Raw genomic sequence first — 56335 nt, 5'->3', positions numbered from 1 at the left:
AGCGCATCGTCGCCGAGCGACAGGAGCACGGTCCCTACACCTCCTTCCTGGATCTCACCGCGCGGATCGAATTCACCACGGCGCAGGCCGAGGCCCTTGCGACCGCCGGAGCGCTCGGTGGATTCGACGTGTCCCGGCGGGAAGCGCTGTGGGCTGCTGCCCCCGCGGCCACCCAGCGCCCGGGGCGTCTGCCCGGGATCGGCGTGGCCACCGTGGCGCCGGCACTGCCGGGCATGAGCGCTCTCGAACTCGCCGCCGCCGATGTCTGGGCCACGGGGGTGTCCCCGGACAGTTACCCGACACAGTTCCTGCGCGAACGACTCGACGCGCTCGGCGTGGTTCCGGCGTCGCGCCTTCTCGACGTTCCGGACGGAACGAGGGTGCTCGTCGGCGGGGCGGTGACGCACCGGCAGCGACCCGCGACCGCCGCCGGGGTCACGTTCCTCAATCTGGAGGACGAGACGGGCATGGTGAACGTGGTGTGTTCGGTCGGGCTGTGGGCGCGGTACCGCACTCTCGCGCACACCGCATCGGCGTTGCTCGTCCGCGGGCGACTCCAGAACGCAGACGGCGTGGTGACGCTGCTCGCCGATCACCTGGAACCCATGGACCTGAGGATGCCGGGCAAGTCGCGCGACTTCCGATGACGCCTGCTCCGTCTCGGGTGCCTCGGCAGCCCGTCGCCGGGCCGCGCTACCGTGGTGGCGTTCCGGACCCTACCGAGAGGACCCGCACCCATGCGTGAGGTCGACCTGGCTACCTTCGAGACCGCACTCGCCGACGGAGCACCCGTCATCGACGTGCGCGAGCGCGACGAATACGCCCAGGTGCGCGTGCCCGGGGTCCTCAACATCCCGCTCAGCGAGTTCGTCGCACGGATCGACGAGATTCCCACGACCGGGACCGTGTACGTGATCTGCGCGGTCGGCGGACGCAGCCTCCAGGCCGCCGATTATCTCGCGGGCCGGGGAATCGACGCGGTCTCCGTCGCCGGCGGCACCGACGGGTGGGCGCGCTCGGGCCGGCCCACCGAGAGCGGCGCATAGCCACATCGCGGAGACGCTCCGACAGAACGGCAGTGGCCGGGCATCCTGAGATGCCCGGCCACTGCCGTTTCGAGATGTATGCGACTCAGACGGCGCCTTCGAAACCGTTCTGGCGCCAGGCTTCGTAACTGACCACCGCGGCCGCGTTCGACAGATTGAGTGAGCGCCGGCCCGGCAGCATCGGAATGCGGACCTGCGCGGTGATGTGCGGGTCGGACAGGACCTCGGCCGAGAGGCCCGTCGGCTCCGGACCGAACAGCAGCACGTCGCCGGGCCGGTACTCGATCTCTGCGTAACCGGTGGTTCCGTGAGCAGTGAAGGCATACACGCGCTCGGGGTTCAGTGCCTCCCACGCCGCAACAAGATCGGCGTGGACGGTGACCGACGCGAGATCGTGGTAGTCGAGGCCGGCGCGCCGCAGTTTCGGCTCCGAGAGATCGAACCCGAGTGGTTCTACGAGGTGCAGTTCGGCGCCCGTCGCGGCGACCATCCGAATGGCGTTGCCGGTATTGGGCGGAATGCGTGGTTCGTGGAACATCACTCTGAACATAACGAAAGAAACATAGCAGAACCGCGGTGGCAAACGCCCTGGACCTGGGACGCCGGGCGGCCGGGACGGGAATGTGGTTCGAAGGGCCCGTTTTGCTGAACCGTCGTCGAAAGTTTTGTTGGACAACAAGTCCGGGATACCGCGGTTGTCGGCCGGTGTCGACGCGAGTGCAAGGACCGGCATCGAATGTGGTGTGCCGAAGCAACTTCTCCGGTGCCGTGCCCGGCCTTTTCGCTCGTGTGATCATCGTCGCCGACGCACAGACGGAACACGGGCATCGACCGCCTCGGCCCGTGCACGCGGGCTGACGATCCGCGACGGGCGGTCGCCTGGAACAATGGATACGTGACTGCGACGATCCTGGACGGCAAAGCGACCCGCGACGAGATTTTCGAGGACCTGAAGGCCCGTGTGGCCGCGCTGAAGGAACAGCGCATCACGCCCGGCCTCGGCACCATCCTCGTCGGCGACGACCCGGGATCGGCAGCGTACGTGCGCGGCAAGCACAACGACTGCGCCAAGGTCGGCATCACGTCGATCCGCAAGGACCTGCCCGCCGACATCACGCAGGAACAGCTCGAGCAGGCGATCGACGAGCTCAATGCGGATCCGGCCTGCACCGGATACATCGTGCAGCTGCCCTTGCCCCGGCACCTCGACGAGAACGCTGCCCTCGAGCGGATCGACGCAGACAAGGACGCCGACGGGCTGCATCCCATCAACCTCGGTCGTCTGGTCCTCGGCAAGGAAGCGGCACTGCCCTGCACGCCGCGCGGAATCCTCCACCTGTTGCGGCGCTACGACGTGCCGATCGCCGGTTCGCACGTGACGGTCGTCGGCCGCGGTGTCACGGTCGGCCGCCCGATCGGGCTGCTGTTCACGCGCCGTAGCGAGAACGCGACCGTCACCCTGTGCCACACCGGTACCCGGGATCTGGCCGCCGAGGTGCGCCGCGCCGACATCGTGATCGCCGCGGCCGGTGTACCCGGACTCGTCACCGCCGACATGGTCAAGCCGGGCGCGGCGGTCCTGGATGTGGGCGTCTCGCGTACTCCGGACGGGCTGCGCGGTGACGTCGCCGACGATGTCCGCGAGGTCGCAGGTTTCGTCTCCCCGAACCCCGGCGGTGTCGGACCGCTCACCCGCGCCTTCCTGCTCACCAACGTGGTGGAGCGGGCAGAGCAACTCGCGGCTCGCTGAGCGGGCCGGGCACACCGTCATGAGCCGAGCCTTGCGATTCGCACGTCTGAACCTGCCGCTCATCGTTGTCGCTCTGGTGATCGCGGTGGCCGTGGCTCTCGTTCTCGCAGACCGGTGGCGACGCGGTGCGTTCGTCTTCGGCGGCGCCACCATTCTCGCGGGTGTCCTGCGATGGGTTCTCGACGAGAGCCGGGTCGGCGTTCTTGCGGTGCGCAGCAAGGGGTTCGACGTCGGTGCGTTGCTCGTCGTGGGCGGCGTGATCGTGGCGCTGGCCGCCTCCATCGACCCGCTCGGCACCGGATAGACGACCGCCGGTGTCTGCGGGATCGCAGGCACCGGCGGTTCGTACGTTCGATCGTCAGAGGCGGATGTCCTCCTTACGGATCAGCGCGGTCGCGACCACGCTGACAGCTGCCGTCCCGACGAGGTAGGCGCAGGCGATCCAGGGCGTTCCGCCGCCGGCGGCGATCAGGGCCGTGAGGATCATCGGCGTGATGCCGGAGGCGTAGATACCGGAGAACTGGTAGACCACCGACAGTCCCGTGTACCGGATCTCGGCCGGATACAGGCTCGCGTAGAGCGTGCCCTGTGCTCCGTAGAACAGCGCGTGAACGATGCCGAACACCACGATCAGGGCGACGGCGAACCAGATCAGGTTGTTCGTTCCGAAGAGACCGAATGCGGGGAAGACGGCGAGGCCGTAGGCCGCGATCCCGATGATGTAGATGCGTTTCGCGCCGTATCTGTCCACCAGCAAACCGGACAGCGGCAGAAGTGCCGCCATCACGAGCGCGGCGACGGTGACCACGAGCAGTACGGGCACCTTCTCGAAGTCCAGATCCTTCGTGGCGTAGGCGATGGCGAACACGCCCCACGTGTTGAACGCGGCGCCTTCACCCCACCGCGACAGCAATCCCAGAACGGTGCTGCGTCGCACACCCGGCCGGAAGACGTCCACGAGCGGCGCCTCCGACCGCTTTGCCAGTTCCTGCACTTCACGGAACGCGGGCGTCTCGTCGACCTTCAGCCGGACGACGAAGCCCACGGCGACGAGAACCAGGCTGAGCAGGAACGCGATGCGCCAGCCGTACGCGAGGAATTGCTCGTCGTCGAATATCACCTGGAGAGCCGCGAAGACCCCGGTCCCCAACGCGAGCCCGAGGGCAAGTCCGACCTGGGGAATGCTCCCGAACAGGCCGCGCTTCTTCTCGGGGCTGTGTTCGACGGCGAGCAGCACAGCACCTGCCCATTCCCCACCGAGGGCGAACCCCTGAAGGATGCGCAACAGCAGCAGGAGAATCGGTGCGAGGATCCCGACCTGTTCGTGGGTGGGCAGGACGCCCATCAGGGCGGTGGCGATGCCCATGATGAACATCGTGAGCGCGAGGGTCTTCTTGCGGCCGATGCGGTCGCCGATGTGCCCGAAGACCACCCCGCCGATCGGGCGGACCACGAAGCCGACGGCGAACGTGGCGAAGGCGAGCATCGTCCCGACGAACGAACTCTGATCGGGGAAGAACAGCTGGTTGAACACCAGGCTGGCGGCCGTGGCGTAGAGGAAGAAGTCGTACCACTCCACCGTGGTGCCGAGCAGGCTCGCAGCGACGACGGTGCGTAACCGTTCTGATGGCAGGGGGTCACGGCAGTTCGATGTCGGGAGACCGCGCCGCCACGTTGCGATACCTCAACCAGATCGGTGCGGCTGCCGAATCCAGCGGGTTCGAGTCGGTACTCACTCCCACCGGAGGATGGTGCGAGGACGCGTGGCTGACCACGGCGATGATGATCGACACCACCGAGACGCTCAAATTCCTCGTGGCGCTGCGTCCCGGTCTCATCTCCCCGACCCTCGCCGCCCAGATGGCGGCGACCTTCCAGTGGCAGTCGCAGGGCAGGCTGCTCCTCAACGTGGTGACCGGGGGCGAAGACCACGAGCAGCGCACCTTCGGCGACTTCCTCGACAAGAACCAGCGCTACGCGCGGTGCGGTGAGTATCTCGACGTTCTCCGCCGGTTGTGGGCGGGCAACGGACCGGTCGACTTCGACGGCGACTACATCAAGGTCGAGAACGCACAACTCCAGCGCATCCCCGACCCGGCGCCGCCGTTGTTCTTCGGCGGGTCTTCTCCCGCAGCGGGAACCGTCGCGTCGAGGTACTGCGACACGTACCTCACCTGGGGTGAGCCGCCGAGCGCGGTCGCGGACAAGATCGCCTGGATCCGCGGGCTGGCCGACATCCAGGGCCGCACCCTCGACTACGGCATCCGCCTGCACGTCATCAGCCGGGACACCTCGGAAGAGGCGTGGGCGGAGGCGGACCGGCTGTTGTCGGCGCTCGACCCCGCGACGGTCGAGAAGGCCCAGCAGAGTCTTGCCCGTTCGGGATCGGAGGGGCAGCGCCGGATGGTGGAACTGCACGGCGGTGGCAGCAGTTACGTCGCCGGCGGCGATTCACGCAGTCTGGAGGTGTCGCCGAACCTGTGGGCGGGCGTCGGCCTGGTCCGCGGCGGCGCGGGTACCGCGCTCGTCGGTTCCCACGAGGAGGTCGCCGATCGCATCGCCGAGTACGCGGCGGTCGGGCTCGACCACTTCGTGCTGTCGGGCTATCCCCACCTCGAAGAGGCATATCGGATCGGCGAGGGTGTGCGGCCGATCCTCGAACGTCGCGGTCTCGTGACTCCGCTCGCGGGCCGGCAGGGCGACCTGTCGGGCGCGACGGCGTTCCTTCCGTCCGCCCGATAGGAGACGGGGCCGGCCCACCGCCGGACGGCGGCTAGCCCTGCGAGAGCACCATCATTTCGTCGAGGAGCTTCGCCACGGCTTCCGCCTCGGTGAGGAAGCCGTCGTGGCCGTTGCGGGAGACGAGGACGCGCAACCTGTCGGAACCCGGGAGCGCGTCGGCAATCTCTTGCTGCAAGCGCAGCGGATACAGACGGTCCGAGTCGACACCCGCGACGATCGTCTTCACGGGCGTGGAAGCGAGCGCGGCTTCGACGCCACCGCGGCCCCGTCCCACGTCGTGCCGGTTCATCACTTCGGACAGCACCACATAGGTGCCGGGATCGAACCGTGCGACAAGCTTGTCGGCTTGGTGTTCGAGGTAGCCCTCCACCGAATACCGGCCGCCGCGCCACGGGTCCTCGCCGTCCTGCGGGTGGTTCGCGAACCGGGCGTCGAGCTCGTGTTCGGTCCGGTAGGTCAGGTGGGCGATCCGGCGGGCGATCCCCAGGCCGGTCGCGGGGATGCGGCCGGTGCCGTAGTAGTTGCCGCCCTGCCAGTCCGGATCCGCGGTGATCGCTGCGATCTGCGTGCTCTGCGTCCCGATCTGATCGGCGGTTGCGCGTGCGCAGGTCGCGAGCACGAGTGAGGCACGTACCCGGTCGGGGTGGGTGATGATCCACTCGAGGGTGCGCATGCCGCCCATCGAGCCGCCGGTCACAGCGGCGAGCGTCTCGATGCCGAGCGCGTCGAGCAGCGCGACCTCGGCCGCAACCTGGTCGCGCACGGTGATCAACGGAAACCGCGAACCCCAGGCTTTGGCGTCGGGCGCGGTAGTTCCCGGGCCGGTGGTGCCGCGGCAGCCGCCCAGCACGTTGGTGGAGATCACACACCACCGATCGGTGTCGAGCGGGGCTCCGGGACCGACCATTCCCGACCACCAGCCCGGTGACGGATGCTCGGGACCGGCCGGGCCGGTGACGTGTGAGTCGCCGGTCAGCGCGTGCTCGACGAGGACGACGTTGTCCCGTGCCGGAGAGAGCGCGCCCCACCGCTGCACGGCGATGGTGACGTCGGGGAGCGACTCGCCGCTTTCGAGGCGCAGGGAGCCGATGCGGATCTTCCCGAGGCGCCCGTCGTCGGACGGCAGTTCGACGTGGACCGGCTCCGTCTCCGTGGTCAAGGGGTGACCGCCTCGGCGTGGGGGGAGAGCGCGACGAACGGGGCGAGTGTGATCGACTCGACGGCCCGGCCGCTCGCGGGGAGGATGTACAGGGTGTCGCTCATCGTGTCCTTCGACGCATGGGGGAGGGCTGGAGTGGAAGCTGTTGGTGACAGCTCGTCGTCTCACCCTCCCGCAACCGGCTTGCCGTCGGTGTTCCGACGACCGTGTCCTCACCCGGAGCACCCCACCCTGGCTGGAGGGTTGCCGGCCAGCAAGCCGGGGCTTCACGCTGGCACTCATGACCTCGCGGAAAGTCTAGCGACTGTCGCGGACCGACGGGCAGGGGGTCTCGCAGCGTCTGTGACCAGCGGCAAGGTTACTGGTCGGTAGTTGTCATGGGGTGGTATTGCCGCTTTGCGGACGCGTCGAATAGCAGTACGCTTGTCATGTTTGGTCGCTGTCAGTATGCGGACAGGGCCATGCTCGCTCGTACCGAGCCGAAGGCGACTGCGCTCACAAAGCGCGGTCGATTGGGGACCCAGTAAACGTCCTAGGAGGACAAGAAGCGCACATGTCCAAGATCAAAGTTGAGGGTAAGGTCGTCGAACTCGACGGCGACGAGATGACCCGCATTATCTGGCAGTTCATCAAAGACAAGTTGATCCATCCGTACCTGGATGTGGATCTCGAATATTACGACCTCGGTGTGGAGCACCGCGATGCCACCGACGATCAGGTGACCATCGACGCGGCCAACGCCATCAAGAAGCACAACGTCGGCGTCAAGTGCGCGACGATCACGCCGGACGAGGCGCGGGTCGAGGAGTTCGGCCTGAAGAAGATGTGGCGGTCGCCCAACGGCACGATCCGTAACATCCTCGGCGGCACCATCTTCCGTGCGCCCATCATCATCTCGAACGTACCGCGCCTGGTGCCGGGCTGGACCAAGCCCGTCATCGTCGGTCGTCACGCGTTCGGTGATCAGTACCGCGCCACCGACTTCAAGGTCGACCGTCCCGGCACCGTGACGATCACCTTCACCCCGGAGGACGGCAGCGAGCCGATCCAGCACGAGGTGTGCCAGATCCCCGAGGACGGCGGCGTCGTCATGGGTATGTACAACTACAAGAAGTCCATCCAGGACTTCGCGCGCGCATCGCTCTCGTACGGTCTGCAGCGCAACTACCCGGTCTACCTGTCGACCAAGAACACGATCCTCAAGGCCTACGACGGCATGTTCAAGGACGAGTTCCAGCGGATCTACGAGGAAGAGTTCAAGGCAGAGTTCGACGCTGCGGGCCTGACCTACGAGCACCGCCTCATCGACGACATGGTCGCGTCCTCGCTCAAGTGGGAGGGCGGCTACGTCTGGGCCTGCAAGAACTACGACGGCGACGTGCAGTCCGACACCGTCGCGCAGGGCTACGGTTCGCTCGGCCTGATGACCTCGGTCCTGATGACGCCGGACGGCAAGACCGTCGAGGCGGAGGCCGCGCACGGTACCGTGACCCGCCACTACCGTCAGCACCAGCAGGGCAAGCCGACGTCGACGAACCCCATCGCGTCGATCTTCGCCTGGACCCGCGGTCTCGAGCACCGCGGCAAGCTCGACAACACCCCCGAGGTGATCGAGTTCGCACAGCAGCTCGAGGACGTCGTCATCAAGACCGTCGAGAACGGCCAGATGACCAAGGACCTCGCGCTGCTCGTCGGGCCCGAGCAGGCCTGGCTCACCACCGAGGAGTTCCTCGGAGCGCTCGACGAGAACCTGCAGAAGGCTCGCGCCTGATTCGGTTCTCCCCACACCGGTACGACACGGGACGCCCTTCGGGGCGTCCCGTTGTGTGTTTCCCGACCGTCGCACGGCGTGGCGGTTTCCCGGAGGTGGTGCACGCCACGAACGGGCACGCCGCGCGCCGGAACAGTCCGATACGTCGGATACGGTGACCGGCGTGTCGCTCATCATCACCACCGTGAACGTCAACGGCGTCCGCGCCGCCGCCGGCAAGGGTCTGCTGGACTGGCTGGCCGCGTCGGCGGCCGACATCGTCTGCCTGCAGGAGGTTCGCGCGACCGAGCAGCAGTTCCACGCCGCGATCGCACCCGCGCTGGAAGCCGGTTGGCATTGTGTCGGCGCCGAGTCGTCGGCCAAGGGACGAGCGGGCGTGGCGATCCTGTCGCGCATCCCCGCCGCCGCGGTGCGCGTGGGGTTCGACGCCGAGGAATTCGCGGCCGCGGGCCGGTACATCGAGGCGGACTTCGGCGACGTGACGGTCGCGAGCCTGTACCTGCCCACCGGCGAAGCCCAGACGCCCAAGCAGGACGACAAGGAGCGCTTCATGAAGGGCTTCGCGGCGTACCTCGCGGAGCGATCGGCAGCGGTGACGGCGCAGGGCAGGGACATGGTGGTGTGCGGTGACTGGAACATCGCCCACACCGAGCGGGACATCAAGAACTGGAAGGGCAACGTCAAGAAGTCGGGCTTCCTGCCGAACGAACGGGCCTGGGTCGCGGAACTGCTCGACGCCGGATGGCGGGATGTGGTCCGCGACGTCCACGGCGACGTGCCGGGGCCGTACTCGTGGTGGTCGTACCGGGGCAAAGCGTTCGACACCGACGCCGGGTGGCGGATCGACTACCACCTCGTGACCCCGGCGCTCGCCGCGCGCGTGGCCGATGCCCGGGTGGAGCGGGCGGCGACGTACGCCGAACGGTGGTCCGATCACGCACCGGTGACGGTGACGTTCGGCTGAGGCGGTCCTCGCAGGATGCGGCAGGCCGACCTCGGTCGCACGTCCAAATCGATTCGTGAAATCATCGTTCACATGTCGAGTACTGCAGTTCCGGACACCACGAAGCCGAAGGCGCGCCCCCGGGTGCTGTCCGGCATCCAGCCCACCTCGGATTCGTTCCACCTCGGGAACTTTCTCGGTGCGCTGGCGCAGTGGGTTCCTGCGCAGGACGAGAACGACGCGTTCTACTTCATCCCGGATCTGCACGCGATCACCGTTCCCTACGAACCCAAGCTTCTCCGCAAGCGTGTGCTCGTCTCCGCAGCGCAGTTGCTCGCCATCGGCATCGACCCGGAGAAGTCGGTGCTCTTCGTGCAGAGCCAGGTGCCCGAACACGCCGAACTGTCATGGGTTCTGAGCTGTATCACCGGATTCGGTGAAGCGTCGCGAATGACGCAGTTCAAGGACAAGGCCGCCAAGCAGGGAACCGACCACGCCGGCGTCGGGTTGTTCACCTACCCGATCCTCATGGCTGCCGACATCCTGCTCTACCGCGCCAGCCACGTGCCGGTCGGTGAGGACCAGCGTCAGCACCTCGAGCTCACGCGCGACCTCGCCCAGCGGTTCAACTCCAGGTTCGGGAAAACCTTCGTCGTTCCGGAGCCGATGATCGTCAAGGAAACCGCGAAGATCTACGACCTGCAGGATCCGACTGCCAAGATGAGCAAGTCCGCGGCGACCGACGCCGGTCTGATCAACCTGCTCGACGATCCGAAGGTGTCCGCGAAGAAGATCCGATCCGCGGTGACCGACAACGAGCGTGAGATCCGGTTCGATCGCGAGAACAAGCCGGGCGTATCGAATCTGCTCACGATCCAGTCGGCTCTGTCCGGACGCAGCGTCGACGATCTCGTCGCGGGCTACGAGGGCAAGGGTTACGGCGATCTGAAGGCCGACACCGCCGAGGTGCTCACCGAGTTCGTCACGCCCATTCGCGCGCGGGTGGACGAGTACCTGAGCGACGAGGCGGAACTGCTCCGGATTCTCGAGCACGGCGCGGATCGGGCACGTGAGGTGGCGTCCCGCACGCTGGCGCAGGTCTATGACAGGGTGGGATTCCTGCCCCGAAAGTAGATGAGGAGTGCCCTGATGGCCGGCGAGCCGGACGGCGACAAGGAGCCGAGTTTTCTCGAGCGTCAGCGCGCCGCACATCCCTGGTTCGACCGACTGATGCGGGCTGCGGACCGCTATCAGGGCCAGAAGGGCGACTACTACGCCGCGGGCCTGACGTACTTCACGGTGCTCGCGATCGTCCCGATCATCATGGTCGGGTTCGCTCTCGTCGGTTTCGTGCTCGCCGGGCGTCCCGAGTTGCTCGACGACGTCCGCGACATCATCGCTCAGAACATTCCCGGCGAACTCGGTGGCACGGTCCAGAATCTGATCGACTCCGCGATCAACGCGCGCAGCACCGTGGGGCTCATCGGCTCGCTCACCGCGGTGTACGCGGGCCTCGCGTGGATGGCGAACCTCCGGGACGCGCTGACCGCGATGTGGGACTACGCGCGGGACAAACCGAACTTCGTGATCGTCAAGCTCAAGGACGGCGCGGCACTCCTCGGCCTCGCCCTGGCGATGGTGGTGTCGCTGGGTCTGTCGGCCGTCAGCAGCGGCCCGATCATGCGGCGAGTCGTCGAATTCTTCAATCTCGAGAACATCGTCGGTGTCGGTGTCGCCCTGCGCGTCGCGGCGCTGCTCTTCTCGGTCGCCGCGACCGCCGCGGTGTTCACATGGGTGATCGCGCGACTCCCGCGCGAACCCGTGGCGTTCCGCAGCGCGATCTTCGCCGGAACGCTCGCCGGAATCGGATTCGAGATTCTCAAGCAGGCGGGGTCGCTGTATCTCGAGCGGGTGCTCGTCGGACCGGCGGGCGTCGCGTTCGGCCCCATCCTCGGTCTGCTCGTGTTCGCCAACCTCACCGCGCGCTTGGTGCTGTTCTGCACGGCGCTCGCGGCGTCGTCGCGCGCGAATCTCGCGCTGGCACACCGGCCCGCGCCCGAGGCCACAGTCATCTCACCGCGGCTCGAGGTCCACGAAGGGCTCGATGCACGACGCGGTGCGGCGATCTTCGGGGCCGGTGTCCTCGGTGGTGTTCTCGCGGCGGCGCGCCTGCGCCGCAAGTGATCCTGTAGACGCGCCTGCGCCGCACGCGGGTGTGCGGGCGCGTCTGTGACGCACAGACGACAGCGCGGGCCCGTCCCCGAGGGGGGCCGGACCCGCGCTGCGCGGTGTGTGCGTGTCAGCGAGCGAACATCAGCGCGCGCTTGACTTCCTGGATCGCCTTCGTCACCTGGATGCCACGAGGGCAGGCGTCGGTGCAGTTGAAGGTGGTGCGGCAACGCCACACACCTTCCTTGTCGTTGAGGATGTCCAGACGCTCCGCAGCACCTTCGTCACGCGAGTCGAAGATGAAGCGGTGGGCGTTGACGATGGCAGCGGGACCGAAGTAGCTGCCGTCGCTCCAGTACACCGGGCACGACGTGGTGCAGCAGGCGCAGAGGATGCACTTGGTGGTGTCGTCGAAACGTGCACGGTCGGCCTGCGACTGGATGCGCTCGCGGGTCGGCTCGTTGCCCGACGTGATGAGGAACGGCTTCACGGCGCGGAACGCGTCGAAGAAGGGCTCCATGTCGACGATCAGGTCTTTCTCGACCGGCAGACCACGGATGGGCTCGATCGTGATCGTGACCGGCTTGCCGTCCTTGGGGAGCATGTCCTTCATCAGGATCTTGCACGCCAGGCGGTTGACGCCGTTGATCCGCATCGCGTCGGAGCCGCAGACGCCGTGCGCGCAGCTACGACGGAACGTGAGGGTGCCGTCGAGGTAGCCCTTCACGTAAAGCAGCAGGTTGAGCATGCGGTCCGTGGGGAGCGCCGGCACCTGGAACGAATCCCAGTGCTGACCCTTGTCGTCCTCCGGGTTGAACCGTGCGATCTTGAGCGTGACCATCACGGCGCCCTCGGGCACGGGAGGCAGATCCGCGGCGGCGGTGTCGTTGATTCTTTCGACTGTTGTCATCAGTACTTCCGCTCCATCGGCTCGTACCGTGTCTGGACCACTGGCTTGTAATCCAGGCGGATATCGGAGATGAGGTCCTCACCTACTTTGTACGCCATCGTGTGCATCATGTAATTGGCGTCGTCGCGGTTCGGGTAGTCCTCGCGTGCGTGGCCACCGCGGGACTCCTTGCGGTTGAGCGCACCCACGACGGTGACCTCGGCCATCTCCAGGAGGAAGCCGAGTTCCACGGCCTCGAGCAGGTCGCTGTTGTAGCGCTTGCCCTTGTCGTGGACTGTGATCTCCTTGTAGCGCTTCTTCAGCTCGTGGATGTCGTCGAGCGCCCGCGTGAGGGTTTCCTCGGTGCGGAACACCGACGCGTTGTTGTCCATCGTCTGCTGCAGGTCGCTGCGGATGTCGACGACGCGTTCCTTGCCGCCGGCGTGCAGGATCCGGTCGAGCCACTCGTCGACGTACTTCGTCGGGGCCTCGGGCAGCTCGACGAACTCGTGGCCGTTCGCGTACTCGGCAGCGGCGATACCGGCGCGACGGCCGAACACGTTGATGTCGAGGAGCGAGTTGGTGCCGAGACGGTTGGCGCCGTGAACGGACACGCAGGCACACTCACCGGCGGCGTAGAGCCCCTTGACGACCTCGGTGTTGTTCCGCAGAACCTCACCGTTGACGTTGGTGGGGATACCACCCATCACGTAGTGGCAGGTCGGGTACACGGGGACGAGCTCGGTGACCGGGTCGACGCCGAGGTAGGTGCGCGCGAACTCGGTGATGTCCGGCAGCTTCTCCTCGAGGACGTCCTCGCCGAGGTGGGTCACGTCGATGTAGACGTAGTCCTTGTTCGGTCCGGCACCGCGGCCTTCGAGCACCTCGAGGACCATGGACCGGGCGACGATGTCGCGAGGCGCGAGGTCCTTGATGGTGGGCGCGTAGCGCTCCATGAAGCGCTCGCCGTCGGCGTTGCGGAGGATACCGCCCTCGCCGCGCACGGCTTCCGAGATGAGGATGCCCAGGCCCGCGAGACCTGTCGGATGGAACTGGTGGAATTCCATGTCCTCGAGCGGCAGGCCCTTGCGGAAGATGATGCCCATGCCGTCACCGGTGAGGGTGTGTGCGTTGGACGTCGTCTTGTACATACGGCCCGACCCGCCGGTGGCGAACACGATCGACTTCGCATGGAAGACGTGGATCTCGCCGGTGGACATCTCGTACGCGATCACACCGGTGGCGACGGGGCCGTCCGGGGTCTCCGTCATCGAGATGTCGAGCGCGTAGAACTCGTTGAAGAACTCGACGTCGTGCTTGACGCAGTTCTGGTAGAGCGTCTGGAGGATCATGTGGCCGGTGCGGTCGGCGGCGTAGCACGCGCGGCGCACCGGAGCCTTGCCGTGGTCACGGGTGTGGCCACCGAACCGGCGCTGGTCGATCTTGCCTTCGGGGGTGCGGTTGAAGGGAAGACCCATCTTTTCCAGGTCGAGCACCGCGTCGATGGCTTCCTTCGCCATGATCTCGACGGCGTCCTGGTCGGCGAGGTAGTCGCCGCCCTTGACGGTGTCGAACGTGTGCCATTCCCAGTTGTCTTCCTCGACGTTCGCGAGGGCTGCGCACATGCCGCCCTGCGCTGCACCGGTGTGGCTGCGCGTCGGGTAGAGCTTGGTGAGTACCGCGGTGCGGGCGCGGGGGCCGGCTTCGATGGCCGCGCGCATGCCGGCGCCGCCGGCACCGACGATTACTACGTCGTAACGATGTTCCTGCATGGAGTTCTGGCTCCCCTAGCTCGCGGTGATGTTGGGGTCGAAGGTGAAGATCACGTAGGTGCCCAGACCCATGATCAGGATCATCGACACGACCAGGATCGTGTTGAGCCAGAACCGGGTGGAGTCCTTGCGTGCGTAGTCCGCGATGACGGTGCGAAGGCCGTTACCGCCGTGCAACTGCGCAAGCCAGAGCATCGACAGGTCCCAGATCTGCCAGAACGGGCTGGACCAGCGACCCGCGACGAACGCGAAGTTGATGCGGTGCACGCCGTCGTCGAGCATGAGCATGATGAACAGGTGGCCGAGCACCAGGATGATCAGGGCGAGGCCGGACAGGCGCATGAACAGCCACGCGTAGAGCTCGAAGTTGTTGTTCGAGACGCGACGGGGGGAGCGTGGGTTGTCCAGGCTCGCGGGGCGGTCGTGCGACGTGCCCAGGGTCTTTGCTTCGCTCATGTCACTGCCCCGCAAACATGTTGTAGAAGATGCGTCCGGCCGCGGGGATCATCACCACGAACCAGATCGCGAGAATGGTCCAGAGCATCACTCGCTGGTACTTCGGGCCCTTGGCCCAGAAGTCGATGAGCATGACCCGCAGACCGTTCAGCGCGTGGTAGAGCACCATCGCAACGAGACCGAGCTCCATGAGACCGACGATCGGGTTCTTGTAGGTCTCGATGACGCTGTCGTAGGTCTCGGGATTCACCCGGACGAGTGCCGTGTCCAGGACGTGGACGAATAGGAAGAAGAAGGTCGCCACGCCGGTGATCCGGTGTAGAACCCAGGACCACATGCCGGGGTCCCCCCGGTAAAGCGACCGTGTGCGCCCCGCCTGTGCGGGGGCGGCTTCAGTCGTGCTGCTCATCGAGTGCTGTGCCTCCAACGTCAATGGTGGACGCGTCGAGCCGTTCATTACTGTCGGGGAATACCGCAGCACGGGCTCGACGAACCGGAACCGACTTGGATCGACTCTAAACCCAACGCAAACCCGGGAACTAATCTCCTCCTCGATTCGTACGGCCCCCAAATAACAAGTTAGGTTTGCCTTTCCGAATGTGACGGCGACCCGAGGGGGTAGCGCAGCGTTGCGTGCGCCACCGTGACAGGATGATCAACCATGCCGGATATCGACTGGAAAATGTTGCGCGCCAAAGCACATGACGTTATGGCCCATGCCTATGCGCCGTATTCCAACTTTCCCGTCGGGGCGGCCGCCCTCACAACCGATGGTCGCATCGTCACCGGGTGCAATGTGGAAAATGTCTCACATGGGCTGGGACTTTGTGCCGAAACTGTACTCGTCGGTAACTTGTTTTCCGAAGGTGGCGGGCGTCTTCTCGCCGTGACCGTGTGCGACGCGCGAGGCGAAATCCTGATGCCCTGCGGACGCTGTCGCCAGCTCCTCCTCGAGCACGGAGGACCCGGGCTCGTCGTCGACTCCGCTCCCCGCCCCCGCACCATGTCCGAGCTCCTGCCCGATGCATTCGGCCCCGAGCAACTCTCCGCCGTGCGGGCCGAGCGAGGCCGCGATGCCTGACATCATCGGCATCATCCACCGCAAGCGTGACGGACAGGAGCTTTCGGGCGCCGAGATCGACTGGGTGATCGAAGCGTTCACCCACGGCATCGTCGAGGACGCGCAGATGTCCGCGCTGGCGATGGCCATCTGGTTCCGGGGCATGACCCGCGCGGAAGTCGCGCGATGGACCACCGCGATGACCGATTCCGGGCGCCGGCTCGACTTCACCGGACTCGGCCTGCGCACCGTCGACAAGCATTCGACCGGCGGGGTCGGCGACAAGATCACCCTCCCGCTGGCTCCGCTCGTCGCCGCGTGCGGCGTCGCCGTCCCACAGCTGTCCGGCAGGGGACTGGGCCACACCGGCGGCACCCTCGACAAACTCGAGGCGATCCCGGGATGGCGCGCCGATCTGAGCACCGTGGAGATGGCCGAGATGCTGACCGATCCCGCGGTCGGGGCGGTCGTGTGCGCCGCCGGTGCCGATCTGGCTCCCGCCGACCGCAAGCTCTATGCGCTGCGCGACGTCACCGGGACGGTCGAGTCGATCCCGCTCATCGCCAGTTCGATCATGAGCAAGAAGATTGCGGAGGGGACCGGTGCCCTCGTGCTCGACGTCAAGGTGGGGACCGGCGCCTTCATGACCGAACTCGGCGACGCGCGCGAACTCGCGCGCATCATGGTCGAACTCGGTACCGACGCCGACCTGCCCACCACCGCGTTGATCACCCGGATGGACACGCCGCTCGGACGCACCGCCGGCAACGCGCTCGAGGTCCGCGAGGCCGTCGAGGTGCTTGCCGGGGGCGGACCCGCCGACGTCGTGGAGCTCACCCTCGCTCTGGCATGCGAGATGCTCGCCGCCGCGGGCATCGACGATGTGGACCCGGCCGACCGGCTGCGCGACGGCAGCGCCATGGATCGCTGGCGGTCGATGATCGCGGCGCAGGGTGGGGACCCGGACGCAGCCCTGCCGGTCGCGGCGCACTCCGAGACGGTGTACGCCGAGACCGACGGCGTGCTCGCCGAACTCGACGCGCTCGCGGTGGGCTCGGCCGCGTGGCGCCTCGGGGCGGGACGCGAACACCAGGGGCAGGTCGTGCAGGCGGGCGCGGGAGTCGAACTCCACGCCGTCGTCGGCGACACCGTCCGGGAAGGGCAACCCGTCGCGACCCTCCACACCGATACGCCGGGGCGCTTTCCGGCTGCCCTGGCGGCATTGCGAGGCGGGATCCGCGTCTCCGACACGGCGCCGGCGCCGCGCCCGCTCATCGTCGAGCGGATCACGCCCTAGCGGACTACCGTCGCGACACATGAGCGACAAGTCGTTGGTTCCCGGAGTGTTCGACGGTAAGGCCGAGTCCGTGAAGCTCGCGCCGAAGGTACTCCTGCACGACCACCTGGACGGCGGGCTGCGTCCGGGCACGGTTCTCGAACTCGCCGACGCGTGTGGCTGGTCGCTTCCGGCGGACAACGAGGAAGGTCTCGCGCGCTGGTTCCGCGAGTCGGCTGACAGCGGCTCCCTCGTCCGGTATCTCGAGACGTTCGAGCACACGGTGGCGGTGATGCAGACCCCCGAAGGTCTCGAACGGGTGGCGCGCGAGTGCGTGGCGGATCTGGCGGACGACGGGGTGATCTACGCCGAAGTCAGGTTCGCTCCCGAACAGCACCTCGAGCGGGGACTGACCCTCGACGAGGTCGTCGAGCACGTGCTCGAGGGATTTCGGGCCGGTGAATCGGAGGCTCGCGCCAACGGGCGCAACATCCGGATCGGCTGTCTGCTCACCGCGATGCGGCACGCCGCGAGGTCGCGGGAGATCGCCGAACTCGCGGTGCGCTTCCGCGACCGCGGTGTGGTGGGCTTCGACATCGCCGGCGCCGAAGCCGGAAACCCGCCCAGCCGCCACCTCGACGCGTTCGAATACACCCGGGCGGCCAACGCGCACTTCACGATCCACGCCGGGGAAGCCTTCGGTCTGCCGTCCATCCACGAAGCTGTCGCGTTCTGCGGCACCGACCGGCTCGGTCACGGCGTCCGCATCCTCGACGACATCGTGCTGGGCGAGAACTACGAGCCACGGCTCGGGCTGCTGGCGAGCTACGTCCGCGACAAGCGCATCCCGCTCGAACTGTGCCCGAGTTCCAACGTGCAGACCGGCGCGGTGCCGACCCTGGCGGAACACCCGTTCGACCTGCTCGCGCGGCTGCGGTTCCGCGTCACCGTCAACACCGACAACCGGCTGATGAGCGACACCACCATGACCAAGGAGATGGTGCAGCTCGCCGACACGTTCGGGTACGGCTGGGCCGACCTCGAACGCTTCACGATCAACGCGATGAAGTCGGCGTTCCTGCCGTTCGATCAGCGCCTCGAACTGATCGACGACGTCATCAAGCCCGGCTACGCGGTACTGATCGGCTGAGCGGCACCGACCGGACGTGCCGGCGTCAGTTCTTGTTCAACCGTGCTTCGAACTCGCGCTCGAGTTCCCGCCACGCGAGAGCCTCGGCGTCGAACGGTGCGCTCGGGGCCAGGCGCTTCGCGTCGGGTTCGAGGACGTAGTTGACGAACCAGCCCAGCTCGGTGGACGCGGCGAGGGCCGCCTCGGTCGAGTCGTCGTTCGCGTAACCGGCAGCGTCGGTGAACAATTCGACGGCCAGCTCGAGCTGGTCCGGATCGACGGCTGCGACACCCTCGGTGATGTCGTCGGCGATACCGGTGAGCACGTACACGTTGTCGTCGATGACCGCGACTTCGAGCGATCCGTCCACAGCGGCGATACGAACCTCTTCGTAGGTTTCCAGCGGGGCGAGATCATGGTCGTGGTTGTCCGCCAGATACCGCGCCAGAGTGCGCTCGGAAGGGAAGACGAAGATCCGGCCGTCGCGTCCGAGGAACACCGGGTCGTCATCGAGGTAACACCGCAGGCTGAACCAGGTGCCCTCCGACGTGATGATCTTGATGGGGTCGATGCCGACCGAGGCCCAGAAGTCGTCCTCGTCGTCGTCCTCGTCCAGGAACTCGTACTCGTCGTTGTCGACCTCGTCCTGAACGGTGTCGTCCGCCTCCAGTTCGTTCTGGTCGTCGGCCACCAGTTCCGATTCGATCTCGGCGACGACCGCTTCGTCCACGACCGGGGTCTTGACCACGGCGTCGAGCGCGTCGATCACCGCGTCCCAATCGTCGGCGATCGCGGTACCGACGCTGTTCCACAGGTCGCGGCCCTCACGGCCCGCAACCGCGGAAGCGCCGTCCCGGATCAGCGTGTCGACCTCGGCGCGCTCGAAGAACTTGGTGACCACGTCGAGTTCGCACACGTCGCCCAGGATGCTCACGATGTCGAACGTGTCCTGCAGTTCCGAGATCGATTCCGCGTCGGGGTCGGCGGCCGCCAGTTCCGGAACGCCGATCAGGTCGTACGAATGCGCGTCGTCGGGTTCGAACTCCACCGCTGCGAGCTTGGAGACCACGGGCCACGCCGGATGCTCCACGAGATCGTTGTCGCCACCGGAACGGACGAATGCCACGAGCGCGGCGACCGTGGGGAATCCGTACAGGTCGTCCCCGTGGCCGAGAAACGCCTCCCACTCGTCGTCGCCCTCACGCCAGCGCGGTGCCCACAGGGTCACGAGGTCGCCGTCGGTGAGACCGAGTTCTATCGGGACGATGTCTCCAGCCATGGCGCGAAGCCTAGCCATGTCCACGCCGAGAATATAGACGGGGTGGCCCGCAGCGCCTCACCGGAGCGCGCTTCGGAGGTTGTCCATCAGTGCGACTCGCTGCATCGCGGCCGCGTGCGCCGCTGCATGTGCGGTGGTGAGGATCGACGACGCGAGTTCGCGCGCGTCCATGCGGCACGCTGCCTCCTCCAGCCGAAGTTCCGCGAGTGCGCCGGTCCCGTCCACGCGTGCGACGACCCGCCCGTCCGGGCTCTGCGCGGCGGCACGGATGCTGTGCAGTCCTTCGAGCGTGGTCTCGAGGGCGTCGAGTTTCCCGCGGACGCGATCGACGATCGCCGTCACCTGCTGCTCGCTCACCGGCCTTCTCCCTCGAACCGTGTCCGGGCCTGCGCGACGTGGCGCAGCGCCGGCGCGTCGCCGCACGACAGCCGGCGCATACGGTCGACGACTTCGCTCGGGACGCCCTGGTCCTGAAGGTCGCGACGGCGGAGCGCCGCCGCTTCCTGCGCGGCGCGGCGATTGAGCGCCAGGATCTCGTCGGCGAGCGCGGCGGCGCCGTAACGAAGTTCGCGGGGATCGATGCGGAGTTCGACCGGCAGACCGTCGTCGGTGGCACGCACCGAGATCGTGCCCGCGCGATTGTGGGCGATCGCGGTGACCGGGGTGATCGCCGGAGTGTCGGTGGTGAGGTCCATAGCCGGTTGGACGCAGCAGACGCCCGCATGGTTCCCGCCCACCCGATCCCGTCTCCGGACCCCGTGTGGGCAGGCGATGCTCACGCCGTCGGCCGGTAGAAGCCCTGGAATGCCATGCCACCGTTGCCGGTGCGGATCGGGGTGACCGCGACGGGATCGCCCGCTTCCACCATCAGCCCGTTGCCGACCACCATCGCCACGTGCCCGTCCCACACCGCCAGGTCGCCGGGCAGTACAGACTCGGGATCGACCCGTTGCCCGACGTCCTGTTCCTGCGCCAGACGCGGTATCTCGACACCGGCTTCGCCGTAGGCGTACTGCGTCAGACCGCTGCAGTCCAGGCCCCGGCCCGGCGACGTGCCGCCCCACACGTAGGGCGTGCCCTGTTGGTCGAGCGCGCGCCGGACCGCCGTCGCGGCGGCGGCGTTCGGCGCGACGCTCACGCTGCCGTCGGGCAGCACCACCTCGGTTCCGGTACCCGGGCCGCCGCTACCGGTCAGCGCATGCGCGGCGGGCTCCGTGGGGGAGGGCGCTGCCTGTCCTCCGGGGTCGGGCACCAGTGTCGTGAGGCGGTCGGTGAGTTCGGCCAGGGTCGAGACCACCCGGGTGAGCACCTGCAAGCCGTCGGCGATGTGCTCGAGCGCGACGGTGAGCAGCATCAGCTGACCGTGCGGCAGACCCGCGACCGGCGCTGCCTGCTGTGCGAATGTCCGGAAGGAGTCGACGAGCCCTTGCAGTTCGGCAGCGCCCGTCACCACTGTGACGGTGGCCTCGAGTGCGATGCCCGCGATGTCGAGTCCGCGGTCGGCGGCCACGAGGACGTCGGACACGATGCGCTCCGCGCTCGCGACGGCGTTCTCCGCGGCCGGACCCGTCCACGCCCAGGCGAGTTCCGCCACGGCATCCCGGCCGGCGGCATGGACCTCTTCCGCGAGCCGGGCACCCTCCCGGACGAGGGCGGCCGGGTCCGCTCCCGGCGGTGCCACGGACCCGAAGGCGCCCAGCAATTCCTGCAACGGCGCGGCCAGCAGGTCTCCGCCAGGGTCCGCGATCACGACTCGTCCTGTGCGGCCGTCAGCCGACGTGCGACCTCATCGACCGAACGCTCGTATGCCGCCGCCGACGCCGCGGCTGCAGAACCCATGCCGGCCAGCGCGTCGCCGAGTCGCTCGAGGTCGTGTCCGTGCGCATCGTGGGTCGTCACGAGCGCCGTGACGAATGCCGCGCCCACGGCACCGAACACGGATCCCAGCGGCGTGGGATCCCCGTCACGCGTGTGTGCTGCCGCACCGTGCAGTCGCTCGGCCAGCGCGCTCGCCTCGCGTCCGAACCCTGCGAGCGCGGCTGTGTCGGCTCCGACCGTCCCGGTTCCTGCTTCGTGCGCCGGCCCCTCGAACTGCCGGACCCTGCCGAGTTCCTCCGACACTCGCCCCCCCGTGGTCGATGCGGTGTCCGTTGTCACATCGCGTGCGGGCGATGCTCGGACATTCCTCACACGGTTCGACGCATGGCGGGCAGGTCCGGTTCCCTCGTTCCGGCGCGCGCGGCATGCGCTCTATCCTTTTCTGCATGGACATGCTCGTTGTCGACCATCCGCTCGCTGCTTCTCTCCTTACCAATCTTCGCGACGAACGCAGCGACAATGCTGCCTTCCGACACGCGCTGAACCAGCTCACCCAGATGCTCGTCTACGAGGCCGTCCGTGACGCGCCGATCGAGAAGTTCGAGGTCAAGACGCCGGTCGCGCTCACCGAGGGCGTGCGGTTGCAGCAGCCGCCGCTGCTCGTCCCCGTCCTGCGGGCCGGACTCGGCATGGTCGACCAGGCGCACGCTCTGATCCCTCAGGCCCGGGTCGGATTCGTGGGCCTGGCCCGCGACGAGAAGACCTTCGAGCCCGTGCCGTACCTCGAGTCGCTGCCCGAAGACCTGTCCGGGTTGCCGGTGTTCGTCCTCGATCCGATGCTCGCGACCGGCGGTTCGATGGTGCACACCCTCGACCTGCTCGTGGCGCGCGGCGCGACCGACATCACCGCGGTCTGTGTCGTCGCGGCCCCGCAGGGCGTGGACGCGCTCGCCGCGTCCGGGCATCCGGTCCGGTTGGTCACCGCGTCGGTCGACGAGGGCCTCAACGACAACAAGTACATCGTGCCGGGCCTCGGCGACGCCGGAGATCGCCAGTTCGGTCCCCGCTGATCCCGAGGGGGATCAGCGCACGGCATCGCCGACGGTGACGGCCCACGCGCGGAGCGCGTCGAGGGTCGTCTCCGCGGCGGCGCGGTCGTCGGTGACGACCTCGAGATAGAACTTGAGCTTGGGTTCGGTGCCGGACGGCCGCACCACCACCCGGACGGTCGGGCCTTCGAACACGACGGCGTCGGTTTTCAGGCCGTTGGTGTCCAGCGCCAGGTCGACGGCGCTCACCTGCTCACCGGCAAGGGTGCGCGGCGGAACCGTCCTCAGGTGCGCCATGATCGCCTCGATCCGCCGCAGATCCTCCACGCGCAGCGAGACCTGCCCGCCCAGATGAACCCCGAATTCGCGGTGCAGGTCGGCCAGGGCATCGAGAAGCGTGCGGCCGGACGCTTTCAGATCCGCGACGTAGTCCGCCACCACGACTGCTGTGGCGATGCCGTCCTTGTCGCGCACGGCGTCGGGGTCGACGCAGTGACCGATCGCCTCCTCGTAGGCGTAGGCCAATCCCTCTCCGGCGCGGGCGAGCCACTTGAAACCCGTCAGCGTTCGGGCGAACCGGGCGCCTCGCGCTGCGGCGAGTTTGCCGAGCAGCGTCGAGGAGACGATGGTCGTCGCGACGAGCGAATCGGGTGGCGCGGATTGCAGGATGCGGTCACCGAGCAGCACCCCCGTCTCGTCGCCGCGCAGCATCCGCCACCCGCCATCGGTGGGTACCCCGACCGCACACCGGTCGGCGTCCGGGTCCAATGCGAGCGCGACGTCGGCGCCGACGGTCGCGGCGAGTTCGAGCAGCGCGTCGGACGCGCCGGGTTCCTCCGGGTTCGGGAAGGCGACCGTGGGGAAGGCCGGATCCGGTTCGAATTGCGACGCGACGACGTGCACGTCGTGGAATCCTGCGGCGCGCAGCGCGGCGAGGGCCGTCTTCCCGCCGACCCCGTGGAGCGGGGTCAGGGCGATCCGCACGTCCCGGTGTGGTGAACGCGGCAGCGTCGCCACCCGCGTGAGATACCGGTCGACGAGGTCCTCGCCGGAGGTGACGACCGTGGTGCGCGGGATCTGCGCCGCGTCCGGTTGCGCATCGATCGCGGCTTCGATCTCACGGTCGGCGGGTTCGACCAACTGTGCACCACCCGAGAGATACACCTTGTACCCGTTGTCGCCGGCGGGATTGTGCGACGCCGTGATCTGAACGCCCGCAACGGCTTCGAGTTCCCGCACTGCGAAGGCCGTGACGGGTGTCGGGAGCGGGCGGGGGAGTGCCACCACGTCGAATCCGGCGGCCGCGAGCACTTCCGCCGCTGCGGCGAAGAAGTCTGCCGAGCCGGTGCGGGCATCGCGCCCGACGACGACCGTGCCGCCGCCGTGGCCGTGGTCGATCAGCCAGTGCGCGAGTCCGGCGGTCGCACGGACCACCAAGGGCACATTCATCCGGTCGGGTCCGTCGCCCACCGGGCCGCGCAGCCCGGCGGTGCCGAAACGCAGTGTCACAGCCGCGACGCCAGGTCGCGGAGAAGATCGCCCATCCGGGTGGCGGCATCACGCCCCGCCGCGAGGACCTCCGCGTGGTCGAGGTGCTCGCCGGTGATGCCCGCGGCCGCGTTCGTGACGAGGGAGACGCCGAGCACACGCGCTCCACCGGCACGCGCGGCGATCGTCTCGTGCACCGTGGACATGCCCACCAGATCCGCGCCGAGTGTGCGCAACATCCGGATTTCGGCGGGCGTCTCGTAGTGCGGGCCGGGCAGTCCCGCGTAAACGCCTTCCGCGAGGGTGGGGTCGATCTCCCGGGCCAGTGCGCGCAGATCCGCGGAGTACGCGTCGACGAGGTCCACGAACTGCGCGCCCCGCAACGGCGACCGGCCGGTGAGATTGATGTGGTCGGAGATCAGAACCGGTTGCCCCACGGAGAATTCGGGATCGATACCACCGGCCGCGTTGGTCAGGATCACGGTGTGTGCGCCCGCGGCGATCGCCGTGCGGACCGGATGCACGACACGCGAGAGGTCGTGGCCTTCGTAGGCATGGGTACGGCCCGCGAGAACGAGCACCGCGTTGTCGCCCGCCCGCACCGAGTGCACGGTGCCGGGATGCCCGGCGGCGGTAGGAGGAACGAAGCCGGGCAGTTCGCTCATCGGAACGGTGGCGACGGGGGTCCCGAAACGCTCGACCGCGGCGCGCCACCCCGACCCGAGGACGACGGCGACGCCGTGCGTGGGCACCCCCGAACGCTCGGCGATGACGGCGGCGGCCGCGATCGCTTCGGCGGCGGGGTCGAGGATGACGTCCGGGTGTCCCATGACACGGAACCCTAACGCCACGGCGGTGGTTACTCGCGGGTAACCACAGACGTTATCCTGGCGGGCATGCCCTACCTCGAACGCGACGGAGACGTCTTCGTACTGCACCTCGGCGACCGTGATGCGGAAGCGACCGACAACCGGTTCCACCCGGATCGGCTCGTCGAGATCGGCGAATTGCTCGACGAGGTCGAAGCACACGACGGTCCCGCTGCCCTGGCGACCGCGGCGACCGGCAAGTTCTGGAGCAACGGTCTCGACACCGACTGGGTGTTCGCCAACCTCACCGAACTGCCCGGATACCTCGATACCGTGCACGACCTGTACGTCCGGATCCTGACCTTCCCGGCCGCCACCGTCGCAGCGGTGCAGGGACACGCGTTCGGCGCCGGAGCCATGCTGGCGCTGACGCACGACTTCCGTGTCATGCGCGCGGACCGCGGATTCTGGTGCCTGCCCGAGGTACAGCTGAACATGCCGTTCACGGTGGGCATGTCCGCGCTGGTCCGGTCCCGGCTGCCGATCCAGACCGCCGTCGAGGCCATCACCACCGGCCGCCGTTTCGGTGGCAGCGACGCGGTCGCCGCCGGGATCGTCGAGCAGGCCGTCGACGGTGACACCGTGCTCGCCGCGGCCGTCGAGCGCGCGGCCGCGCTCACCGGCACGCGCGGGAAGAATCTCACGACGATCAAGCGGGGTCTGCACGCCCCGTTGATCGCCGCGCTCGAAATACGGACGGATGCGTCGAACTTCGCACTCGGCTGAGGCTGCCGCCGAATCCGCCGGGTAGGTCCGGCATGACAGACTGAACGGCGTGACGATTAATGCCGACAGCGCGATCGAGGTTGCTTCCGACACCTTGATCGCGCTGTCGCACTCGATCCACGCCGAGCCCGAACTCGCGTTCGAGGAACACCGCAGCGCCGCGAAGGTCGTCGAGGTGCTCCGCACCGCCGGGTTCGAGGTCAGCACAGGCATAGCCGGGCTGCCCACCGCCTTCGACGCCCGGTTCGGCAGCGGGGACCTCGTGCTCGCCTTCTGCGCCGAGTACGACGCGCTGCCAGGCATCGGACACGCGTGCGGGCACAACATCATTGCCGCGGCTGCGGTCGGCGCCGGAATCGGTCTGGCCGCCCTCGCCGACGAACTCGGTGTCACCGTCCGGGTGATCGGGACGCCCGCCGAGGAAACCGGCGGTGGCAAGGTTCTCATGCTCGAACGAGGCGTGTTCGACGACGTCGGCGCGGCAATGATGGTCCATCCCGGACCGACGGACATCACGGGCGCGACCTCGCTCGCCCTCGCCGATATCGCGGTGGACTACTTGGGCCGCGAGGCTCACGCGTCGGCGGCCCCCGAACAGGGACGGAACGCCGCCGACGCCGTAACCGTCGCGCAGGTCGCGGTCGGGTTGCTGCGTCAGCACCTGCATCCGGGACAGCAGATCCACGGCATCGTCGGCTACGGAGGTGCCGCCCCGAATATCGTGCCGAGCCACACCGAACTTCTGTACTACCTGCGGGCGACCTCCGCGGAACTGCTCGAGGACCTCGGCGAGCGGGCGGAAGCCTGTTTCGCTGCCGGAGCGCTCGCGACCGGTTGTACGCACCGGATCCGCACCGTGTCGCCGCCGTACACGGAACTCACCCCGGACCCGTGGCTCGTGCGGGCCTATCGTGAGGAGATCATCGGGCTCGGGCGCACCCCGTTGCCCCCCGAAGAGGAAGGATCGCGCCCGCTGGGCAGTACCGACATGGGAAACGTGACGAACGTGGTGCCAGGTATTCATCCGGTCATCGGATTGGACTCCGGCGGTGCCGTGACGCATCAGGAAGCGTTCGCTGCGGCATGCGTCACCGAGTCGGCCGACCGTGCGGTCGTCGACGGCGCCCGCGCCCTCGCGGCCACTGCTGCCCGCGCCGCCGCCGATCCCTTCCAGCGTGGCCGGTTGCTCGAAGGGGTCGAGTGCCGATGAACCCCTATGTGGAGAAGTGGCTCGGCGCACACACCGAGGACCTCGTGAGCTGGCGGCGGCACCTGCACGCCAATCCGGAACTCGCGCGGCACGAGTACGCCACGACGGAGTTCGTCGCATCGAGCCTCGCCGCCGCCGGGCTCGCGCCGAAGGTACTGCCGCGCGGAACCGGCCTGATCTGTGATCTCGGTCCGGCGGACGGACCGCGGATCGCGTTGCGTGCCGACATGGATGCGTTGCCGCTGCAGGAGATGACCGGTCTGCCGTTCGCGTCGACCGTGCCCGGTGTCTCCCACGCGTGCGGCCACGACGCGCACACGACAGTGCTTCTCGGCGCCGGTCTGGCGCTCGCGTCGTTGCCCGAACTGCCCGTCGGTGTGCGACTGGTGTTCCAGCCGGCCGAGGAAGTGATGCCGGGCGGCGCACTCGACGTCGTCGCGGCCGGGGGACTGGACGGGGTCTCACGGATCTTCGCGCTGCACTGCGACCCGCGGCTCGAGGCGGGCAAGGTCGGGATGCGTGTGGGTGCGATCACCTCCGCCGCCGACACCGTCGAACTCGTCCTGGATTCGCCGGGCGGCCACACCTCGCGCCCGCATCTCACCAGCGACCTCGTCTACGGACTGGGTGCGGTGATCACCGGGTTGCCGGGCCTGCTGAGCCGCCGCATCGACCCGCGCACGGGCACCGTCATGGTGTGGGGCACCGTCAGTGCGGGCAAGGCGCCCAACGCTATTCCCCGTACCGGCATGCTCGCCGGCACCGTCCGCACAGGTGACCACGCGACCTGGCAACTGCTCGAGCCGATGGTGCGGGAAATCGTCCACGGCCTGCTCGCCCCGACCGGGGTCCGGTACCAGCTGAACTATCTGCGCGGTGTGCCGCCCGTCGTCAACGACGAGGTATCGGCGCGCATGTTCGAGGACGCGATCCGTCCGGTCGGACCGGACGCACTGTCCGACACTCCGCAATCCGGTGGCGGAGAAGACTTCTCGTGGTACCTCGAGCATGTGCCCGGCGCGATGGGCCGTCTCGGCGTGTGGTCGGGCACCGGGCCCCAGCTCGACATCCACCAACCGGGCTTCGATCTCGACGAGAGAGCCCTGGCCGTCGGTGTCCGGGTGATGACGAATCTGGCGCTGGGCGTCGGGTAGGGACGCCCGCCGGGCCTAGAAGCTGTCCGGTCGCCCGGGACCGACGTTGCGGCTGTTGCGGGTGCGCAGGTCTCGCACGTAGTCGGCGGGCGCTCCGGCAATCTCGGCTGCATCGGCCATCACACCCAGATAGCGGGCCGACGGAAGACCACCCTCGTACCCGTCGACGACGTACAGCCACGCGAGGGTCGGACCGTCGGCGGTGTCGACGCGCACCCGGATCTTGCGGTGGAATCCGAGCTCCGCGCCCTCCCAGCTGTCGAGGCTGCGTTCGTCGTCCTCGGTGACGTCGTAGAGGACGATGAAGACCTTCGCCGCGGGATCCTCCACCACGGTCGCCAGGGCACCTTCCCAGCCGATGTCGGCGCCCGCAAATGTCAGCCGCCACCCGTGCAGCCAACCCGTCCCGGCCATCGGCGAGTGCGGGCAGCGCTTCAGCATCTGCTCGGGATGCATGTTGGACCCGTAGGCGGCGTAGATCGGCACGGGAGTAAGGCTAACGGGTCGCCGCCCGACGCAAGATCAGGGGCACTCGTCACTGTGTTACCAGGTCCGTATGCGAGTGGACGGGCTCGTGGCATAGCGTTGTCGGGGACGCCCGCACACCCCCGCGTGCGTTGTGCGCAAGCCCCCGACACCCTTCGGAATCGATACAGAGGAGAACCATGACCCGGATCGTCATCATCGGCGGCGGCCCCGCGGGATACGAGGCCGCGCTGGTCGCATCGCAATACGGCGCATCGGTGTCACTGATCGATTCGGACGGAATCGGTGGCGCGTGCGTGCTGTTCGACTGCGTCCCCTCCAAGACCTTCATCGCGTCCACCGGCGTCCGCACCGACATGCGCCGGGCCGGGGACCTGGGCATCCAGCTCGAAGGCGCAAGCGTCGCCCTGCCGCAGGTGCACGACCGCGTCAAGAGTCTCGCCCGTGCGCAGTCGTCCGACATCCGCACCAAGCTCGAAGCGGCCGGAGTCAAGCTGTACTCCGGGCGCGGCGAACTCATCGACAGCCAGCCGGGCATGGCCGCGCACAAGGTCCGCGCCAACCTCCACACCGGCGAGGAGAAGGTCTTCGACGCCGACGTGGTCCTGATCGCGACCGGCGCGAGCCCCCGCATCCTGCCGGGAGCCGAGCCGGACGGCGAACGCATCCTCACCTGGCGCCAGTTGTACGACCTCGACACGCTGCCCGAGGAACTGGTGGTCGTGGGCTCGGGTGTGACCGGTGCAGAGTTCGTCTCCGCCTACACCGAGGTCGGCGTGCACGTCACGCTCGTCTCGAGCCGCGACCGCGTGTTGCCGCACGAGGACGAGGACGCTGCCCTCGTGCTCGAGGACGTCCTCGCGGAGCGGGGCGTGACCCTCGTCAAGCACGCGCGCGCCGACGCCGTCGAACGCACCGAGAAGGGCATCCGCGTGCTGCTCGCCGACGGCCGGATCGTCGAAGGCAGCCACGCGCTGATGACCGTCGGTTCGGTCCCCAACACTCAGGGTCTCGGACTCGACAAGGTCGGGCTCGAACTGGACGACAGGGGCTTCCTTCCCGTCGACCGCGTGTCGCGCACCGCCGTTCCCGGCATCTACGCCGCCGGTGACTGCTCGGGTCTGCTGCCGCTGGCGTCGGTCGCCGCGATGCAGGGACGCATCGCGATGTACCACGCGCTCGGCGAAGGTGTGACCCCGATCAAGCTCAAGACCGTTGCCGCAGCAGTCTTCACGCGCCCCGAGATCGCAGCCGTGGGCGTGAGCCAGGCCACGATCGACGCCGGCGAGGTGCCCGCCCGTACGGTCATGCTCCCGCTCAACACCAACCCTCGCGCCAAGATGTCGGGAGTGCGACGAGGTTTCGTGAAGATCTTCTGCCGCCCCGCGACCGGCGTCGTGATCGGTGGCGTCGTGGTCGCTCCGACCGCATCCGAGCTGATCCTGCCGATCGCGCTCGCGGTGCAGAACAATCTCAGCGTGGCGGACCTCGCGCAGACGTTCGCGGTGTACCCGTCGCTTAGCGGTTCGGTGACGGAAGCCGCCCGCCAGCTCATGCGCCACGACGACCTGGACTGAGATCCGCGCAGCTCACGATCCCGCGTCGCGGGCCTTGACTCTCCCCTCGGGGGAGGAAAGAGGGTGGATGCATGACAACCAACAGCATCTTTCCTGTGGTCCAGGCCCGCGACGTGGCGCGCAGCCGCGACTTCTACCGCGACCTGCTCGGTCTCACCGTCGTCTTCGACAGCGGGTGGTACGTGCAATTGCAGGCACCCGGCACCGATGTCGTGCAACTGGGGATCGTCGAGCAAGAACACCACACCGTGCCCGAGGGCTTCCGAACGGTGCCGGCGGGCGTACTGGTCTCGGTCGAGATCGACGACGTCGATCAGGTCCATGCCCGGGCGGTCACGGCGGGGATGCCCGTCGTGCTGACGCTCCGGGACGAGGATTTCGGGCAGCGGCATTTCATGACGACCGACCCCGACGGGTTGCTGGTGGACGTGATCACCGTCATCCCGTACGCGGCGGACGTCGCCGCGAGCGCCGCGGTTTCCGGTGGGCCGCAATGACGGATCCGGTGCGATGGATGAGCATCGGCGAATTCGCACGCGCCGCACGCCTGACGATCAAGGCGCTGCGCTACTACGACCGGGAAGGTCTCCTCGTGCCCGCACGGGTCGACCCGGGCACCGGCTACCGGTTCTACACGTCGGCCCAGTTGGCGACCGCACTGCGGATCGGGTTGCTCCGGCGCGCCGACGTCTCGATCGCCGCGATCCGGGTGTTCCTGCACGATCCGGCGCGCGGCAGCGAGGTACTTGCGGCCGAACGCGCCCGCATCGAACGCGAGGCCGCGCGGGCGGCACGCTCGTTCGCGCTCGTCGACTCTCTCGGAGCAGCGGCGTCGACGGATCTGCCCGTCGTCGTGCACCGCATTCCGGACCAGAGGGTGCTGTGGAGGGAGTCCGTCGCGGCAGCGGAGACGCTCGATCACGCTGCAGCAGAAACCATCGACGCGGTGCTCGCGCAGGCAGATCGGCTCGGAGTGGACACCTCGGCTCCCGTCGTGGGCCGTTACCCCGCCGCGCTGGACGGCGAGGTCTCCTTCGGGGTCGGCGTGGAACTCGCACCCGGCATACCGCTCGATCCGGAGTCCGGGTTCGACATCGTGACCCTGCCCGGTGGGGTCTTCGCGGGAGTGGACTTCACCGGAGCGCCCGCACTGTTGCCCGTCGCGTATCACGTGCTGTTCGCGCGTCTGGCCGACGACGGAGTGCCCGCGGAAGGGCCGGTACGGGAGTACTACCTGACCGACCCCGCGGAGGTCGGGGAAGACGAGATGCTCACGCGCGTCGTGCATCCGGTTCCCGACGATTACCGCCCCGGCGAGAACGGTCCGGGCGGGCGGTAGCGCCGTTTCGGCCGCGGCGTTATTCCGTCGCGTGACACCATCACGGGGTGCACCCGATCGCACGACCCCGACATGCGCACCTCGGCCGTCGTTCCCGGTGGCGCCGCCGGAGCAGGATCGGGGTGGGTGCTGCGCTGGCAGCGCTGGGCGCAGCGAGTATCCGGCAGATCTTCTTCGGCCCTCCGGGTGTCGGTCACTTCCGTGACGCGGACGGGCGCCGGATGTACGTGGACGCCTACACGCGGGCCATGTCCGCGCTGCCCGTGCCTACCTCCACCCACGACGTCGCAACCCGATACGGGTCGGTTCGCGTGTACGAGTGGACCTCGGGCGAGGTGGACGGGGTGCTCCCGGTCGTCCTGATCCCCGGAAGATCGTCCGGTGTGCCGATGTGGGCGGAGAACCTCGGCACGTTCGTGCCGCACCGACGGGTCCTCGCGTTCGACGCGCTCGGCGACGCCGGCCTGTCGATCCAGAGCGTGCCCCTGCCTTCGACCGCGCACCAGGCATTGTGGATCGCCGACGTCCTCGACGAACTCGCACCCGAGGGTGCTCACGTCGTCGGCCATTCTTTCGGCGGTGCGAGCGCAGCGGCCTACGCGCGCCGGTTCCCCGACCGCGTCCGGTCGCTGACGTTGCTGGAACCGGTGTTCACCTTCGCGTACCCGCCGGTGCGCATGCTCGCGTGGACCATGGTCGCGACCATGGGTTTCCTTCCCGAGAGTTGGCGGTGCTCCGCCTTCGGCCGGATCGGTGGCGCAGAGTTCGACCCGGACGACGACATCGCGAAGATGATCCTCGCCGGTGCGGAACACTTCTCGGCGGCGCTTCCGGTCCCGTCACGACTGACCGACGACGAGATGAGGTCGTTGACGATGCCTACGTATGTCGCCATCGCACAACGCGATTCGATCGCAGGTGGCGTTACCGCTGCCCGCCGCGCCGGACGCCTCCCGCATGCGAGGGTCGAGGTGCTGCCCGACACCACCCATTCGCTTCCGATGCAGGCGAAGGACTTTCTCGCCGTCGTACTGCCCGAATTCTGGGCGGAGGCGGACCGGCAAGCCCGGCCGACGCCCCGTCAGGCCCAGTCGTAGGTGCGTTCGACCGCCTTGTTCCAGGCTGCGAACAGTTGCTCCCGGTCGTCGCCGCTCATCGTGGGCTCCCAGGTCTTCTGTGCTTCCCAGTTGCGTCGGATGTCGTCCTCGCCGTCCCAGTACCCCACGGCCAGACCGGCTGCGTACGCGGCACCGAGAGCGGTGGTTTCCGCGACGACCGGTCGCACGACCGGCACTCCGAGGATGTCCGCCTGGAACTGCATGAGCAGTTCGTTGACGACCATGCCGCCGTCCACCTTCAACGTCTGCAGTTCGACGCCCGAATCCGCGTACATCGCCTCGATGACCTCGCGGGTCTGATACGCGGTGGCTTCGAGAGCGGCCCGCGCCAGGTGCCCTTTGTCGACGAACCGCGTGAGCCCCGCGATCACACCGCGCGCGTCGGGGCGCCACCGCGGCGCGAACAAGCCCGAGAACGCCGGCACGATGTACGCCCCGCCGTTGTCGGGCACGGACCTGGCGAGTTCCTCGATCTCGGACGCTGACCGCACGATTCCGAGATTGTCGCGCAGCCACTGGACGAGTGACCCGGTCACCGCGACGGAGCCTTCCAGCGCGTAGACCGTCGGTCCCTTGCCGATGCGGTAACACACGGTGGTGAGCAGTCCGTGCTCGCTGCGGACCGGCGTCGTGCCCGTGTTGAGGAGGAGGAAATTGCCTGTGCCGTAGGTGTTCTTGGCTTCGCCTTCGGACAGGCAGGCCTGGCCGAATGTCGCGGCCTGCTGGTCGCCGAGGATCCCTGCGATGGGGACGCCTGCGAACGGCCCGCGTTCGCGAGCGTGTCCGTACACCTCGGACGAACTCCGGATCTCGGGGAGCATGGAGAGCGGAATCCCGAATTCCGCGCAGATGTCGGGATCCCATTGCAGCGTCTCGAGATTCATCAACATCGTGCGGGACGCGTTGGTGACGTCGGTGATGTGGACACCGGGGCCGTGCCCGTCCTCACCGGCACCTCCGGTCAGTTTCCAGACCAGCCAGCTGTCGATAGTGCCGAAGAGGAGTTCCCCGGCATCGGCTTTCTCCCGGACGCCCTCGACGTTGTCGAGGATCCACCGGGCCTTCGGGCCCGCGAAGTACGTCGACAGCGGAAGCCCCGTGACCTCGCGGTAGCGGTCCACGCCGCCGTCACCGGCAAGCTCTTCGACGAGCCGATCGGTCCGGGTGTCCTGCCAGACGATCGCGTTGTACACAGCCTTCCCGGTCGTGCGGTCCCACACGACGGTCGTCTCGCGCTGGTTGGTGATGCCGATCGCGGCGATGTCCTGCCGTCGCACGTCCGCCTTGGCCAGCGCGGCCGCACCCACTTCGCGGGTGTTGAGCCATATTTCCTCGGGATCGTGCTCCACCCAGCCCGCGCGGGGAAGGAACTGCCGGTGCTCCTTCTGCGCGACGGACACGATATGGCCGTCGTGGTCGAAGATGATGCACCGGCTCGACGTGGTGCCCTGGTCGAACGCGGCGATGTACTGGTTCACGGATGATCCTCGATAGGTGCGGACAGGGTGGCTCCGAGCAGCAACTACTCAGCACTGCGCGGTCGAACCTACTAGCCTTGTCGGGGATACGTCGGCGACTCACGGGAGCGGTGCGGTGAATCAACCAGGTGTGCAACCCCTCGGGCCGCAGCAGCGCGCCGACGCGTGGCGGCAACTCGCCACGGAAGAGTTCGACGTGATCGTCATCGGGGGCGGCGTGGTGGGCGCCGGTGCGGCGCTCGACGCGGCGACACGAGGACTACGGGTTGCGCTCGTCGAGGCCCGCGATTACGCGTCCGGGACGTCGAGCCGCTCGTCGAAGATGTTCCACGGCGGTTTGCGATACCTGGAACAACTCGAGTTCGGTCTGGTGCGGGAAGCACTGCGCGAACGCGAACTTGCGCTCACTACGCTCGCCCCGCACCTGGTCAAGCCGTTGAAGTTCCTGTTTCCGCTCACTCATCGGGTGTGGGAACGCCCGTACATCGGTGCCGGGATCTTCCTGTACGACCGGATGGGCGGCGCGAAATCGGTGCCGGCGCAGAAGCACCTGACGCGGGCGGGCGCGTTGCGTATGGTCCCCGGTCTCAAGCGTTCCTCGCTGACCGGGGGAATCTCGTATTACGACACCGTTGTCGACGACGCGCGCCACACCATGACGGTCGCGCGAACGGCCGCGCACTACGGTGCGGTGGTGCGGACCTCCACGCAGGTCGTCGGATTCCTGCGAGAAGCCGACGGGGTAGCGGGGGTGCGGGTGCGCGACTCCGAGGACGGATCGGTCATCGAGGTCCGCGGGCGCGCGGTCATCAACGCGACGGGCGTGTGGACCGACGAGATCCAAGCGCTGTCCCGCCAGCGGGGCAGATTCCGGGTGCGGGCGTCGAAGGGTGTCCACATCGTCGTGCCGCGTGATCGCATCGTGAGCGACTCGGCGATCATCCTGCGCACCGAGAAGTCCGTGCTGTTCGTCATCCCGTGGGGCAATCACTGGATCATCGGGACCACCGACACCGACTGGAACCTCGACCTCGCCCACCCCGCGGCCACGAAAGCGGACATCGACTACATCCTCGACCACGTCAACCGCGTGCTGGTGGTGCCTCTCACCCATGACGACATCGACGGCGTGTACGCCGGGTTGCGGCCACTGCTGGCGGGGGAGAGCGACGAAACCTCGAAACTGTCGCGCGAACACGCCGTTGCGCGCGTCGCACCCGGTCTCATCGCCATCGCTGGTGGCAAGTACACGACGTATCGGGTGATGGCCGAGGACGCGGTCGATCTCGCCGCCGAGGACATTCCCACGCGGATCGCCCCGTCGATCACGCACAAGGTGCCCCTGGTGGGCGCCGACGGGTACTTCGCGCTGGTCAACCAGACGATGTCCCTCGCCGAGGAGTACGGACTCCATCCCTACCGGGTCAAGCACCTGCTCGACCGGTACGGCTCGATGATCGACCAGGTTCTCGAACACACGAAGGGCCGACCCGAGTTGCTCGAACCGCTGACCGACGCGCCGCGGTATCTCCAGGTGGAGGCGGTGTACGCGGTGGCGGCGGAGGGCGCGCTGCATCTCGAGGACATCCTGGCCCGCCGCACCCGGATCGCCATCGAGTACTCCCACCGCGGCGTGCACTGCGCCGAGCAGGTGGCACGGCTCGTCGCACCGCTGCTGGGCTGGGACGACGAGACGGTCGACCGCGAGGTCGAGATCTACCGGGCCCGGGTGGAGGCCGAGATCCTGTCGCAGACCCAGCCCGACGACGAGTCGGCCGACGCACTGCGGGTCGCGGCGCCCGAAGCGCGCGGGGAGATCCTGGAGCCGGTACCGATCACCCGGTGACCTGCGTGCGGTGATTCCGGTGCGTCAGTGAGCTGTGTGTCAGTGCGCCTGTGTGTCAGTGTGTCAGGGCGATTTTGACGATCACGACCACCGACGCCAGCAGGGCCAACCCCAATGCCGCGAAGACGGTCGTGGTGCCGGCGGGACGGCCCTGTAAGCGCTGGACGACGAACACCGTCGAACCGATGCGGATCAGGATCGCCACCTCGGCAAGGACTTGTGCCGTACGCGGTTCGAGCCACCCGAGCCACGCCGTGAGAAGTACGAGGCACGGCAGCGACGCGGACGACAGGATCGGGACGGAGTTGCGGAGTTCTTCCCAGCGCTCGGCGCGGGTGAGCGGCCGCGCCGACCGCACGCTCTGCGAGACCGACTCGGCGAAAGCGTGCGCGAGAAACGTCGAGAGCGCGGTGCCCAGCACGATCGCGATGCCGATGTACTGCTTGGTGGTCGTGATGGGAACCAGGGCCGCGAGGACGAGCACATTGCCGTAGACGTACGCACTTATCCGGCTTGCCGCCGTGTTGCGAGAGAGCGGAACCCGACGGGACGGAACCAACCGGCGGCGCGGTACGTCGCGGGCCGGGGTGGGGGACACACGGTCAGCGTGTCACACCGGGCCGGTGCCGTGAGGTCACTTTCGGGCTGTAGTGGACGGGCGAGTCACGGCGATCGACGGGCGGCAGATTCCGTCCGGGGGTGTGCAGCACCGGGGCGTCCTGAGCGATGCGACCGGCGGCGCGATCCAAGCCGGCGCGGGCGCGCGGGTGATAGCGGAAGCGTGTCGGCACGACCTTGCCGCCGAGACCGATTGCGCGGCCCACGAGGGCGTGGATCTTCTCGTCGCGCGCGCTCCAGCGATATCCCAGCAGGTCGCGCACCGGCGGATCGTAGAGGCCGACGGTGAGCCAGACGAACCCGGCGGTCACCGGCGGACGCAACGCTTTCCAAATCGGTTCCGGGAACCACCGAAGGAACGGCGGCCGGTCCAGGCCGGACAGATCGAGCACGTCACGGGTCGCCTTGTTGTCTTCGAGGACATTGCGGCACATGTGGTCCCAGTACTCGAGGAACGCCTCCCACGACTCGGGAACCGAATGCATCGGCATGCCGTAGAGGCGGTACCACTGGACGTGTTCGTCGAAAAGCCGGTGCTTCTGCTCGAGGGTGAGCGGGCCGTCGAACCACTCGATCGACACCATGAGGCTGTAGACGAACGTGGCGTGCGCCCAGTAGAAGGTGCCCGGGTCGAGCGCGCTGTACTTGCGACCCTTCTTGTCCACTCCCCGGATGGTGTTGTGGTAACCCCGAACCTGGGTGGCGGTTTCGAGTGCTTTCGGTCCGTCGAAGACGACACCGTAGATCGGGTACAGCGACCGGTAGAGACGTTCCCAGCGCTCGTCGAAGAACTCCGAGTGTTCCTCGACGCCGGCGCCGAGACCTGGATGCATGTTCTGCATCGACCCGGCCCAGGGGCCGAACAGCATGCCCCGCCACCCGCCGAAGTATTTCCAGGTCAGCGAGTCGGGACCGAGGGGTTCGGGCGGCGCAACCGGACGGGCCGCCTCGCCGGAGTTCGGGGACTGCTCGTCGACGCTCTGACCGTCGGAGTACTGACTACGCATGTTGTCAGAGTAGGATCTGTTCGGCACGTAGTCAACGACGGGAAACAAGAGTGGGCACCACGCGCCGCAGTTGGGCCGGGGTCGGCATCGAAGAACGCCGACGGGTACGCCGGGAACGTCTCATCACCGCCGGCACCGACCTGATCGGAGCACCCGACGGTTCGATCGCCAACGTCCGCGCCGTGTGCCGCGCAGCCGAACTCACCGAGCGGTACTTCTACGAGAGCTTCGCCGATCGCGACACCTTCGTCCGTGAGGTCTACGCCCACGTCGCGGAACAGGCCCGCGACGCACTGTCGGAGGCGGTCGCCTCGGCCCCACCCACCGGCATCGCGGAGGCCGCGGTGCGCGCCTTCGTCGACCTCGCGGTCGGCGATCCGGCCAAGGGACGCGTGCTGCTCCTGGCTCCGCTCCGCGAACCCGCGCTCAGCAGCCGGGGACTCGAACTCGCCCCGGCGTTCGTTGCCCTCGTCGAGGATCGTCTCGTCGGCATCGACGACCGGGCATATCGGCACCTGGTGGCCGTCGGGTTGGTTGGGTCCTTCACCAGCATGTTCATGGGGTATCTCGAAGGCGATATCACGGTGCCCAGGGAAACGCTGGTGTCGCACTGTGTTTCGCTTCTGGAGCACGCTGCCGAAACCTACGGGCCGGTACCGCGCGGCTGACAGTGCGGGCACCGGTAGACGATCCGTTCCGGGTCCGTCGCCGTGCCCAGTTCCCAGGATTCGATGGGTGTCCCACAGCGGCGGCACGGTTCGCCCCGCCGCCCGTACACCCAGAGATTGCGGCCACGCCGACGATCACCTGTCGTGACCCTCACCGTCCGGTCGCGGTTCGCGGTGAGAACGCGGTGCGCAAGGTCCGCCCAGCCGCGGGGGTCGCCCGACTCGCCCACAGGCTCCCGCGGGTCCACGCCGCGCAGGAAGCACAGTTCGGACCGGTACACATTGCCCACGCCCGCCATGGTGCGCTGATCGAGCAACGCCGCGCCGATCGGCCGCGACGGGTCGCGGGACAGGTTCTCCGCCGCGCGCACCGGATCCCAGTCGGCGCCGAGCAGATCGGGTCCGAGATGACCGACCGCATCGTCCTCCCGAGCGTGGGGGAGCACCTCTAGGATCCCCAGTTCGAACCCCACTGCCTGAATGCGTTCGGTACCCAGCACCACGCGAGCCTTGAAACCCGGCTTGCGCCACCGCGCACCCCGTTCGTACACGTGCCACTCGCCCTCCATCTTCAGATGCGAATGGATCGTGTTCTCGGGCAACCGGATCAAGATGTGCTTGCCCCGCGACACCACTTCGTCGACGACAGCTCCCGTGAAATCGGCTGTGGCGAAACGGGGTACCCGGAAGTCGCACTCGGTCAGCGTTCTGCCCGCGAGGGCGGTGTGCAGCCGTGCCGCTGCCTGATGGACTGTATCGCCTTCCGGCATCGTCAGAACCTCAGCCGGTAACCGCGCGGTGTCGCCGAGAACCCCGCTTCGGCAAGGATTTCGGCGAAGGTGTGCCCGTGGATGGAGTCACCGTCGACCTTCTCCACGACGATCTTGTCGACGCCTCCGCGCTTGACGGCGGCGGCGAGGGACGCGCACGCGGTGCGCAACCGCCCCGGATCGTCGTCGAACGTGAGCATCGTGCGCCCGCCGCGTTCGATGAACAACACGAGACCACCGTCGACGAGCACCACCAGACCGCCCGCCTTTCGGCCGGGACGGTGGCGGGGTGCGTCGTCGGGAGCAGCCGACTTCGGCCACGCGAGCGCTGCACCGTACGGGTTGGCGGGGTCGCAGGCCGCCAGCGTGACTGCCGCCGTCTCGTCGTGACGTCCCTCTATCGAGTCGGCGAACGAGCGCAACCGGTCGACGACCGGGGGTGTCGAGAACTGGGCACCCCCCAGGGAGTCGACGAAGTATCCGCGCCGGCAACGGCCGCGTTCCTCGAATCGGGTGAGCACCTTGTACATCGTGGCGAACCCTCCGGGGATGCCCTCGCTCACTACGGCACCCCGGGTGACGACCCCGTACCGCTCGAGCAGCAGTTCGGCGGTGGCGTGCGCCCTGATCGTGGGATCGGGCTCGCGTTCGGGAAGCAAGGACCATCGGCCGCTCACGGTGGGGGGCCCGGTGTGCGACGGCATCGCCGGTCGTGGCCGGTACATCCGCCCGCGCGGTGCCCGCCGCGGTGTGCGGTGCGCGGGAGTGGCGCGGGAGGTGTCGCCGATCAATGCCCGTAGCGGCGCCAGGGTGTCGCCCGCGATGTACCCGCCCCACACCAGTTCCCACAGCGCGGCAGCGACATTCGCGTCGGTTGCGGAGGGTTCGCCGGCGGCGACCGCACCGGCGAGCTGGCGGAAGAAGTACGCACCGCCGCCCTCGAGTGAGTCGAGGATCGCGCGATGGACCGGAGACAGGTCCAGATCCTCGGGGGCGGCGAGCGTCATGGGAGCGAGATCGGCCGGATGCAGCACCACCCAGCCGTCCTTGGCCGAGATCGAGCCGGCGCCCGACCACACCACTTCGCCCGTCGACGTCAGCTCGTCGAGCATCGTCGGCGAGTAGTCGCGGACGCGGGGCGCGAGGATCAGCGGTTCGAGTGCGCTCGCGGGGAGCGGCACCCCGGCGAGTTGCTCGACTACGGTGAGTACCCCGTCGAGCCCGTAGAGGGCGGTACCTCCGGCACCGCGGCCGAGATGGTGCCAGTCGGGAAGGAACCGGCCGAGCGTGGCCGTGCTGACCGGTTCGACGTCCTGGCGCGCGGCCGCGAGCGAACGCCGCCGCAACCGTCGCAGGACCTCCGAATCGCACCACTCGGAACCGGTGGAACCGGGACGGAACTCGCCCGAGGTGACCCGTCTCTCGGCGGCCAGTCGACCCAGCACGGCGTCGACGACAGCGGCGCCGAGGCCGAATCGGGCAGCGACCTCGGCGGCGGTGAACGGACCGTGCGTGCGGGCATAGCGGCCGACGAGATCACCGAGTGGATCAGCGACCGGCTCGACGAAGGCGGCCGGAACGCCGATGGGCAGGGGCACACCGAGCGCGTCGCGCAGGCGGGACGCGTCTTCGATGGCCGCCCACCATTGTTCGCCCGCATACGCGACGCGCAGGGCCCGGCGCTGACGGGCGAGATCGGCGATCCACTCGGTGGGGTCGTCGGTGGTGCGGGCGCGCAGTTCGGCGTCGGTGAGCGGACCGAGCAGCCGCAACAGGTCGGCGACACCCTCGGCGTCGTGCGCGCGCCGGTCCGGTGCCAGTCGCTGCAGTTCGAGTTCGGCGTCCGTGATGACGTCGGCGTCGAGCAGTTCGCGCAACTCGACACGGCCGAGCAACTCGGCGAGCAGAGTCGAATCGAGCGACAACGCGGCCGCGCGGCGTTCCGCGAGCGGGCTGTCGCCTTCGTAGAGGAACTCCCCGACGTAGTTGAACAGCAGCGACGACGCGAAGGGGGAGGCCGTCGGGGTTTCCACCTCGACGAGACGGAGTTGGCGGCGAGCGACGCGGCCGAGCAGATCGTGCAGGGCGGGCAGGTCGTAGACGTCCTGCAGGCATTCCCGGACGGTCTCGAGAAGAATCGGGAAGGTCGGATACCGGCGGGCGACGTCGAGCAACTGGGCCGACCGCTGCCGCTGTTGCCACAGCGGCGCCCGCTTGCCGGGATTGCGGCGCGGCAGCAGCAGTGCACGGGCCGCACACTCACGGAACCGCGACGCGAACAGCGCCGATCCGCCCACCTGCTCGGTGACGATGTCGTCGATGTCGTCGGGATCGAAGATGAAGATGTCCGATCCGGGAGGGGCGTCGTCGGCGTCGGGGAGTCGCACGATGATGCCGTCGTCGGAGGCTGTCGGATGGGATTCGACGCCGTAACGCTCGAGCAACCGGGCGCCGACCGCGAGCGCCCACGGCGCGTGTACCCGCAGCCCGAACGGCGAGTGCAACACCAGCCGCCAGTCGCCGAGTTCGTCGCGGAACCGTTCGACGACGAGGGTGCGGTCGGTGGGGAGCTGGCCCGTGGCGGTGCGTTGCTCGGCGAGCAGACCGATGAGGTTGACCGTCGCGTTGTCGTCGAGTCCGACTTTGCGGCAACGTGATTCGGCTTCCTCGACGTCGGCGTGTCCCAGTTCGCGGATGAACGCGCCCAGCGCGGCACCGAGCTCGGCGGGGCGGCCCTGGCTGTCGCCGTGCCAGAACGGGAGGCGACCGGGACGACCGTATGCCGGGGACACCAGGACCCGGTCGAACGTGATCTCCTCGATCCTCCAGCTCGTGGCCCCGAGTGCGAACACGTCGCCGACCCTCGACTCGTAGACCATCTCTTCGTCGAGTTCACCGACGCGGGTGTTCTTCTCGCCGACCATGAACACGGTGAACAGGCCGCGGTCGGGAATGGTGCCGCCCGACGTGACGGCGAGCCGCTGCGCGCCCGGACGCCCGGTGAGCGTGCCCTCGGTGCGGTCCCAGACCACACGGGGCCGCAGTTCGGAGAACTCGTCGGACGGATAGCGGCCGGCGATCAGGTCGAGTACCGACTCGAACACCGGCCGCGACAGCGTCGCGAACGACCCGCTGCGGCGGACGGTGTCGAACCAGTCGTCGACGTCGACAGGTTCGAGCGCCGTGGCGGCGACCGTCTGCTGAGCAAGTACGTCGAGCGGGTTCGCGGGCACCTGCAAGGCTTCGATCTGCCCGGCGACCATGCGTTCCGCCGTCACGGCGCAGTGGATGAGGTCGGTGCGGTGCTTGGGGAAGAGCACACCCCGCGACGTCTCGCCGACCTGGTGGCCGGCGCGTCCCACCCGTTGCAGCCCACTGGCGACGGACGGTGGGGCTTCCACCTGGATCACGAGGTCGACCGCGCCCATGTCGATGCCGAGTTCGAGGCTCGACGTCGCCACCACGCACCGTAGCCGCCCGCTTTTGAGGTCGTCCTCGATGAGGGCGCGCTGATCCTTGCTGACCGAGCCGTGGTGGGCGCGGGCCAGCACCGGTTCGGCGCCGTACGTGACTTCGGTGGGTGCCCCGATCTGCGCCGGAGGTTTGCCCGTGCGCTCGACGTCGGTGCCGGCGCGTTCGGTGTAGATCTCGTTGAGACGGGCGGTGAGTCGCTCGGAGAGACGACGAGAATTGGCGAACACGATCGTCGACCGGTGGGCTGTGATCAGGTCGACGATCTGTTCTTCGACGTGCGGCCAGATGGATCCGGCCTGAGGGGTCGGGGAGGCGGAGTCCTCGTCGGGTTCGGCGACGCCCAGTTCGGTCATGTCCTCCACGGGCACCCGCACGGTCAGATCCCAGGTCTTGGCGGCCGGGGGAGCGACGATCCGGATCGGTGCGCCCCCGGCGAGAAACCGGCCTACCTCCTCGTGCGGCCGCACCGTCGCGGACAACCCGATGCGCTGCGCGGGGGTGCGGAGCAGCAGGTCGAGCCGTTCGAGCGACAGCGCGAGGTGGCTGCCGCGCTTGGTGCCCGCGACGGCGTGCACCTCGTCGACAATGACCGTCTCGACCCCGGCGAGGTTCTCCCGCGCAGACGAGGTGAGCATGAGGAACAGCGACTCGGGAGTGGTGATCAGGATGTCGGGAGGAGTGCGCGCGAGCTTGCGCCGGTCGGCCTGCGAGGTGTCGCCGGAGCGGACCCCCACGCTGATGTCCGGCGGGGTGAGACCGAGCCGTTTGGCGGTCTGGGTGATCCCGACCAGCGGCGAGCGCAGATTGCGTTCGACGTCGACCGCGAGAGCTTTGAGCGGCGAGACGTAGAGCACCCGCGTCCGCTGTTCCCGGACGACCGTCTCCTCGGCCGGGGTGGCGGCGAGCCGGTCGAGCGACCAGAGGAACGCCGACAGTGTCTTGCCCGAACCGGTCGGGGCCACCACCAGGGTGTGCGCTCCCGACGAGATCGATTCCCACGCGCCGAGCTGAGCGGGTGTGGGCGCGTCGAAGGCTCCTCCGAACCATTCGCGGGTCGGCTCGGAGAATCGGTCGAGGACAGCGCTCACCTGTCCATCGTGCACCCGACCGCCGACAGTCTCAGTCCTCGAACGCGAACTGGGCGATCTGGGGTGAATGCAGGTCGGCCCAGCGGTTGCGTCCGGTGCGGACCAATTCGGTGACGAGAGCGCGCGCCGGAGCCCGCCACGGGAGGGCCTCGAACTGCTCCTTGCTCTCCGGCGTCTCCGTCCATCCGATGATTGCCCTCGGGCCGCTTTCCGTGACGCGCAGGGCCGGGGACGTCGCGGCGACCCGGTCGAGCGGCGCCCCGCACGCCACTTCCAGGTCCTTGCGCATCACGGTGATCCACCCGTGGACATTGCGCACGCCCGGCCCCGGGGTCTCGAGATAGAGACCGGCCACTTCGAGGTCGCCGGCGTGCACGGTGACGAGCCGGCGGCCCGCCGCCGACACCGAGGTGTCGGGGAGGCACGAGACCGACCAGTACTCCCGCTCGCTCATCCGCGCGTTGGGCACGCTCGACCGGACATAGTCGCGCAACCACGCTGTGACGACTCCGAATTCGGGGTATCGCGCGAGCTCGCGATACTTGGTGTCGCGCAGGGGGAGTTCGGAGACGGAGTCGGTCGCACGCATGTTCACGCGACGATTATGTCCGTTCACCGGCCTGCGCGGGTGCAGGGTCACACTCGGCGTCACCGCGCGCCCCGTGTCGTGCGGTCGCGTCACAACACCACTCCCGGATTGAGGATCGATCGAGGGTCCAGAGCATCCTTGATTCGCCTGGTCAGCGCGATGACGTCGGGCCCGACCTGGTCGGGGAGCCACGGCTTCTTCAGTCGTCCCACGCCGTGTTCGCCGGTGATCGTCCCGCCCAATTCGATCGCGAGATCCATGATCTTGCCGAACACCTCCTGTGCTCGCACGGTCATCTCCGCGTCGGCGGGGTCGTACACGATCAGCGGATGGGTGTTTCCGTCACCGGCATGCGCGATGACCGCGACGGTGACATCGTGCTCGGCGGCGAGCGCGGCGATGCCCTCCACGAGCGCGGGAAGCGCGGGTATAGGCACTCCCACATCCTCGAGCAACAACGTCCCCGTCCGCTCGACCGCGGGAATGGCCATCCGGCGGGCCGCGGCGAACGCTTCCCCCTCGTCGGGATCGTCGGTGGTGAACACTTCGTCGGCGCCCGCGTCCCTGCACGCCTGCGCCATCTGCGCGATCTCCTCGGCGGCGGCCGCGCCGGGGGCATCCGACCGCGCGATGAGCATTCCCTCGGTGGACAGGTCGAGGCCCATCCGCAGCATGTCCTCCACGGCTCCGATCGTGGTCCGATCCATGAATTCGAGCATCGCCGGCCGCAGCACGCCGGTGATCGCGACGACCGCGTCGGCCGCGGACTGCACCGACCCGAATGTCGCGACCATCGTCGACGCCGGTGGCTGCGGCGGCAGCAGTCGCAGGGTCACTTCCGTGATGACGCCCAGCGTGCCCTCGCTGCCGACGAACAGTTTCGTCAGGGAAAGGCCCGCGACATCCTTGAGTCTCGGGCCGCCCAGTCGCACGGCGGTGCCGTCCGCGAGCACCACTTCCATGCCGAGCACGTAGTCGGAGGTGACCCCGTACTTCACGCAACACAGCCCGCCCGCGTTCGTCGCGGCATTGCCTCCGATCGTGCAGATCTCGAACGACGACGGATCCGGCGGGTACCACAATCCGTGCTCCGCAGCGGCCCGCTTGACCTCGGAATTCAACAGTCCGGGCTGCGCGACCGCGGTGCGCGTATCGATGTCGACGGTGATCGCGCGCATCTTCTCGGTGCTGAGCACGATCCCGCCGGCGATGCCACCCGACCCGCCCGACAGGCTGGTTCCGGCTCCGCGCGGCACCACCGGGACGCGATGGGAGTATGCCCATCGCAGCGTCGCCTGCACGTCGGCGGTGGAGGTGGCGCGCACCAGCGCGACGGGCACGACGGCGGCCGGGTTCTGGGCACGGTCGTGGCGGTATCCGGCGAGGATGTCCGGATCTGTGACTAGTGCGCCCTCCGGCAGTTCGCCGGACAGTTCTGCGAGCGACACTGCGGTCGAGTCGGTTCCGCGGACGGTGGACATCGTCAACCTGCCGCGGGAACGTAGCGGGCACGCAACTTGTGCTTGACCAGTTTGCCCGTGGGCGTGCGGGGCAGGTCGTCGGAGAAGTCGATACTTCGCGGCGCCTTGAAATGCGACACTCTGGCGCGCACGTAATCCAGCAGTTCCTGTTCGAGTTCGTCGCTCGGGACGATTCCCTCCGCGAGTTGCACGACAGCCTTGACCTCTTCGCCCATTTCGGTGTTCGGTACTCCGATCACCGCCACGTCGTAGACCTTCGGGTGGAGGGTGAGAACGTGCTCCGACTCCTGCGGGTAGATGTTGACCCCACCGGAGATGATCATGAACGCAGCACGGTCGGTCAGGTAGAGGAAGCGGTCGTCGTCGAGGTACCCGATATCCAGGCTCGTCGTCCACGTCGGATGACCGGGATGCGTTGCCTTCTCGGTCTTCTCGGGATCGTTGTGGTACCGGAAGGGGTGTTCGTCGCGCTCCCACCACACCGTTCCGATCGAGCCGGTGGGAAGTTCGTCGCCGTCGTCGCCGCAGATGTGGACGATGCCCATGATGCCGTCGCGGCCCACCGATCCCGGACGGGCGAGGGCCTGCTCGGAGTCGATGAACGTCGCGCCCGCGCCCTCCGTGGACGCGTAGTACTCGTGGATCACCGGACCCCACCACTCGATCATCGCCCGTTTGATCTCCGGTGGGCACGGCGCCGCGGCGTGGATCGCGACCTTCATGCTCGACACGTCGTACTTCGCCCGCGTCTCCTCGGGCAATTTCAGCATTCGCACGAACATCGTCGGTACCCATTGGGAGGCGGTCACCGAGTACTTCTCGATCAGGGCGAGCGCTTCCTCGGCGTCGAAGCGGTCCATGAGGACCACGGTTCCGCCCACGGACTGGATCGTGCCGCAGAACCGCAGCGGGGCAGCGTGATACAGCGGTGCGGGACACAGGTAGACGGTCGTGTCGTCGAACCCGTACATCGGCGCGAACACCGCGGTGTACGGATCGGGAGTGTCGTGGACCTGACCGGTGGCCAGCGCCGGTTCGATGCCCTTGGGGCGGCCGGTCGTGCCGGACGAGTACAGCATGTCGCGGCCGCGGGGCTGATCGTCCAGAGGTGAGGTGTCGTAGCCCGAGAGGGCGTTCTCGTAATCGCCGAAGCCGGGCAGCGACCCGCCGAACACCAGGCGGTGGGAGACGCCCGGGTAGGCGCCGGGGGAGGTGTCGACGGCGGAGACAGCCCGCGCCGAGACGATCAGCACCTTCGCATCGCAGTCCTCGACGATGTACGCGGCTTCCCCAAGGGTGAGGTGACGGTTGACGACGGTGATGTAGAGGCCCGACCGCAGCGCCGCCCAGTACACCTCCATCACCCGCAGATCGTTGTCGGAGATCAACGCGAGGTGATCGCCCGGCTCGAGTCCTGCGGCACGCAGATGCTTCGCCAACCGGGTGGAGCGTTCGTCGAGTTCGAGGTAGGTGAGCGACTCGCCGGTCGCGGGCCGGATGATCGCCGGCTTGTCGGGCGTGGTGGCGACGAAGTTCCCTGGGTACATGTTCCCCGGTTTACCACAGGGTGTGGTGCAGGACACATAATCCTGCAGGAGCGTAGGGCCCACGTGGTCGGTACGAGGGCGACCTCCGGCTTCCGGTAGCGCTTTTTGGACCGGGTGGAAACACCTCGGTCGTGCGTCGCCTCGAGTGGATCGGGTATCGAGGCGCCGCATGTCGACCGCGTCCTGAAGAAGTGCGCCGCATATATCTCTGGTGTGCTTGTGCCGACGAGTCGTCAGATCGCAGGCTCGACGATCCTTTCGAGCACCCACTCGACCGCGCTGGGTACCGGCTCGATGATCACGACATCGGAGCGAGCAGACAGCACACGTGCTGCAGCGCTCAAGGGGCCGCCACCGATGACCACAGCCTCTGCTCCCGCTGCGGCGGCCTCGTCTACTGCTGCGTCGAGTTCGGTCACGCTTTCCTCGTGGGCGCACGCGAGCGCGAGCGGCCCGGTACTGGTGAGCATTACTCCGGCGAAGTCGGCACTCGGGTCGACTCGCGCCACCAGCGAGCACAGGCTGTCGGCCAACTCGCCGGTCGTGGTCGCAATGGCAAAGCGTCGACCACCTTTGCTTGCCGCGAGTACAGCCGCCTCGCCGATCCCCACCACGGGAATGTCGGTCAGCGAGCGAAGCTCGGACACTCCGGGGTCGCCGAAGGCTCCGACGATGATGGCGACGGGATCGTGGAGTTCGATACCCTCCATCGCGACGTCGACCGTGTGTGTCGCGGCGTCGGTCAGGGCCGCCGCATTCGTGATCATGCGTGGGCCGGCCCGTGCGGTTATTCCGATAACCCTGGTACCGGTTTCGGCCAGCAAGCCGGCTGCCACCTCGACCAGCATCTCGGTGGTCTCCTCGTTGGTGTTCGGATTGACGACGAGGATGGAGTCGGTCACGTCAGATGTCCTCGGGCATAGGCTGTCCGACCGTTTCTCGGGGGAACTGCACCGCGATACCGCACACCAGGAAGAGCGCGGTAAGCAGGCCGAACATCGCACCGACCCCCGAAGCGTCCAGGACGGCTCCGGCGATCAGCGGGAACAACCCGCCGGACAGTGAACCGATGGCGAGGATGACGGACGTCGCCAGTCCGCGGATGCGGGTCGGGTACTGCTCGGGCGCGAAGAGCCAGATGGTGGTGTTGAGGATGATCACCGCGAAGTTGAACAACGCACCGAACACGAGGACGAGTCCGATGTTCGTTGCGAAGAACCCGAATCCGAGCGCCGCGACAAAACCGAGCAAAGCGCCGCACGTCAGTGTCAGCTTTCGGGGGAGTCTACGTGCGATCAGCGCCGCGGTGAGCGCACCCGCGAGCGAGCCCGACTGCATGACGAGGGTGTACCAAAGAGCGGTGTTGATGGACAGGCCGCGCTCGGTCAGGATCACAGGAATGAGTGTGAGCATCGAAATCTGAGCGGCGTAGGACATGCAGACAGCGATACCGAGTGCGAGTGTGGCACGGCGGTAACGCTTCCCGAATATCTCGGTCCACCGGGACTTCGGGGTAGCCTCCTCGACCTCGGCCAGGGAAGGGTCGAGGTAGGTGATCGACGGGTCGACGGGACCGCGAAGTTTGCCCTGAGCGAGTCGGGCGATGACCACGTTGGCCTCGCCGATTCTGCCGGTGGCTGCAAGGTATCGAGGTGTCTCGGGCAGTGAGCGCCGGAAAACCACGACAGCGAGAGCAGGCAGAACGAGCAGGCCGAAGAGCCAGCGCCAATTGTCGGGCCCTGAGAACACAGCGAACACGATGACGCCGAACAAGGGCGCAAGCATGTTGCCGAGGCCGGCCGCCGCGACATTGATCAGACCGACCGCGGTTCCGCGGTGCCGTGCCGAGAAGAATTCCGACAGCATGATGACGGCCACGGCGATCTCACCGCCGAGTCCCAGTCCGACGAGGAAGCGTGCGCCGACCAGTACCTCGTAGTTGGGCGCCAGTGCGCAGAGGAGCGAGCCGATCGAGAAGACGATGAGGTTCGCGCCCAGCAGCGTGCGTCGTCCGAGTTTGTCCATGACGGCGCCCGCAAGGATTCGACCGAGGGCGACGGCCGTGAAGGTAGCAGTGTTGAGCAGTCCGATCTGGGTACCTCCCAGGCCCCAGTCCGCTTTCAGAATCGGGCCGGCTATGCCCACTGTGTTCTGTTCGATTGCGTCGAAGAAGACGCCGAACAACACCATGGCGACGATGCCGATGTGCGCCGAGGTGACTCCGATACGTGAGTACGCAGCTTCGATCTGGTTGCTGAGGGTGTCTTTCGGGGCGGGGTCTCCGGGGGACGAGTCCACGGGTTCAGTTACAGGAGTGCTCATCAAGCTTCCTCTGCTTGGTATACCAGTAGGTGACGAGAAAGTTATCGAGCGTCGTGTCGTTGTAGGTTGCCGCCGAGTTAAGAAGTCGTTTCATCGCACTTGAACGGCCGAAACATCGTTGGTCGTCCGTCCGGTCTGGAACAGATCGGGTCACACGCCTCCGTTGCGGTATACCAAGCAAAGCGGAACTACGCTCGTGAGATCGGCGGAATTGTCTGATCGACCGGAAGGCATCCATGGCTGCAGGAAACGGGCACTCGAGCCTGTCCCGATGGGTTTTCGAAGAGATCCGTGACCGGGTCAACGACGGACGGTTGGCCGCCGGCGATTCACTGAGCGAACGGGACCTCGGGGCAGAGTTGCAGGTATCCCGGGTCCCGATCCGTGAAGCGCTGCCGATGCTCGAGGCGGCAGGGCTCGTCACGCTCTCGCCGCGTCGGCCCGCGATCGTCACAAAGGTGACTCGAAGCGGGGTGAATCAGTTGTACGACATCAGATCCGCGCTCGAGCCGCTCGCTGCCCGGCGGGCAGCCGCTGCCGTCGCGAACGGGGCATCCCCGGAGCGGTTGTCGGAAGCCCTGCGGGCAGCGGAGGAAGCTCTCACCCGGGAAGATCTCCCCGGCTTTCACACCCACAGCGGTGACATTCACGCGGCGATCGAGGACCTCTGTGGGAACGACCTGTTGGGTGTACTCATGGAACCGCTTCGTGAACGCAGCACCCGCTTGAATGTCGCGAATATCGAGCGGGATCCGCAGGTTCGTCACGGCGAACACATTTCTCTCGTCGACGCGATCGTCCAGGGCGATGTGGATCTTGCCTCGTCGCTCGCCTATGCACACGTCGAGTGGGGGAGGCGGCGAACTTTCCGTACGTTGTCCTCCGTCCCCGGGTTCGATCCGGAGAGTTGACGTCTCCGGTGCTGATCGCCGGTGGGAACGGAACCACAGCCCGCGCGGCCGTCGCGACTGTTCTGGCTCGAGACGTGTCGGAGCGGGACCTGACGGGTACACCACCGCACACCGGAGAGGAGACAACGATGCCGAATTCGTCCATCAAGAACGAAAAGATGTACGAGGAGTTGCGAGACGGTGCGTCGAAGGAGAAAGCCGCCCGGATTTCCAATGCTGCCGCTGCCCAGGGCAAATCGAAGGTGGGAAAGAAGGGCGGAGAATCCGGCTCGTACGACGACTGGACCGTCGGCGAACTGAAGAAGCGGGCGAAAGAACTCGGGTTGAGCGGCTACTCGAGCATGCGCAAGAACGAACTCGTGGACGCATTGCGCAACCACTGACGAGTGGGCAACCTGGACTCGCGGTCGATCCGGGCGGCGAGAAGGTCGACGCACGGCGCTCAGCGTCCACTTCGACACGTTTCGTCCGAATTCTGACAACGGAGTATCCGTTCGTGTCCACCGAACTGTAATAGTCGGGGCATGTCGGATTCAGAGAACTCGCCCGAACTGGAGGCAGCCATCGCTGCCGGCTTCGACGCGCGAGACCGCGCGAACATGAACCCCACGATCGAGTACTTCGCGGCACTTCTCGGGGCCAACCCCGGAAATGCGGCAGTGCTGTACGAACTTGCCGGGTCTTACGACACTGCGGGACAAGAGGGTACGGCCGAGAAGTACTACCTGGAGGCCTTCGAGGCAGGGCTCTCCGGGGATCGACGCCGGAGAGCCCTGCTCCAGTACGGCAGCACATTACGGAACCTGGGACGGTTCGAGGAATCCCTGGCCGTGTTCGCCGATGCTCGACAGCAGTACCCGGAATCCGACTCGCTTCGGCTGTTCGAGATCCTGTCACTGCACGCAGCCGGACGTCCGAATACTGCTTTGGCAGAGGCACTGTCGTTGATCGCGGATCGGGTGGACTCAGCCGAGGTGAAACGTTACGAGGCGGCTGTGCGCGGGAACGCGGAGTACCTGGCGTCACTCGACGAGTGACGCCGGGTACTCAGCCGAATTCGACGCCCTGCGCGAGCGGAAGTTCCGTCGAGTAGTTCACGGTATTGGTCGCGCGGCGCATGTACGCCTTCCACGAATCCGAACCGGACTCGCGACCTCCACCTGTCTCCTTCTCGCCACCGAATGCGCCGCCGATCTCCGCCCCCGACGTGCCGATGTTGACGTTCGCGATACCGCAGTCGGAGCGCGAGAGGAACTGTTCGGCCTCGCGCTGATCGAGCGTGAAGATCGACGACGACAAGCCCTGCGGCACGGCATTGTGCAGGGTGATCGCCTCGTCGAGGTCGTCGTACTCGAGGACGTACAGGATCGGCGCGAAGGTCTCCTCCCGAACCACGTCGGTCTGGTCCGGCATGCGCACCAGGGCGGGGGAGACGTAGGCCCCGCCGCCGGGCACGTCGACCCGTTCCCCTCCGGTGACGAGAGTTCCGCCGTCGCGTTCCGCGCGATCGAGTGCGTCGCGCATCGCCTCGTACGAGGCTTCGGAGACCAGCGGCCCCACGAGCACGCCCTCGTCGAAGGGGTTGCCGACCTGCAACCCGGAATAGGCTTTGCCGATCCGCTCGACGACCGTGTCGACGATCGACCGGTGCACGATGAGCCGGCGCAGCGAGGTGCACCGTTGTCCTGCGGTGCCGGCAGCCGAGAACACCACTCCGCGCACGGTGAGGTCGAGATCTGCCGATGGGGTGACGATCGCGGCGTTGTTGCCGCCGAGTTCGAGCAGGGACCGGCCGAACCGCGCTGCCACGCGAGGAGCGACGAGGCGTCCCATCCGGACCGAGCCGGTGGCGCTCACGAGCGCAATCCGCGGGTCGTCGACCAGGACTTCCCCGACTGTCGCGTCCCCGAGCACGACGTGGTGCAGCCCGTCGGGTGCGCCCACCTCCTCGGCGGCGCGGCGTAGCAGGGCGTCGCAGGCGAGTGCGGTGAGCGGGGTGGTCTCGGACGGCTTCCACACCACCGGGTCGCCGCATACGAGCGCGATCGCGGTGTTCCACGACCACACCGCCACCGGGAAGTTGAAGGCCGAGATCACCCCGACGACACCGAGCGGATGCCAGGTCTCCATGAGGCGGTGGCCGGGACGTTCGGACGGCATCGTCCGCCCGTACAGCTGGCGCGACAATCCGACGGCGAAGTCGCAGACGTCGATCATCTCCTGCACCTCGCCCGCGGCCTCGGACGGAATCTTCCCGACCTCGAGCGTGACGAGTTCTGCCAGGTCGCTCTTGTGCTCGACGAGCAACTCACCGAGCCGGCGGACGAGCCGGCCGCGAACCGGGGCGGGCACGTCGCGCCACTGCTCGAACGCGTGTGCCGCGTGGGCGATGGCGTAATCGACGTCCTCGGCGGAGTGGAGGGGCACTCGGGCGAGTTCGGTGCCGTCGACGGGGCTCGTGACGCCGAGTGCACCGCCGTCCGGCAGTTCGACCCCGCAGCGGCTCAGTGCGGTGGCTGCACGTGTGCGGAGGTCGGAGGTGGCATTCATCGGTGTCGTCCCTTCGGGCTCGGATAATCTGCGCGGGTGCCGGAATCGAGCAAAGACGGACTGGACGACATCGATCGGTTGCTGCTGCGCGAACTGGGTATCGACGGGCGGGCGACCTTGGCCGCGCTTGCCGACAAGGCGGGGCTGTCCGTGTCGGCCGTCCAGTCCCGGGTGCGCAGGCTCGAGTCACGCAACGTGATTCGTGGGTACAGCGCGCGGATCGATCCGGAAGCGCTCGGTCTTGCGCTCTCGGCGTTCGTCGCCATCACCCCTCTCGATCCGTCTCAGCCGGACGACGCCCCGGCGCGATTGCGCCATATCGACGCCATCGAATCCTGTCACTCCGTGGCCGGGGACGAAAGTTACATCCTCCTGGTGCGCGTCGCCTCGCCGCGGGCGCTCGAACAACTCCTCCAGGAAATCCGTGCCACCGCCAACGTAGCGACCCGCAGCACCGTCATCCTCCAAACCTTTTACGAACAGTAGGGGACTTCCCCGGTTAATTTCCTGTAATCAGTGCCGAGATCCGAAAAAACGTACGTATGGTGAGCGCATGAGTACTGCGCTCCGGCACTCGGACAGTGCCGAATCCCTGTCGCCCGCCCGGGTGCACGACACCCTGCGACGACACCTGCTCACGGACGGCGTGGACCTCGTCCTCGACCTCGAACGCTCGCGCGGCGTACGGCTCGTCGACCAGCGCGACGGCACCACCTACCTCGACATGTTCGGGTTCTTCGCCTCGTCGGCGATCGGCATGAACCATCCCGCACTCGCGGACGATCCCGGTGCCGCAGAGGAGTTCGGCACGGTCGCGCCGAACAAGCCGAGCAACTCCGACATCTACACCGTGCCGATGGCCCGGTTCGTCGACACCTTCGCCCGGGTCCTCGGGGATCCCGGCCTGCCGCATCTGTTCTTCGTCGACGGTGGTGGACTCGCCGTCGAAAACGCCCTCAAGGCCGCCTTCGACTGGAAGAGCCGCGTCAACGAGTCCCGTGGGATCGATCCCGCACTGGGAGGCGCGGTGCTGCACCTGAGCGAGGCATTCCACGGTCGCACCGGGTACACCATGTCGCTCACCAACACCGATCCGGTCAAGACCGACCGCTTCCCGAAGTTCGACTGGCCGCGCATCGACGCGCCCTATCTGTGCGACGGCCGCGACATCGCAGAAGCCGAGGAGCGCGCGCTCGACCAGGCCCGCGCAGCGTTCGCGGAGCGTCCGCACGACATCGCCTGCTTCATCGCCGAACCCGTCCAGGGGGAGGGCGGCGACCACCACTTCCGTCCCGAGTTCTTCCGGGCGATGGCGGATCTGTGCCGCGCGAACGACGCATTGTTCGTCTTCGACGAAGTGCAGACCGGCGTCGGGCTCACCGGCACCACCTGGGCGTACCAGCAGTTCGGGGTGTCTCCCGACATCGTGGCGTTCGGCAAGAAGACACAGGTCTGCGGGATCATGGCGGGCGGGCGAATCGACGAGATACCCGACAACGTGTTCACGGTGAGTTCGCGCATCAACTCCACCTGGGGTGGAAACCTGACCGACATGGTCCGCGCCCGCCGCACCCTCGAGGTGGTCGAACGCGACGGGCTCGTGGAGCACGCCCGCAGGTCCGGAGCCCACTTGCTGACCGGATTGCAGCGCCTCGCCGCACGCCACCCCGCGGTCACGGAACCGCGCGGCCGCGGGCTGATGTGTGCGATCACCCTGCCGCCGGCGGGGGTGCGCGACGCGGTGCTGAGCGCGCTGTACCAAGACGAGCGTGTGCTCATGATCGGCACCGGCACCCGGGGAATCCGGTTCCGGCCGCCGCTGACGGTGACGACCGCCGAACTCGACGAGGCGCTCGGCGCCCTGGACCGGGTGGTGGCGCAGTACGACTGAACCGTGAGCGACTGTCCGGCTCCGAGCACGACGCCGTAGCTTGTCGGTATGACCGAAGCACTCGGCAACGATCCGGCCGCAGACACCAGCACCTTCGCGATCCCGTCGCTGGCCAATCTTCGTGACATCGGCGGGTACCGGAGTTCCTTCGGCGGTGCGGTGCGCACCGGCGTGGTGTACCGGTCGACCGATCTGAGCCGGATCACAGAGACCGATCTCGACACGCTCGCGGCGCTGCGCATCGCCGCCGTGTTCGATCTCCGGACGGCGGCGGAACAGGAACTCCGTCCGGACAGGCTTCCGGCGCACGCCCGCCACGTCGCGCTCGACGTGCTCGCCGACCGGGACAAGGGCTCCGTCGCGGCAGCGCTACCCGACATCGTCGCCGATCCCGCGTTGGCAGCCCAGGCGTTCGGTGACGGCCGCGCCGCCGAGTACCTGCGCGGGAGCTACCGCGACTTCGTGACGTTGCCGAGCGCGGTCGCGTCGTACCGGGTTCTGGCAGAAGACCTTGCGCGGGGCGATGTTCCGGCGCTCGTCCACTGCAGCGCCGGGAAGGACCGGACGGGGTGGGCGGCGGCGTCGCTGCTCATGTTCGCGGGCGCGGACGAGGAGGCGGTGTTCACCGACTACCTACGGACCAACGACATGTTGCTGCCCGCTTTCGACACCATGTTCGCCCGTTTCGCCGAACGCGGGGGCGACCCCGAGATGCTGATCCCGATCCTCGGTGTGCGACGCGAATATCTCGAGACTGCGATCGACGAGGTGACGACCCGGTACGGCACCATCGACGAGTACTTCGCGTCCGGACTCGGCCTCGACGACGAGCAGTTGCAAGCCCTGCGCGACCGTCTGGTCGCGTCGGCGGATCCGGCGAACTGAGCGCACCCCCAGCGGGAGGCACCGCGTTCAGCGCAAGCGTGCCGCGCGGGTGCGTCGGCGGAGCACCTCGAAGACGGCGAGGCCGACGAGGATGCCGACGAGGTCGGCGCACCAGTCCCACACCGATCCCGACCGGCGAACCGCGACGGTCGCCTGCAACACCTCGGTGAGCACGCCGTAGACGGCCAGTCCCGCGAGCGTGATCGCCGGTGTGAAACGGGCGTACCGAGCGCAGTACGCGAGCACCGCGAACATCAGCGCGTGGGTCACCTTGTCGGTGTGCGGCGGCCCCGAAGGGGTGGTGTCTCCGGGCAGGAGAAGCATCACCGTGATCACGGCGGCGGCAACCAGGAGGGGCAGCATTCGTCGCCAGGTGAATCGGGGCATGGCGGCAACATTAGTCGGCTCCGGCGCGGGCAACGAATTCCGTCAGCCCGGCGCTCGCCATTCCGTGACCAGCCGATACGCGCGGCGCCCGAGCATCCACAGGGCGACGAGCGCCAGGACGACCGCGATCGGATGCCGGATCGCCACCAGGAGCAGCAGCGCGACGAGCACGAGCGGAATCAGCATCACGAGGTTGAGATAGACGTTCTCGCTGGGCTCACGCGGTTGCAGTGCGGGCGGCACCGACGGCAGGTCGCGGAACAGGGGGACGAGGTCGCCGCGGGTACGAGCTTCGGTCGCGCGGGTCACCCGCTCGTCGAACTCGTCGAGAGTCAGCCGGCCGGCGGCGAAGTGTTCTCCGAGCATTTGCACGGCTTCTTCGCGTTCGGCCGTTCCGATGCGGACCTCGGGACGCTCGCCCATGGGTCCAGCCTAGTGGAGATCAGGCGTGCGGGGCGCGTCCGATTCCCAGGCCGCGATCTCGGCCTCGGCGCGCAGGTCGTCGTGGCTCGGTGACGCCAGGAGCAGCAGGACGATCACACCGAGAA

Annotated in this window: 57 protein-coding genes and 1 riboswitch (2 of these 58 running past the window's edge); of the genes, 28 read left to right on the top strand and 29 right to left on the bottom strand. The window is 67.8% G+C overall.

Going from position 1 to position 56335, the window contains the following annotated elements; all coding sequences use genetic code 11:
* Together AC0B44_RS07125 and AC0B44_RS07120 are read left to right on the top strand one after the other, a co-directional pair.
* On the top strand, positions 1–647 hold the 3' portion of the coding sequence (locus AC0B44_RS07125) for an error-prone DNA polymerase (RefSeq protein WP_471902232.1). 2614 nt of this gene lie to the left of the window's left edge; the window shows 647 of its 3261 coding nt (coding positions 2615–3261); its start codon lies off the left edge, out of view; the stop codon is at positions 645–647.
* Positions 648–737: 90 nt separating this feature from the next.
* Positions 738–1046: a rhodanese-like domain-containing protein gene (locus AC0B44_RS07120; RefSeq protein WP_471902231.1), complete on the top strand. Its 309-nt coding sequence runs from the start codon at positions 738–740 to the stop codon at positions 1044–1046.
* A gap of 85 nt (positions 1047–1131) precedes the next feature.
* Here AC0B44_RS07120 and AC0B44_RS07115 read toward each other — a convergent pair whose 3' ends face one another.
* Entirely contained in the window at positions 1132–1596 is a 465-nt protein-coding gene (locus AC0B44_RS07115) for a tRNA (cytidine(34)-2'-O)-methyltransferase (RefSeq protein ID WP_471902230.1), read from the bottom strand.
* Between the two features lie 345 nt (positions 1597–1941).
* Between AC0B44_RS07115 and AC0B44_RS07110 the strand changes: the two genes are divergently transcribed.
* Entirely contained in the window at positions 1942–2796 is an 855-nt protein-coding gene (locus tag AC0B44_RS07110; protein WP_471902229.1) for a bifunctional methylenetetrahydrofolate dehydrogenase/methenyltetrahydrofolate cyclohydrolase, read from the top strand.
* A gap of 19 nt (positions 2797–2815) precedes the next feature.
* Entirely contained in the window at positions 2816–3100 is a 285-nt protein-coding gene (locus AC0B44_RS07105) for a DUF3017 domain-containing protein (RefSeq protein WP_471902228.1), read from the top strand.
* A gap of 54 nt (positions 3101–3154) precedes the next feature.
* On the opposite strand, the gene AC0B44_RS07100 is transcribed toward AC0B44_RS07105, so the two are convergent.
* The gene (locus AC0B44_RS07100) at positions 3155–4477 is read right to left on the bottom strand and encodes an MFS transporter (RefSeq protein ID WP_471902321.1); all 1323 of its coding nucleotides are present in this window, start codon (positions 4475–4477) and stop codon (positions 3155–3157) included.
* Between AC0B44_RS07100 and AC0B44_RS07095 the strand changes: the two genes are divergently transcribed.
* Positions 4423–5538, top strand: coding sequence for an LLM class flavin-dependent oxidoreductase (locus tag AC0B44_RS07095; RefSeq protein WP_471902227.1), 1116 nt, complete (start codon positions 4423–4425; stop codon positions 5536–5538). The genes AC0B44_RS07100 and AC0B44_RS07095 overlap by 55 nt on opposite strands.
* Positions 5539–5569: 31 nt before the next feature.
* Here AC0B44_RS07095 and metX read toward each other — a convergent pair whose 3' ends face one another.
* Positions 5570–6697, bottom strand: coding sequence for a homoserine O-acetyltransferase MetX (metX, locus tag AC0B44_RS07090; RefSeq protein ID WP_471902226.1), 1128 nt, complete (start codon positions 6695–6697; stop codon positions 5570–5572).
* Positions 6698–6871: 174 nt separating this feature from the next.
* Positions 6872–6983: riboswitch (SAM riboswitch) on the bottom strand.
* Positions 6984–7250: 267 nt separating this feature from the next.
* Here metX and AC0B44_RS07085 point away from each other — a divergent pair.
* The 4 genes from AC0B44_RS07085 to yhjD all read left to right on the top strand — a co-directional run bounded on the left by AC0B44_RS07085 (position 7251) and on the right by yhjD (position 11595).
* Complete coding sequence (locus tag AC0B44_RS07085; protein ID WP_471902225.1) at positions 7251–8468, top strand: NADP-dependent isocitrate dehydrogenase; 1218 nt, start codon at positions 7251–7253, stop codon at positions 8466–8468.
* 163 nt (positions 8469–8631) lie between these two features.
* A complete protein-coding gene (locus AC0B44_RS07080; protein WP_471902224.1) occupies positions 8632–9432 on the top strand; it encodes an exodeoxyribonuclease III in 801 nt (266 codons plus the stop codon).
* A 72-nt stretch (positions 9433–9504) separates the two neighbouring features.
* Positions 9505–10545, top strand: a complete 1041-nt coding sequence (gene trpS / locus AC0B44_RS07075) for a tryptophan--tRNA ligase (protein WP_471902223.1) — start codon at positions 9505–9507, stop codon at positions 10543–10545.
* Positions 10546–10560: 15 nt separating this feature from the next.
* Positions 10561–11595 carry an inner membrane protein YhjD gene (gene yhjD / locus AC0B44_RS07070; protein WP_471902222.1) on the top strand — a complete coding sequence of 345 codons (1035 nt, stop codon included), beginning with the start codon at positions 10561–10563 and terminating at the stop codon, positions 11593–11595.
* A gap of 115 nt (positions 11596–11710) precedes the next feature.
* On the opposite strand, the gene AC0B44_RS07065 is transcribed toward yhjD, so the two are convergent.
* Genes AC0B44_RS07065 through sdhC form a run of 4 tightly spaced genes read right to left on the bottom strand, consistent with a single transcriptional unit; the run spans position 11711 to position 15106 of the window.
* A complete protein-coding gene (locus AC0B44_RS07065) occupies positions 11711–12490 on the bottom strand; it encodes a succinate dehydrogenase iron-sulfur subunit (protein ID WP_471902221.1) in 780 nt (259 codons plus the stop codon).
* Positions 12490–14241 (bottom strand): succinate dehydrogenase flavoprotein subunit, encoded by a 1752-nt coding sequence (gene sdhA / locus AC0B44_RS07060; RefSeq protein ID WP_471902220.1) that lies wholly within the window; start codon positions 14239–14241, stop codon positions 12490–12492. Before sdhA ends, AC0B44_RS07065 begins: the two co-directional genes overlap by 1 nt.
* A 15-nt stretch (positions 14242–14256) precedes the next feature.
* Positions 14257–14697, bottom strand: coding sequence for a succinate dehydrogenase hydrophobic membrane anchor subunit (locus AC0B44_RS07055; protein WP_471902219.1), 441 nt, complete (start codon positions 14695–14697; stop codon positions 14257–14259).
* A 1-nt stretch (position 14698) separates the two neighbouring features.
* Positions 14699–15106 carry a succinate dehydrogenase, cytochrome b556 subunit gene (gene sdhC, locus AC0B44_RS07050; RefSeq protein WP_471902218.1) on the bottom strand — a complete coding sequence of 136 codons (408 nt, stop codon included), beginning with the start codon at positions 15104–15106 and terminating at the stop codon, positions 14699–14701.
* Positions 15107–15358: 252 nt separating this feature from the next.
* Here sdhC and AC0B44_RS07045 point away from each other — a divergent pair, with 252 nt between their 5' ends.
* Genes AC0B44_RS07045 through AC0B44_RS07035 form a run of 3 tightly spaced genes read left to right on the top strand, consistent with a single transcriptional unit; the run spans position 15359 to position 18183 of the window.
* The gene (locus tag AC0B44_RS07045; RefSeq protein ID WP_471902217.1) at positions 15359–15778 is read left to right on the top strand and encodes a cytidine deaminase; all 420 of its coding nucleotides are present in this window, start codon (positions 15359–15361) and stop codon (positions 15776–15778) included.
* Entirely contained in the window at positions 15771–17054 is a 1284-nt protein-coding gene (locus AC0B44_RS07040) for a thymidine phosphorylase (protein WP_471902216.1), read from the top strand. The genes AC0B44_RS07045 and AC0B44_RS07040 overlap by 8 nt, the downstream gene beginning before the upstream one ends.
* Positions 17055–17073: 19 nt before the next feature.
* Complete coding sequence (locus AC0B44_RS07035) at positions 17074–18183, top strand: adenosine deaminase (RefSeq protein WP_471902215.1); 1110 nt, start codon at positions 17074–17076, stop codon at positions 18181–18183.
* 25 nt (positions 18184–18208) lie between these two features.
* Here the strand turns inward: AC0B44_RS07035 and AC0B44_RS07030 are convergent, their stop codons facing one another.
* From AC0B44_RS07030 to AC0B44_RS07010, 5 genes are all read right to left on the bottom strand, one after another.
* Positions 18209–19441, bottom strand: a complete 1233-nt coding sequence (locus AC0B44_RS07030; RefSeq protein ID WP_471902214.1) for a primosomal protein — start codon at positions 19439–19441, stop codon at positions 18209–18211.
* A gap of 57 nt (positions 19442–19498) precedes the next feature.
* The gene (locus tag AC0B44_RS07025; protein WP_471902213.1) at positions 19499–19798 is read right to left on the bottom strand and encodes a YbaB/EbfC family nucleoid-associated protein; all 300 of its coding nucleotides are present in this window, start codon (positions 19796–19798) and stop codon (positions 19499–19501) included.
* Positions 19795–20136, bottom strand: a complete 342-nt coding sequence (locus AC0B44_RS07020; protein WP_471902212.1) for a hypothetical protein — start codon at positions 20134–20136, stop codon at positions 19795–19797. The genes AC0B44_RS07025 and AC0B44_RS07020 overlap by 4 nt, the downstream gene beginning before the upstream one ends.
* 80 nt (positions 20137–20216) lie before the next feature.
* A complete protein-coding gene (locus AC0B44_RS07015) occupies positions 20217–21191 on the bottom strand; it encodes a C40 family peptidase (protein WP_471902211.1) in 975 nt (324 codons plus the stop codon).
* Positions 21188–21562: a type VII secretion target gene (locus AC0B44_RS07010; protein WP_471902210.1), complete on the bottom strand. Its 375-nt coding sequence runs from the start codon at positions 21560–21562 to the stop codon at positions 21188–21190. Before AC0B44_RS07010 ends, AC0B44_RS07015 begins: the two co-directional genes overlap by 4 nt.
* 143 nt (positions 21563–21705) lie before the next feature.
* On the opposite strand from AC0B44_RS07010, the gene upp reads away from it, so the two are divergent.
* The gene (gene upp / locus AC0B44_RS07005; protein ID WP_471902209.1) at positions 21706–22329 is read left to right on the top strand and encodes a uracil phosphoribosyltransferase; all 624 of its coding nucleotides are present in this window, start codon (positions 21706–21708) and stop codon (positions 22327–22329) included.
* A 12-nt stretch (positions 22330–22341) separates the two neighbouring features.
* Here upp and AC0B44_RS07000 read toward each other — a convergent pair whose 3' ends face one another.
* Together AC0B44_RS07000 and AC0B44_RS06995 are read right to left on the bottom strand one after the other, a co-directional pair.
* Positions 22342–23817: a phospho-sugar mutase gene (locus tag AC0B44_RS07000; protein WP_471902208.1), complete on the bottom strand. Its 1476-nt coding sequence runs from the start codon at positions 23815–23817 to the stop codon at positions 22342–22344.
* Positions 23814–24626, bottom strand: a complete 813-nt coding sequence (locus AC0B44_RS06995) for a purine-nucleoside phosphorylase (protein ID WP_471902207.1) — start codon at positions 24624–24626, stop codon at positions 23814–23816. Before AC0B44_RS06995 ends, AC0B44_RS07000 begins: the two co-directional genes overlap by 4 nt.
* Before the next feature lie 66 nt (positions 24627–24692).
* Here AC0B44_RS06995 and AC0B44_RS06990 point away from each other — a divergent pair, with 66 nt between their 5' ends.
* From AC0B44_RS06990 to AC0B44_RS06980, 3 genes are read left to right on the top strand one after another with little or no spacing between them, the layout of a single operon-like run.
* Positions 24693–25391, top strand: a complete 699-nt coding sequence (locus AC0B44_RS06990) for an enoyl-CoA hydratase/isomerase family protein (protein ID WP_471902206.1) — start codon at positions 24693–24695, stop codon at positions 25389–25391.
* A gap of 49 nt (positions 25392–25440) precedes the next feature.
* Positions 25441–26601: a M20 family metallopeptidase gene (locus tag AC0B44_RS06985; protein ID WP_471902205.1), complete on the top strand. Its 1161-nt coding sequence runs from the start codon at positions 25441–25443 to the stop codon at positions 26599–26601.
* Positions 26598–27755 (top strand): M20 family metallopeptidase, encoded by a 1158-nt coding sequence (locus AC0B44_RS06980; RefSeq protein ID WP_471902204.1) that lies wholly within the window; start codon positions 26598–26600, stop codon positions 27753–27755. The genes AC0B44_RS06985 and AC0B44_RS06980 overlap by 4 nt, the downstream gene beginning before the upstream one ends.
* Positions 27756–27770: 15 nt before the next feature.
* Here AC0B44_RS06980 and AC0B44_RS06975 read toward each other — a convergent pair whose 3' ends face one another.
* The gene (locus AC0B44_RS06975) at positions 27771–28241 is read right to left on the bottom strand and encodes a gamma-glutamylcyclotransferase family protein (protein WP_471902203.1); all 471 of its coding nucleotides are present in this window, start codon (positions 28239–28241) and stop codon (positions 27771–27773) included.
* A gap of 179 nt (positions 28242–28420) precedes the next feature.
* Here AC0B44_RS06975 and AC0B44_RS06970 point away from each other — a divergent pair, with 179 nt between their 5' ends.
* The 4 genes from AC0B44_RS06970 to AC0B44_RS06955 all read left to right on the top strand — a co-directional run bounded on the left by AC0B44_RS06970 (position 28421) and on the right by AC0B44_RS06955 (position 32254).
* On the top strand, positions 28421–29818 hold the full coding sequence (locus tag AC0B44_RS06970) for an NAD(P)H-quinone dehydrogenase (RefSeq protein WP_471902202.1): 1398 nt from the start codon (positions 28421–28423) through the stop codon (positions 29816–29818).
* Positions 29819–29889: 71 nt separating this feature from the next.
* The gene (locus tag AC0B44_RS06965; protein ID WP_471902201.1) at positions 29890–30315 is read left to right on the top strand and encodes a VOC family protein; all 426 of its coding nucleotides are present in this window, start codon (positions 29890–29892) and stop codon (positions 30313–30315) included.
* Entirely contained in the window at positions 30312–31157 is an 846-nt protein-coding gene (locus tag AC0B44_RS06960) for a MerR family transcriptional regulator (protein WP_471902200.1), read from the top strand. The genes AC0B44_RS06965 and AC0B44_RS06960 overlap by 4 nt, the downstream gene beginning before the upstream one ends.
* A gap of 122 nt (positions 31158–31279) precedes the next feature.
* On the top strand, positions 31280–32254 hold the full coding sequence (locus AC0B44_RS06955; RefSeq protein WP_471902199.1) for an alpha/beta fold hydrolase: 975 nt from the start codon (positions 31280–31282) through the stop codon (positions 32252–32254).
* Here AC0B44_RS06955 and glpK read toward each other — a convergent pair.
* On the bottom strand, positions 32239–33753 hold the full coding sequence (gene glpK, locus AC0B44_RS06950; protein ID WP_471902198.1) for a glycerol kinase GlpK: 1515 nt from the start codon (positions 33751–33753) through the stop codon (positions 32239–32241). The two genes, AC0B44_RS06955 and glpK, sit on opposite strands and share 16 nt — an antisense overlap.
* Positions 33754–33883: 130 nt before the next feature.
* On the opposite strand from glpK, the gene glpD reads away from it, so the two are divergent.
* Positions 33884–35599, top strand: a complete 1716-nt coding sequence (gene glpD / locus AC0B44_RS06945; protein WP_471902320.1) for a glycerol-3-phosphate dehydrogenase — start codon at positions 33884–33886, stop codon at positions 35597–35599.
* Between the two features lie 55 nt (positions 35600–35654).
* Here the strand turns inward: glpD and AC0B44_RS06940 are convergent, their stop codons facing one another.
* Together AC0B44_RS06940 and AC0B44_RS06935 are read right to left on the bottom strand one after the other, a co-directional pair.
* The gene (locus tag AC0B44_RS06940) at positions 35655–36197 is read right to left on the bottom strand and encodes a hypothetical protein (RefSeq protein WP_471902197.1); all 543 of its coding nucleotides are present in this window, start codon (positions 36195–36197) and stop codon (positions 35655–35657) included.
* A gap of 4 nt (positions 36198–36201) precedes the next feature.
* Positions 36202–37224, bottom strand: a complete 1023-nt coding sequence (locus tag AC0B44_RS06935) for an oxygenase MpaB family protein (RefSeq protein ID WP_471902196.1) — start codon at positions 37222–37224, stop codon at positions 36202–36204.
* Between the two features lie 50 nt (positions 37225–37274).
* Here AC0B44_RS06935 and AC0B44_RS06930 point away from each other — a divergent pair, with 50 nt between their 5' ends.
* The gene (locus AC0B44_RS06930) at positions 37275–37892 is read left to right on the top strand and encodes a TetR/AcrR family transcriptional regulator (RefSeq protein WP_471902195.1); all 618 of its coding nucleotides are present in this window, start codon (positions 37275–37277) and stop codon (positions 37890–37892) included.
* Here AC0B44_RS06930 and AC0B44_RS06925 read toward each other — a convergent pair.
* The 7 genes from AC0B44_RS06925 to AC0B44_RS06895 form a co-directional block, all read right to left on the bottom strand.
* Complete coding sequence (locus tag AC0B44_RS06925) at positions 37868–38662, bottom strand: DNA-formamidopyrimidine glycosylase family protein (RefSeq protein WP_471902194.1); 795 nt, start codon at positions 38660–38662, stop codon at positions 37868–37870. The two genes, AC0B44_RS06930 and AC0B44_RS06925, sit on opposite strands and share 25 nt — an antisense overlap.
* A 2-nt stretch (positions 38663–38664) precedes the next feature.
* On the bottom strand, positions 38665–43224 hold the full coding sequence (locus AC0B44_RS06920) for an ATP-dependent helicase (protein WP_471902193.1): 4560 nt from the start codon (positions 43222–43224) through the stop codon (positions 38665–38667).
* A 31-nt stretch (positions 43225–43255) separates the two neighbouring features.
* On the bottom strand, positions 43256–43813 hold the full coding sequence (locus AC0B44_RS06915; RefSeq protein ID WP_471902319.1) for a hypothetical protein: 558 nt from the start codon (positions 43811–43813) through the stop codon (positions 43256–43258).
* An 89-nt stretch (positions 43814–43902) separates the two neighbouring features.
* Positions 43903–45294 (bottom strand): FAD-binding oxidoreductase, encoded by a 1392-nt coding sequence (locus AC0B44_RS06910; RefSeq protein WP_471902192.1) that lies wholly within the window; start codon positions 45292–45294, stop codon positions 43903–43905.
* 2 nt (positions 45295–45296) lie between these two features.
* Entirely contained in the window at positions 45297–46841 is a 1545-nt protein-coding gene (locus AC0B44_RS06905) for an AMP-binding protein (RefSeq protein ID WP_471902191.1), read from the bottom strand.
* Between the two features lie 233 nt (positions 46842–47074).
* Complete coding sequence (locus AC0B44_RS06900) at positions 47075–47743, bottom strand: aspartate/glutamate racemase family protein (RefSeq protein WP_471902190.1); 669 nt, start codon at positions 47741–47743, stop codon at positions 47075–47077.
* Between the two features lies 1 nt (position 47744).
* A complete protein-coding gene (locus AC0B44_RS06895) occupies positions 47745–49163 on the bottom strand; it encodes an MFS transporter (protein ID WP_471902189.1) in 1419 nt (472 codons plus the stop codon).
* A 236-nt stretch (positions 49164–49399) separates the two neighbouring features.
* Between AC0B44_RS06895 and AC0B44_RS06890 the strand changes: the two genes are divergently transcribed.
* The 3 genes from AC0B44_RS06890 (at position 49400) to AC0B44_RS06880 (ending at position 51111) form a co-directional block, all read left to right on the top strand.
* Positions 49400–50074 carry a GntR family transcriptional regulator gene (locus AC0B44_RS06890; RefSeq protein WP_471902188.1) on the top strand — a complete coding sequence of 225 codons (675 nt, stop codon included), beginning with the start codon at positions 49400–49402 and terminating at the stop codon, positions 50072–50074.
* Positions 50075–50202: 128 nt separating this feature from the next.
* Entirely contained in the window at positions 50203–50457 is a 255-nt protein-coding gene (locus AC0B44_RS06885) for a DUF7218 family protein (protein ID WP_471902187.1), read from the top strand.
* 141 nt (positions 50458–50598) lie between these two features.
* Complete coding sequence (locus AC0B44_RS06880) at positions 50599–51111, top strand: tetratricopeptide repeat protein (RefSeq protein WP_471902186.1); 513 nt, start codon at positions 50599–50601, stop codon at positions 51109–51111.
* Between the two features lie 10 nt (positions 51112–51121).
* On the opposite strand, the gene amaB is transcribed toward AC0B44_RS06880, so the two are convergent.
* Positions 51122–52624, bottom strand: coding sequence for an L-piperidine-6-carboxylate dehydrogenase (gene amaB / locus AC0B44_RS06875; RefSeq protein ID WP_471902185.1), 1503 nt, complete (start codon positions 52622–52624; stop codon positions 51122–51124).
* A 36-nt stretch (positions 52625–52660) separates the two neighbouring features.
* On the opposite strand from amaB, the gene AC0B44_RS06870 reads away from it, so the two are divergent.
* From AC0B44_RS06870 to AC0B44_RS06860, 3 genes are all read left to right on the top strand, one after another.
* A complete protein-coding gene (locus tag AC0B44_RS06870) occupies positions 52661–53110 on the top strand; it encodes an Lrp/AsnC family transcriptional regulator (RefSeq protein WP_471902184.1) in 450 nt (149 codons plus the stop codon).
* A gap of 67 nt (positions 53111–53177) precedes the next feature.
* Complete coding sequence (lat, locus tag AC0B44_RS06865) at positions 53178–54515, top strand: L-lysine 6-transaminase (protein WP_471902183.1); 1338 nt, start codon at positions 53178–53180, stop codon at positions 54513–54515.
* Positions 54516–54563: 48 nt separating this feature from the next.
* The gene (locus tag AC0B44_RS06860; RefSeq protein WP_471902182.1) at positions 54564–55400 is read left to right on the top strand and encodes a tyrosine-protein phosphatase; all 837 of its coding nucleotides are present in this window, start codon (positions 54564–54566) and stop codon (positions 55398–55400) included.
* 27 nt (positions 55401–55427) lie between these two features.
* Here AC0B44_RS06860 and AC0B44_RS06855 read toward each other — a convergent pair whose 3' ends face one another.
* The 3 genes in view from AC0B44_RS06855 to AC0B44_RS06845 are tightly spaced (at most 42 nt apart) and all read right to left on the bottom strand, a layout consistent with a single transcriptional unit that may run on beyond the window.
* Positions 55428–55787 (bottom strand): VanZ family protein, encoded by a 360-nt coding sequence (locus AC0B44_RS06855; RefSeq protein ID WP_471902181.1) that lies wholly within the window; start codon positions 55785–55787, stop codon positions 55428–55430.
* A 42-nt stretch (positions 55788–55829) separates the two neighbouring features.
* Positions 55830–56210 carry a DUF1707 SHOCT-like domain-containing protein gene (locus tag AC0B44_RS06850; protein WP_471902180.1) on the bottom strand — a complete coding sequence of 127 codons (381 nt, stop codon included), beginning with the start codon at positions 56208–56210 and terminating at the stop codon, positions 55830–55832.
* 9 nt (positions 56211–56219) lie between these two features.
* Positions 56220–56335, bottom strand: partial view of an MHYT domain-containing protein gene (locus tag AC0B44_RS06845; protein WP_471902179.1) — the 3' portion only. It continues 694 nt past the right edge of the window; only the last 116 of its 810 coding nucleotides appear in the window; its start codon lies beyond the right edge, outside the window; it ends in the stop codon at positions 56220–56222.

Source organism: Rhodococcus sp. NPDC019050 (genome assembly GCF_055664235.1).
Note: the sequence above shows the minus strand (reverse complement) of the source record. Positions and strands in the feature narration are given on the sequence as shown.

Excerpts from the sequence above, each read along its gene's own strand:
- AC0B44_RS07120 (WP_471902231.1), top strand. The coding sequence starts at position 738 with ATGCGTGAGGTCGACCTGGCTACCTTCGAGACCGCACTCGCCGACGGA.
- sdhA (WP_471902220.1), bottom strand. The coding sequence starts at position 14,241 with ATGCAGGAACATCGTTACGACGTAGTAATCGTCGGTGCCGGCGGCGCC.
- AC0B44_RS07035 (WP_471902215.1), top strand. The coding sequence starts at position 17,074 with ATGAGCGACAAGTCGTTGGTTCCCGGAGTGTTCGACGGTAAGGCCGAG.
- AC0B44_RS06890 (WP_471902188.1), top strand. The coding sequence starts at position 49,400 with ATGGCTGCAGGAAACGGGCACTCGAGCCTGTCCCGATGGGTTTTCGAA.
- AC0B44_RS06910 (WP_471902192.1), bottom strand. The coding sequence starts at position 45,294 with ATGTCCACCGTCCGCGGAACCGACTCGACCGCAGTGTCGCTCGCAGAA.
- AC0B44_RS06880 (WP_471902186.1), top strand. The coding sequence starts at position 50,599 with ATGTCGGATTCAGAGAACTCGCCCGAACTGGAGGCAGCCATCGCTGCC.
- yhjD (WP_471902222.1), top strand. The coding sequence starts at position 10,561 with ATGGCCGGCGAGCCGGACGGCGACAAGGAGCCGAGTTTTCTCGAGCGT.
- AC0B44_RS06995 (WP_471902207.1), bottom strand. The coding sequence starts at position 24,626 with ATGGGACACCCGGACGTCATCCTCGACCCCGCCGCCGAAGCGATCGCG.
- AC0B44_RS06905 (WP_471902191.1), bottom strand. The coding sequence starts at position 46,841 with ATGTACCCAGGGAACTTCGTCGCCACCACGCCCGACAAGCCGGCGATC.
- AC0B44_RS06990 (WP_471902206.1), top strand. The coding sequence starts at position 24,693 with ATGCCCTACCTCGAACGCGACGGAGACGTCTTCGTACTGCACCTCGGC.
- AC0B44_RS06970 (WP_471902202.1), top strand. The coding sequence starts at position 28,421 with ATGACCCGGATCGTCATCATCGGCGGCGGCCCCGCGGGATACGAGGCC.
- AC0B44_RS06960 (WP_471902200.1), top strand. The coding sequence starts at position 30,312 with ATGACGGATCCGGTGCGATGGATGAGCATCGGCGAATTCGCACGCGCC.
- AC0B44_RS06860 (WP_471902182.1), top strand. The coding sequence starts at position 54,564 with ATGACCGAAGCACTCGGCAACGATCCGGCCGCAGACACCAGCACCTTC.
- AC0B44_RS06855 (WP_471902181.1), bottom strand. The coding sequence starts at position 55,787 with ATGCCCCGATTCACCTGGCGACGAATGCTGCCCCTCCTGGTTGCCGCC.
- AC0B44_RS06915 (WP_471902319.1), bottom strand. The coding sequence starts at position 43,813 with ATGCGTGCGACCGACTCCGTCTCCGAACTCCCCCTGCGCGACACCAAG.
- trpS (WP_471902223.1), top strand. The coding sequence starts at position 9,505 with ATGTCGAGTACTGCAGTTCCGGACACCACGAAGCCGAAGGCGCGCCCC.
- AC0B44_RS06850 (WP_471902180.1), bottom strand. The coding sequence starts at position 56,210 with ATGGGCGAGCGTCCCGAGGTCCGCATCGGAACGGCCGAACGCGAAGAA.
- AC0B44_RS07085 (WP_471902225.1), top strand. The coding sequence starts at position 7,251 with ATGTCCAAGATCAAAGTTGAGGGTAAGGTCGTCGAACTCGACGGCGAC.
- lat (WP_471902183.1), top strand. The coding sequence starts at position 53,178 with ATGAGTACTGCGCTCCGGCACTCGGACAGTGCCGAATCCCTGTCGCCC.
- amaB (WP_471902185.1), bottom strand. The coding sequence starts at position 52,624 with ATGAATGCCACCTCCGACCTCCGCACACGTGCAGCCACCGCACTGAGC.
- sdhC (WP_471902218.1), bottom strand. The coding sequence starts at position 15,106 with ATGAGCAGCACGACTGAAGCCGCCCCCGCACAGGCGGGGCGCACACGG.
- AC0B44_RS06965 (WP_471902201.1), top strand. The coding sequence starts at position 29,890 with ATGACAACCAACAGCATCTTTCCTGTGGTCCAGGCCCGCGACGTGGCG.
- AC0B44_RS06885 (WP_471902187.1), top strand. The coding sequence starts at position 50,203 with ATGCCGAATTCGTCCATCAAGAACGAAAAGATGTACGAGGAGTTGCGA.
- AC0B44_RS07030 (WP_471902214.1), bottom strand. The coding sequence starts at position 19,441 with ATGGCTGGAGACATCGTCCCGATAGAACTCGGTCTCACCGACGGCGAC.
- AC0B44_RS07105 (WP_471902228.1), top strand. The coding sequence starts at position 2,816 with ATGAGCCGAGCCTTGCGATTCGCACGTCTGAACCTGCCGCTCATCGTT.
- AC0B44_RS06895 (WP_471902189.1), bottom strand. The coding sequence starts at position 49,163 with ATGAGCACTCCTGTAACTGAACCCGTGGACTCGTCCCCCGGAGACCCC.
- AC0B44_RS06935 (WP_471902196.1), bottom strand. The coding sequence starts at position 37,224 with ATGCGTAGTCAGTACTCCGACGGTCAGAGCGTCGACGAGCAGTCCCCG.
- AC0B44_RS07040 (WP_471902216.1), top strand. The coding sequence starts at position 15,771 with ATGCCTGACATCATCGGCATCATCCACCGCAAGCGTGACGGACAGGAG.
- AC0B44_RS07095 (WP_471902227.1), top strand. The coding sequence starts at position 4,423 with ATGGCAGGGGGTCACGGCAGTTCGATGTCGGGAGACCGCGCCGCCACG.
- AC0B44_RS07045 (WP_471902217.1), top strand. The coding sequence starts at position 15,359 with ATGCCGGATATCGACTGGAAAATGTTGCGCGCCAAAGCACATGACGTT.
- AC0B44_RS07115 (WP_471902230.1), bottom strand. The coding sequence starts at position 1,596 with ATGTTCAGAGTGATGTTCCACGAACCACGCATTCCGCCCAATACCGGC.
- AC0B44_RS07020 (WP_471902212.1), bottom strand. The coding sequence starts at position 20,136 with ATGGACCTCACCACCGACACTCCGGCGATCACCCCGGTCACCGCGATC.
- upp (WP_471902209.1), top strand. The coding sequence starts at position 21,706 with ATGGACATGCTCGTTGTCGACCATCCGCTCGCTGCTTCTCTCCTTACC.
- AC0B44_RS06980 (WP_471902204.1), top strand. The coding sequence starts at position 26,598 with ATGAACCCCTATGTGGAGAAGTGGCTCGGCGCACACACCGAGGACCTC.
- AC0B44_RS06925 (WP_471902194.1), bottom strand. The coding sequence starts at position 38,662 with ATGCCGGAAGGCGATACAGTCCATCAGGCAGCGGCACGGCTGCACACC.
- AC0B44_RS07065 (WP_471902221.1), bottom strand. The coding sequence starts at position 12,490 with ATGACAACAGTCGAAAGAATCAACGACACCGCCGCCGCGGATCTGCCT.
- AC0B44_RS07055 (WP_471902219.1), bottom strand. The coding sequence starts at position 14,697 with ATGAGCGAAGCAAAGACCCTGGGCACGTCGCACGACCGCCCCGCGAGC.